Source organism: Flavobacterium sp. UBA4197, assembly GCF_002379575.1.
GTDB classification, from domain to species: domain Bacteria; phylum Bacteroidota; class Bacteroidia; order Flavobacteriales; family Flavobacteriaceae; genus Flavobacterium; species Flavobacterium inviolabile.
In genome coordinates, this window is the sequence record NZ_DFUB01000015.1 from 1 (window position 1) to 57,671 (window position 57,671).

Below are 57,671 nucleotides of genomic sequence, written 5' to 3' on the forward strand. Positions count from 1 at the left end.
ACTTATTTCAGGACGGGACAGAAATAATAAAAAAGCCCGGTTATTTAACCGGGCTTTTTATTTTTTAAGAATCATAAGTCGTCTTCCTGCGTTTTTTGAAAACCAGGTAATAATAGCCTATTCCTATCGCGGCAAGGAGCAATAGTAATGCAAAATTATCTATTGGAACAGGCGGATCACTATCACCGGGTGGGTCATTTGGACCTTCTTCTTCACTCGCTGTTATAAAAGAAGCAAAAGAATTTACATGAGAAAATAGTAAAATGACAACAAACCATTTTTTTTGATGTAATAAACGCATAAATTTTAGTTAATAGATGGTAAAAATAAACAAATTAATGTTAATGTATTGCGATTTTACATCAATTTAATGATTGTAAAATGTAAAATTTTACGTGCGTATTGTTCAAAAAATAAAAAAGCGTAAACTTTTTTAGGGTTTACGCTTTTTTTATTGGTTTATCGGTAAGGTGTTAATCCATTTCCGAGGTGAAATGCAATTTAACCGTTGGGAACTTGCTTTGTGTCATCTGTATCGAGAAATCAGAATCGGCAAGGAATACCAACTGACCGTATTTGTCTTTTGCCAGGAACTTTTGCTTGATACGTTTAAATTCGGCGAACTCTTCGTTTTTAGTATCATCCGGTCTTACCCAGCAGGCTTTGAATGCCGGGAAATTTTCATAGGAACATTTAGCGCCATATTCGTGCTCCAGACGGTATTGGATAACTTCATACTGTAAGGCACCAACCGTTCCGATTACTTTACGGTTGTTCATCTCCAGAGTAAATAACTGGGCTACCCCTTCGTCCATAAGCTGGTCGATTCCTTTGTCAAGCTGTTTGGCCTTCATCGGATCGGCGTTGTTGATATAACGGAAATGCTCCGGAGAGAAACTCGGGATACCTTTAAAGCTCATCAATTCTCCTTCTGTTAAAGTATCTCCGATCTTAAAGTTTCCGGTGTCGTGCAAGCCTACAATGTCACCCGGATAGGAAATATCAACGATCTCTTTCTTCTCGGCAAAGAAAGCATTCGGACTTGAGAATTTCAGGTTTTTACCCAGACGAACGTGTAAATATGGTTTGTTTCTTTCGAATACGCCCGATACAATTTTAATAAAAGCCAGACGGTCACGGTGTTTCGGATCCATATTGGCGTGAATTTTAAAGACAAAACCGGAGAATTTATTCTCATCGGGTTTTACCTCCCGGGTATCGGAATCTTTTGGTCGCGGTGACGGTGCTATTTCAATAAAACAGTCCAGTAGCTCCCGAACCCCGAAATTATTTAAGGCCGAACCGAAAAATACAGGTTGTAGTTTTCCTTCCAGGTATTCGTTTCTGTCGAACGGCGGATAAACTTCATCAATTAATTCTAATTCTTCCCGTAATTTATTAGCCGGTTTTTCACCAATGATCTTTTCAAGTTCCGGATTGGCGATGTCCGAAAAAGCAATGGTCTCTTCAATATTTTTACGGCTGTCTCCTTCAAAAAGATTGATGTTCTTTTCCCAGATATTATAGATACCTTTAAAATCATATCCCATACCGATAGGGAAACTCAAAGGAGTAACTTTTAAGCCTAATTTTTTCTCCACTTCATCCATTAAGTCAAAAGCGTCTTTACCTTCTCGATCCAGTTTGTTGATAAAAACAATCATCGGGATGTTACGCATACGGCACACTTCTACCAGTTTTTCCGTTTGCTCTTCCACACCTTTTGCCACGTCAATAACAACAATTACACTGTCAACAGCTGTTAGCGTACGGAAAGTGTCTTCTGCGAAATCCTTGTGACCCGGAGTATCGAGAATGTTGATCTTTTTGTCCTTATAATTAAAAGCAAGTACAGAAGTGGCAACCGAAATCCCTCTCTGGCGTTCAATCTCCATAAAATCCGAAGTTGCTCCTTTCTTGATCTTGTTGCTTTTTACAGCCCCTGCTTCCTGAATAGCCCCTCCGAATAATAATAGTTTTTCCGTTAAGGTGGTTTTACCCGCATCGGGGTGGGAAATAATACCAAAGGTTCTTCTGCGTTGAATTTCTTTCTGAAAGCTCATTTTTAACAAAAATTAATGGCTGCAAAAGTAGCTATAATTTGTGAAAACTTCTTTTATAGCCAAAAAAATAAGAAGTTTAATATTACTTTATGCGACGATAATTTTTTGTTAATAGTAAAAAGCATAGTTGCATAATGTAATTGAATTGTTATTTTTGTTGATTGCTAATCAACTATTACCCCAGATCCTTGTTAAAGGACTGCCCGAAAAACAATAATTTTAAAGAAAATAAATATTTCAAAAGAATGAAATTAAAACATGTTCTGTTAGGTCTTTTTGTTGCTGCGAATACGTTCTCTTATGCGCAGGATAAAACAAAGAAAGTGCTTTTCAATATTGATAATCATCCTTTTTATACTGATGAATTTAGCAGAGTCTATAAAAAGAACCTTGATTTGGTAAAAGACGAATCACAAAAAGATTTGGATCAGTATCTGGATCTTTTTTTAGGTTACAAACTCAAAATTCAGAAAGCAAATAAATTAGGCCTGCAGAATGAAGCCAATTATATTGCAGAACTAAAATCGTATCGTACGCAATTGTCAAGAAACTATATGACAGATACGAAAGTTACCAAAGAACTGGTAGACGAAGCCTACAAGCGCTCGCTTAAAGAAATAAAAGCTTCCCATATCCTTATTAATGTTGACGAAAATGCGTCGCCTGCCGATACGCTAAAAGCCTACAACCAGGCTTTGGATATCCGTAAAAAAGCAATTGCCGGAGAAGACTTCGGAGATTTGGCAGCCCGTTTTTCACAGGATCCGTCTGCAAAAGACAACAAAGGAGATTTAGGTTATTTCTCTGTATTCAGAATGGTTTACCCTTTTGAAACTGCTGCTTACAAAACCAAAAAAGGAGAAATTTCGATGCCGGTTCGCACCCGTTTCGGATACCACCTGGTAAAAGTAAACGATATTCGGGACAACCGCGGTCAGGTAACGGTAGCCCACATCATGCTGATGAAAGCTGAAAACCCGATTGAAGGAGAAGCGGTTAAAAACACAATTGAAGATATCTACAAAAAAATAAAACAGGGTGAAAGCTTTGAAACCCTGGCGCAGCAATTCTCACAGGATCGCTCTTCTGCCGGTAAAGGCGGACTTTTACAGCGTTTCGGTTCGGGAGAACTAAGCTCGGAAGCCTTCGAAAATGTGGCCTTCTCATTAAAAAACTCAGGCGATGTGTCCGAACCGTTCCAAAGTCAGTTCGGATGGCATATCGTAAAACTGATCGAAAAATTCCCGGTTCGTGACTTTGCAGACACGCAAACGGAATTTGAATCCAGAGTTCGTAAAGACGACCGATCCAAATTGATCGATGCTTCCCTGAATGATAAGCTGACCAAAAAATATGCTGTAGAGAAAAACGCAAAACTATATGCCAAAGCGGCAAAACTGGTTACCGATAAATTCTATACTCAGGAATGGGAAGTGCCGGCAGCTACAAAAGAACTGGAAGGAAACCTTTTGGTGATCAACAAAGAAAAAGGCATTACCGCGATGAACTTCCTGGAATTTGTCAATACACAACAAAAAAACAAATGGGGTCTGAAACCAATTGGTAAAGTTGTAGACCAGTTATACGGTAAATTCATTCAGAACCAGTTGGTAGCGTATTATAACGACAACCTGGAAAAAGAAAATCCGGAGTTTGCCAATGTAATGGATGAGTACAGAGACGGATTGCTGTTATTTGATTTAATGGAAAAAGAAATCTGGAACAAGGCAAAAACCGATACCCTTGGCTTAAAAGCATTCTACGAAAAGCATGTGGCTGATTACCAGTGGAACCCAAGAGTGGAAGCAAATGTATTCTCTTCAACAAAAGAAGAAGCCATTCAGCAGACTTTGAAATTCTTAAAAAAGAAAAAATCAATTGACTTCATCAAAGAACAATTGAATAAAGACAATAAAGTTTCCATCATGGTAAAATCGGGTGTGTTCGAAGAAGGAAGTGATGCCTTGCCGAAACACCAGAAACTGGAATTGGGACTTTCGGATGTTTTTAAAGACGGGAACTATTATTTTATCACCCAGGTGACGAAAAAACTGCCTAAAGGAGCAAAAACATTTGAAGAAACCAAAGGGAAAGTAATCAATGACTATCAGCAATATCTGGAAAGCAAATGGGTTGATGACCTGAAAAAAGAATTTACGATAAAAGTAAATAAAGATGTTTTCACGCAGGTGAAACAGGAGTTGCAGCAATAAAGCATGAAAAAAGTAGCCGTAATAATTTTAGGAGCCCTTACGGTTTTGTCTTGTGATTATTTTAAAGCAAAGCACAAACCGGAAGCAATCGCCAGAGTGAATGATTCCTATCTTTATTCTGACGAGATAAAAGGTCTGGTGCCTGCCGGTACCTCGAAAGAGGACAGCCTGACCATCGTGAAAGGCTATATCGACAGATGGGCGACCAAAACATTGCTGATGGATGCGGCTGAGGTAAATTTGAGCGACAAGCAAAAAGCAACTTTTGATGAACTGATAAAACAATACACAACCGATCTGTACACCGGTGCCTATATTGAGCAAATCGTAAAACAGGCGATTGATACGGTCATAACAAATGACGAATTGTTGCGTTATTATCAGGCGAATAAAGAGAACTTTAAAACAACAGGAAACCTGGTGCGGTTAAAATATATTAATCTGACAAAAGATAATCCTAAATTTGCCCTCATCAGAAGCCGTTTTAACTCGGCAAAAAAAGAAGATAAAAAGGCATTGGAGACGATGACCATACAGTTTAAAAGCTATGCTTTTAACGATACGGTCTGGGTAGACATGAACCAGGTATATAAAGCCCTGCCGTTCGTTACTCCTGATAATCGTGATCGATATATTACAGATGGTATTTCCTATGAATATAAAGACAGTTTATCGGCTTATCTGGTCAAAGTAAATAAGGTTCTGGAACGCAATCAGGTAGCGCCTTTCGACTATATAAGCCCTACAATAAAACAAATAATACTAAACAACAGGAAATTAGAATACATTAAGAAATTTGAAAAAGAGATCACTAATGATGCCATTAAAAATAAGAAATATGAAGTTTATAAATAAAAAAGCGGCTTTTATTTTTGGATTGACGGTTGCCATCTTCGGAACGGCACAGGCGCAGAAAAGTCCAAAAAAGAAGATTGATGGAGTAGTAGCCGTTGTTGGGGAATATGTTGTTTTGGATTCAGATATCGACAAAACATTTGTCGAATTACAGGCACAGGGGATCGACATTAAGAATATTACCAGATGTGAAATGTTTGGTAAACTATTGGAAGATAAATTATATGCACACCAGGCAATACAGGACAGTATTGTTGTAACCGATCAGGAAGTACACGATTTTATGAATTCACAGCTGGACCAGATGGTAGAGCAGGTGGGGTCTATTGATAAAGTAGTTAAATTTTACAACAAGAAAAATCTGGAAGAATTTAAAACCTACTTTTTCGACATTGTAAAAATGAACAAGCTGACTTCGCAGATGCAGCGTAAAGTTGTTGATGCTGTCGAAATCACTCCGGAAGAAGTGCGTACCTTCTTTAAAGGAATTCCAAAAGAAGATTTACCGGTTTTCGGAGCAGAAATGGAAGTAGCCCAGATTGTGGTAAAACCTAAAATCTCGGATGCCGAAAAACAAAGGGTGATCAACCAGCTGAAAGACATCAAAAAAGACGTTATGGAAAACGGAGCCAGTTTCTACAGCAAGGCCGTTTTGTTTTCAGATGATAAAGCTTCCGTTCCAACCGGAGGATTCTACAAAATGACCCGTAAAACAGCTTTCGTAAAAGAATTTAAAGATGTGGCATTCAGTCTGGCCGAAGGTGAAATTTCGGAACCGTTTGAAACCATGTACGGCTACCATATTATTTACCTTGAAAAAATCAGAGGACAGGAACTGGATTTAAGACACATCCTGATTATTCCTAAAGTATCGGACGATGCGATGAAAGAAGCAAAAGAAAAAATCGAGAAAATCCGTCAGCGAATCGTAAACGGGGAGATCTCTTTTGCCGATGCAGCCCGTTCTTCTTCAGATGAAAAAGAAACCCGTAACAGTGGTGGTATCCTGGTTAACCCAAGAACATTGGAAACCCGTTTCGAATTAACAAAAATGGATCCGACGTTATACAGCCAGGTTTCCGATTTAAAAGACGGAAAAGTTTCCTTGCCGTTAGTGGATAATGACGATAAAGGAACAAAGTGTTACAAATTAATGACGGTTACCAATCGTTATGACGAGCACACGGCCGACTATGCTAAAGACTATATCAAGATTAAAGAATTAGCCTTAAAAGAAAAACAAATCAAAGCCATTGCAAAATGGACTGATGAGAAAATTAAAGAAACCTATATCAAAATTAACGGAGAATACAGAGATTGTAAATTCACGAATAATTGGTTGAAAAAATAATTTTTAAAAAATAATTAAAAGAGTTAGTTTTATGAATTTAAAGCTAACTCTTTTTTAATTTAATATATACCTGAAAATAACATGTCAGACGTTGCAGCAATTCAGAACTTGGTTCAAAAGCAAAAAGCACTTAAGCAGGAAATCGCTAAAATTATTGTAGGCCAGGATGAAGTAGTTAATCAAATTGTACTAAGCATCTTTGCTGGTGGTCATGCCTTGTTGGTAGGAGTTCCCGGATTAGCCAAAACCTTAATGGTCAATACGATTTCACAGGCTTTGGGACTTGAATTTAAACGGATTCAGTTTACGCCCGATTTGATGCCGTCCGATATTTTGGGAAGTGAGATCTTAGATGAAAGCAGAACCTTTAAATTTATCAAAGGCCCTATTTTTTCGAATATAATTTTAGCCGATGAGATTAACCGTACACCGCCAAAAACACAGGCAGCCTTATTGGAAGCCATGCAGGAAAAATCGGTTACGATAGCCGGGCATCATTACAAACTGGACCTGCCGTTCTTTGTACTGGCAACACAAAACCCGATTGAGCAGGAAGGAACCTATCCGTTACCGGAAGCGCAGTTGGACCGTTTTATGTTTGCGGTAAAATTGAATTATCCCACTTTTGAAGAAGAAGTACAGGTAGTGAAAAGCACAACAACGGATGTAAAAGTACAGGTAAACCCATTATTTACAGCGCAGGAAATAATCGATTTCCAGCACCTGATCAGACGTATTCCGGTAGCGGATAACGTGATTGAATATGCTGTGTCTTTAGTGAGCAAAACACGTCCTGACAACGCATTGGCAACAGACTTCGTGAAAAACTATCTGGATTGGGGAGCCGGACCGCGTGCTTCGCAAAACCTGATCCTGGCTGCTAAAACAAATGCCGCATTAAACGGTAAGTTTTCACCGGATATTGAAGATGTAAAAGCTGTTGCAACCGGAATTCTGCGCCACCGTATTATTAAGAATTACAAAGCTGATGCAGAAGGAATTACGGAAGAAATGATTATTGATAAATTGATATAATTTTTTTACTTTTATTACGTTTTTGATATACTAACCAAAAAACGTTGTCAAATGAGAAATATTTTAAAAAATTTACCAGAATTTTTACTGATCGGACTGGCTGTTTTCTTTTTTTTCGAAACCCTGATTGTAAGGAGCGAAATTAATTATGTAATGCTGATCGTGACCGCAATAATGGTTGCTCAGGTAATTTTTAAAAATAAATATTTTGGCGTCTTTTTGGGAATAGCCGTTGGCCTGATCTCCTTCGGACTTTTTTTAGCGGTCTTGTCTGATTATCGGAAATTCCCGGAAGTTACGGCTAAAGCGATCGAATTGATAACCGTGGGTGGTTTGATGGCGTTGGCCGGAGCAGTATTATCGGCAGTCATGATTTTTAAATACTTTAGTCAGGACGATAACGCAGCAGTAAAACTATAAACAGCATAGCAATAAATAAAAGAGCCTTTTCAATACTTTTTGAAAAGGCTCTTCTGTTTTCAGGTATAACCGTTCTGTTGCTTATTGTTGCTGTATTTTCTCTTCCAGTTCCCGGTCGTGAAAAAACAAAAACATACTGCCCATCATATCCTGTTCGGTAGCAGTGGTATTGTTCACGTTTAAAACTAATTCATAATCGTGATTGCCGTAAAGCCAGACACCGGTTTCGGAACGGAATGGCTGTATTGCTTTTAACCCGATCTTATCTTTATAATTGGTCACCTTACAGGTAAAAACGGTCTTGTTTGCAGTCTTGTCATAAATGCTGATTGCGGTGGCAAACGGGTGTACGTGCGGAGCAGAAAAATGCAGGCGGGCACTATCCTGAATTTGCAGCTGTTCCTTAATAGAACTGCGGTAAGTGGCAGCACCGGTGGGAATCACCCAATGCCCGGACAATTTGTTTCCGTTCTTGTCTTCATAAGTATGATTTTTGGTCTCTACGGGAATGCACTGATTGCTTCCCGGATCCAAAGGGTCTTTAAAAGGATCATGCTTGTCAAAAGGCAATTGTATAAAAACGGTTTTGCTCATCAAAGGCTTTATAGGGCTTTTGGAAGCATCATATTTAACCGTGATTTTGTGCTTTACCTTTTTAAAAATATCCGGAATATTCTGGTTTAAGGTCTGCGATGTCACAAAAAGAAAATCGTTGCCTATAACAGGAACCCCGTAGCCTTCCGGGAAATCAAAACGTTCCAGTCCTTGCGATAACGACGTGAGCCGCGGGTATTGTTTGCCAATGCGGTCGTTTAGCTGCCAGTGATGGTAATACTTTACATCATTGATGTCAACATTCATGTGGCAGATATAATCATTGGATAGTACGGCATTGGTATTGGCATCAAGTGCCTGTACTTCGAAACCTTTAATCCACAACAGCTTTTCGGTCTGATTCAGCTGGATATAGCGGGAGGCTTTCGGGCCTTCCATGGATTTGTAAATACCGTCAATAAGAAAAGCAGGCGATACCATGTTGTATTCCTGTGTGCCGCTGGCAACGGTCCAGTTGCTGTCTAATAATCCGGTGAGATACAAAGCCTTTGTTTTTACGATTGCTTTATGCCGGTTGGACAACTGGGAATATACAATTCCGGTCACCACTATAGCGGAGAATACCAGGATTGCTGTATATTTATATATCTTTGATTTTGTCATAATTACATTCGGTAGAAAACAAAAATACATAATAAAATGAATGGTACTAAAATAACCGGAACGGAACGTGTTTTCGGATTAGATGTTATGCGTGCTGCGGCAATCCTGATGGTTTTAGGCGGCCATTTATTGTGGATTTACCCGGATTGCCCGAAAATATTATCCCAGCTCTTTACGTTGTTCGGATTTTGGGGTGTGGAACTGTTTTTTGTGTTAAGCGGCTTCCTGATTGGCGGCATTCTATACCGTTTGTTTTTAAAAACGGACTTTACCGGGGCAACTGTTTTTTACTTTCTGCAAAGAAGATGGTTCCGGACACTGCCCAATTACTTCCTGGTATTGCTGCTCAATTGCGGTATCGGGATGTTGTTTGGTTTTCAAATGACGCATGCCGGTTACTACTTCCTTTTTCTGCAAAACTTTGCTACAACCATGCCGGCCTTTTTTCCGGAATCCTGGAGCCTGTCGGTAGAAGAATTTGCCTATCTGATTAGTGTGCTGGCGCTTTTTGCTGCGGCTATACTGATTCCGGGAAAAAACAGATCCCGTCTTTTTATAACAGTGGTTTTAGGGTTGATAGCTGTATTTATAGGAGCCAAGATCGGATATTACTGCTGGACGTCCAATACAACCCTGATCCAGTGGAATGTGTCGTTAAAAGCCGTAGTGATCTATAGGATAGACTCCATTTTAATCGGAGCCGTCTTTAGCTGGCTGTCTCTTAATTATCCGGAATTCTGGGCAAAGCAAAAGATAAAAATGGCTGCTTCAGGTTGTGTGCTGATAGTGCTGATGTATGTGGGAGTAGGTTTTTTCCGGATTCTGATTGCAGACTATCCGTTCTTTTGGAATGTACTCTATTTGCCGGTTACCTCGCTCACGTTTGCGCTGTTTCTGCCTGTTTTGTCCGGATGGAAAACGGCACCGGCCTGGCTGCTTAAACCGGTTACTTTGGTGAGCCTGATCTCATATTCCGTTTACCTGCTTCATTACAGCCTTATCCTGCAATTACTCAAATACTGGATCGATACCACGGCTCTGGTGGGCTGGCAGCTGCATCTTTTTACAATAATGTATCTCGGCATTACTTTTTTACTGAGTTATCTGCTGTATCGTTATTATGAAAAACCGTTAATGGCACTCCGGAAATAAATTATTGGTTGCGAAAAACATTTTTCTGCGTTTATTTTAAGCGATAAAAACACTCATTTTAGCCTGTTTACAGGCTTTTATGGCCGTGCGGATTTTGGGTTTTATTAGTAAATGAGTTGTTTTTTTTAGGAATTGACAATATAAAATTAAAAAAATATGAATTTCTTGCTTTTTGGTGTTATTTCTTGAATTCGTTGAAAAATATTCATTAAAATAGAATGTTTATAAATAATAATTCTTTGAAATCAATGAAATGCTAAAAATTTTCAATTCTCATTAAGATTGCTTAAATTTGTGCCACTTTTAAAAAACAAACATAATAATAACATAACTTATTCATAGTATGGCTTTTGATATTGAAATGATTAAAAAAGTGTATGATAACATGGCTGAGCGTGTTGATAAAGCACGTGAACTTGTTGGTCGTCCATTAACATTATCGGAAAAGATTTTATATTCTCACTTGTGGGAGGGGACTCCAACACAAGCTTTTACAAGAGGTAAGGATTATGTTGATTTCGCTCCGGATAGAGTAGCGTGTCAAGATGCGACTGCGCAGATGGCATTATTGCAGTTCATGCACGCAGGAAAAAATAAAGTTGCCGTTCCAACAACGGTTCACTGTGATCACTTGATCCAGGCTAAAGTTGATGCAAAAACGGATTTAGCGAGAGCAAAATCACAAAGTAGTGAAGTATTCGATTTCCTTTCTTCTGTTTCCAATAAATACGGAATCGGATTCTGGAAACCGGGAGCAGGTATTATTCACCAGGTAGTTTTAGAAAACTATGCTTTCCCGGGCGGTATGATGATCGGTACGGATTCACACACTGTAAATGCAGGTGGATTAGGAATGTTAGCTATTGGAGTTGGTGGAGCAGATGCTGTTGATGTAATGTCGGGTATGGCTTGGGAATTAAAATTTCCAAAACTTATCGGGGTTAAATTAACAGGTAAATTATCAGGATGGACGGCTCCAAAAGACGTTATCTTAAAAGTAGCCGGAATTCTTACGGTAAAAGGAGGAACAGGAGCTGTTGTGGAATACTTCGGAGAAGGAGCTACGGCAATGTCTTGTACCGGTAAAGGAACAATCTGTAATATGGGTGCTGAGATTGGTGCAACAACATCAACTTTCGGATATGATGATTCAATGGATCGTTACCTGCGTTCAACAGGACGTGCAGATGTTGCAGATGCAGCAAACAAAGTAGCACAATATTTAACAGCAGATGCGGAAGTATATGCTAATCCGGAACAATATTTCGATCAGGTAATCGAAATCAACCTTTCAGAATTAGAGCCGCACTTAAACGGACCTTTCACTCCGGATTTGGCAACGCCAATCTCAAAAATGAGAGAAGAGGCAGAGAAAAACAACTGGCCTTTAAAAGTTGAAATCGGATTAATCGGTTCTTGTACAAACTCTTCTTATGAAGATATTGCCCGCGCTGCGTCATTGGCAAAACAGGTTGCGGATAAAAAATTAAAAACAAAAGCACAATTCACAATCACACCGGGATCAGAGCAGGTTCGTTATACTATCGAGCGTGACGGATTCATCGATACTTTCGATAAAATCGGGGCAACAGTATTTGCAAATGCCTGCGGACCATGTATCGGAATGTGGGATAGAGAAGGTGCTGAAAAAGAAGAAAGAAATACAATCGTTCACTCTTTCAACCGTAACTTCTCTAAACGTGCCGATGGTAACCCGAATACATTAGCATTCGTTGGTTCTCCGGAATTGGTAACCGCTTTAGCGATTGCAGGTGATTTAGGATTTAACCCGCTTACGGATAAATTAATCAACGAAGACGGTGAAGAAGTAATGTTAGACGAGCCTACAGGAGATGAATTACCTAAAAAAGGATTCGCTGTAGAAGATGCAGGATACCAGGCACCGGCAGAAGACGGTTCAGGTGTTCAGGTAGCAGTTTCGCCAACATCGGAGCGTTTACAATTATTGGATCCGTTCCAGCCTTGGAATGGTGAAAACATTACCGGAGCAAAATTATTGATCAAAGCTTTCGGAAAATGTACAACCGACCACATTTCAATGGCAGGTCCTTGGTTGCGTTTCCGTGGTCACCTGGATAATATTTCTAACAATATGTTGATTGGAGCCGTAAATGCGTTTAACCAAAAAACAAATAACGTTAAGAACCAGTTAACAGGAGAATATGCAGAAGTACCGGCGGTACAACGTGCTTATAAAGCGGCAGGTGTTCCCTCTATCGTTGTGGGTGACCATAACTACGGAGAAGGATCTTCCCGTGAGCATGCTGCAATGGAACCACGTCATTTAGGTGTGAAAGCGGTATTGGTAAAATCATTTGCCCGTATCCACGAAACAAACCTTAAAAAACAAGGTATGTTAGCGTTAACGTTTGCAAACGAGGCAGATTACGATAAAATCCAGGAAAACGATACAATCAACTTCTTGGACTTAAAAGAATTTGCACCAGGTAAACAATTAACATTAGAATTTGTTCACGCTGACGGTACAAAAGATATCATCATGGTAAATCATACCTACAACCAGGGTCAGATTGGCTGGTTTGTGGCTGGTTCTGCCTTAAACTTAATTGCTGCCGGAAAAGCATAATTAAGGAATATAGTATAAAGCAAAAGCGCTCCGAATTTCGGAGCGCTTTTTTTATATAAAATTTGGTAAAACTCACACCTCGTATTTCACACCTCACACTTCGTACTTCTTATATCGTACCTCATATATCATACTTCGCCTCCTTCCTCATAAAACCTCCGGATTCACAATATTCGCAGGTTTCCCATTGGCATAATGAATAACATTTTCAAAAGCCTTTTCAAAGTAAAGTTCATAACTGTTCTGTTCAACATAACCCAGATGCGGCGTACAGATAACATTAGGCATTTGCAGCAGCTCATAATCCGGATCATAAACCGGTTCCCGTTCGTAAACATCTACAGCGGCAAAGCCCGGATGTCCTTTTTTAAGAGCGCTTGCTAAAGCACCTGTTGCGATTAGCTCTGCCCGGCTTGTGTTGACAATAATAGCCTCCTTTTTCATGTCCAGTAAATCACTTTCTGTTACAATTCCGGTTGTTTCGCCGTTCAGGCGCAGGTGTAAAGTGATGATATCGGCATTCCGGAAAAAATCGGACTTGCCGGAAGCGACCTGGAAACCGTCTTTTACAGCCTCATTCCGGGAATTTTCGCTGCCCCATACCAATACGGTAGCACCAAATGCCCGGGCATATTGCGCTACTTTTTTACCGATCTTGCCATAACCCCAAATCCCGATAGTCTTACCGTGAACGGTACGGCCGATGTTGACCTGCCATTTTCCATCTTTCATTGCCTGGATGGCCTGCGGCAACTGGCGCATGGCATTCATGATCAAAGCCCATGTTAACTCTGAAGGTGCAACGGGCGAACCGATACCTTCCGCAACGGCAACCTTATGGCGGGTGCAGGCATTCAGGTCTAAATGATGCGATATTTTTCCCGTTTGACTGATGAGCTTTAAATTGGGCAGACGGGAAAGCAGGGCTTCCGAAATTTCCGTTCGTTCCCGTATCAGTACCAAAACATCGGCATCCGAAAATTTTGCCGCCAGTTTATCAATATCTTGTTCGGTTTCATTGTAAATAACAACCTGGTGGTCTTTAAGAAGTTTAAAGCAATCCAAATGCATTACGGCATTTTGATAATCGTCCGGAATTATGATTTTCATAATATGATTTTTAGGGAATAAGGAAACTTAAAGGTAAAAAAAAACCGCCTCAGGATCCTGAGGCGGTTTGATAAAATTTCGTTAATAACGACTATTAATAGTACATGTAACGTCTTACTTTAGCAATGTATTTAGCCAAACGAATTACCTGGTGGCTATAGCCGTATTCGTTATCATACCAAACATACATAACCACATTTTTCCCGTCAGCAGAAACAATTGTTGCATTGCTGTCGAAAATTGAAGGAGCAGAAGTTCCAACGATATCAGACGATACCAGTTCGTTATTTAAAGAATATTTGATTTGCTCTACAAGTTCCCCTTCTAAAGCATATTGTTTCATAATGTCGTTTACACCATCTTTAGAAGTTGCTTTTTCAACCTCTAAATTCAATACTACTAACGAACCGTTTGGAACCGGTACACGGATAGCATTGGATGTTAATTTTCCGGCTAAAGAAGGCAAAGCTTTTGCAACAGCGCTTCCGGCACCAGTTTCGGTAATAACCATGTTTAAAGCTGCAGCTCTTCCACGACGGTATTTTTTGTGCATGTTGTCAACCAGATTCTGGTCGTTTGTATAAGCGTGGATCGTTTCCAAATGCCCTTTTACAACACCTAACGTATCTTCTACTGCTTTTAAAATAGGAGTGATTGCGTTTGTTGTACAGGAAGCGGCAGAGTAAATTTTTACTTCATCCGGATTGTAATCATTGTGGTTAACACCATAAACGATATTCGGTACGCCTTTTCCTGGAGCAGTTAACAATACTTTGTCGGCACCTTTTGAAGTTAAGTGACGGCTTAGGGCTTCTTCTGTTGTAAAAGCACCGGTATTGTCAATTACCAAAGCATCGTTAATACCATATTTTGTATAATCGATATCTTCCGGAGCATTGGCAGTAATGATGTGTACTGTTGTTCCGTTAATAATCAAAGCATTGTTTTCCGGATCAGCAATTACAGAACCTTCGAAATCACCGTGAACAGAATCATAACGCAATAAAGAAGCTCTTTTTTCAAGAAGTACAGCGTCATTTTTATCACGGGTAACAATAGCTCTTAAACGCAATTGTTGTCCTTTACCGATTTTCGACATTAATTCACGTGCCAGTAAACGTCCGATACGGCCAAAACCGTATAAAACAACGTCTTTCGGCTGGATGTCCTGCGTGTCTTTTGCGTTTTTCAGTTTGTCTAAAACAAAAGCGGTTGCATCGTTATATTTATCATCTTCCAGATGATATTCATAAGTAAGTTTTCCAATATCAATACGGGAAGGTGGTAAATCCAAAGACTCGATAGCTCTTGCGATCTCTACTGAATCGAAAATATTGATTGGTTTTTGAACAAATTCTCCTGCATATTCGTGTAAGTTGATAATATCACTTACATTTCTGTCGATCAATTGGTTTCTGAAAAGAACTAATTCAATTGATTTGTCATACCATAAGTCGCTAATAATTTTGATAAATTCAACGCCAGCTCTTCTTCTGTCTGCCTGAAAAGCCAACTCTTTTTCGTATACAGCACTATTGTTGTTCATGAAGTAAATAAGTTAGATTGTGTTGTTAGTAAAATTGGTGCAAAAGTATTGATTTTTACTGAATTTATTTTAGAAAAAACAAGTTTTTTAAAATTAAAAACCCGACTAAAAAGCCGGGTTTGTTTTTGTGGTTCCGTTTTATTGGGTGATGACTTGTACAAGCACTCCTTTTTTGGTAATTATTTCTAAGCGAACCGATTGATCTTCTCCTTTTCGGGCTAAAGCGCGGGACACTGTTTCGATGTCGGTGGCTTTTGCACCGTCAACATTTAAGATAATGCTGCCTTTTAAATCGTTTGCATATTTCAGAAGATTGCCGCTGGTCACATCTTTTATTTTTACTCCGTAATTAATGTTGAACATTTTCTTTTCGGCAGCGCCAATGTCTTCAAGCTCCAGTCCGTTAAACTCATAATTCAGCAGCTCTCTTTTGGTAAGCTCGATTTTTACATCCTTGCGGTCGCCATCGCGGATAATGCCGGCAATCACCACATCATTCGGACGTTTGGTGTTGATATATGAGGATACATCTGCATACGAATTGATATTCTGATTGTCCAGTTTAACGATAATATCGCCTTTGCGTAATCCGGATTTTTCCGCACCGGATTTTTTAGAAACATTGGTGATGTAAAAGCCCTGTGTCAGTTTCACGCCGAATTCTTTTGAAGCGGCACTGTTCAAATCGGTTCCTTCAACACCCAGTACACCGCGTTGTACATTTCCGTATTCCATTAGATCTTCAATAATTTTACGGGTAATGTTAGACGGCACAGCAAAAGAATACCCCACATACGAACCGGTTACCGAAGAGATCATCGTGTTGATCCCGATCAGCTCACCACGGGTATTCACTAACGCACCGCCACTGTTTCCGGGATTAACGGCAGCATCGGTTTGTATAAACGACTGAATGCCGTTGTTGGAAAGATTTCTGGCTTTGGCCGAAACAATTCCGGCTGTTACTGTTGAAGTAAGGTTATACGGATTACCAACAGCCAGAACCCATTCGCCTACCTTAAGATTGTCGGAATTTCCAAATGTGGCATACGGCAGCTTTTCATCGGCATCCACTTTCAGTAAAGCGATATCCATTTTACTGTCGGTACCGATTAATCTGGCTTTATACGTCTTATTATTATTTAAGGTAACTTCCAGTTCGGTGGCATTCTGGATCACGTGATTGTTTGTTACGATATAACCGTCTTCCGTAATAATAACACCGGAACCGGTACCGATTTGCGTTTGCTGCTGGTCACCTCTGTAACCGTAAAAGAACTCCATTAACGGGCTCGACGGTATTTTGGAAACCGAAACGTTTTTAACGTGAACAACAGTGTGTACCGCATTCTCGGCAGCAGCTGTAAAATCCATGTTCTCAGCTCCTAAACTTACATTTCTGGTGTAATTGTCTGATGCGATAGAAAGTCTGGAATCATTGGGAGAATTGCGGTCAAATAAAACTTTGTAAGCTCCCAGAGTAATAGCTCCGCTTAACAGTGAAACTAATAATAAGCTTGATAATCTTTTCATATTCGCTGGTATATTTAATTATTTAACAGTAAAATTATAAACTTCAGGAATTCAAAAAAAGGGTTTAACGCCCGTTTAACAATCTTTAACGTGTCATTAATATTTGTACTTTTGTGAATCACTACCTTAGTGGTAATAAAAGCAAAAAAGCAACGTTGTAGCAACTACACAAAAGCCTTATTTAATATTCGAATACTAAATGAAAGTAACTTTTTATAAATATCAGGGAACGGGTAATGACTTCGTTATGATCGATAACCGTCAGTTGACATTTCCCAAAAATGATACCAAACTGGTAGCATATCTGTGCGACAGAAGATTTGGCATAGGTGCCGACGGATTGATACTGCTGGAAAATGACGAATCGACAGATTTTCGTATGGTGTATTATAACTCAGACGGAAACGAAAGTTCCATGTGTGGAAACGGAGGCCGCTGTATCGTGGCTTTTGCAAAAGAACTGAACCTTATTAACGATCAGACCACTTTTATAGCGACAGACGGTTTGCATCATGCAACTATCGCGGCTAATGGTATCGTGTCGCTGCAAATGAAAGATGTGGATACGGTGGAACAGCATGAAAACCATGTATTCTTAAATACCGGTTCGCCGCATCACGTGGAATTGGTGGACGATTTGAAGATTTTTGATGTTAGAAACGAAGGTGCCCGGATCCGTTACAGCGATTTGTACGGAAAAACGGGGAGTAATGTGAACTTTGTAGCCCAAACGGGAACGGACAAATTTTCAGTGCGCACCTACGAAAGAGGGGTGGAAGATGAAACGCTTTCCTGCGGAACCGGAGTAACGGCTGTGGCAATCGCCATGAAAGCAACCGGAAAAACAACCGGTTCTGTGATTGAACTGGAAGTAGAAGGCGGAAAACTGGAAGTGAGCTTTCAGGAAAAAAACGGCTTTTTTACCCAGGTTTTTCTAAAAGGTCCGGCTACCCGGGTTTTTAAAGGAGAAATCGATTTTTCATAAGACTTTAAGGTAATAACAGTTGGTAACACTAAAAGGAGATAAAATTTATCTGAGAGCTTTGGAACCCGAAGATCTTGAATTTGTGTATGCTGTCGAAAATGACGAAGCGATTTGGGAAGTAAGCAATACGCAAACCCCTTATAGCCGCTTTTTAATACGGCAGTATCTTGAAAATGCACAGCAGGATATCTATGAAGCCAAACAATTGCGGCTGGCGATTTGTAAAAACGATGATTTTAAAGCAATAGGCCTGATCGATTTGTTTGATTTTGATCCGAAAAATCAGAGAGCCGGAATCGGGATCGTTATAAAAAACACGGAAGACCGGAGTAAAGGTGTTGGAAAAGAGGCGTTACGCTTACTGATTGCGTTTGCATTTGAGCAATTGCAATTACATCAATTGTATGCAAATATTAGTCAGGAAAATGTAGCGAGTATTCAGCTTTTTACTACTTTTGGCTTCCAATGCATCGGGGTGAAAAAGGATTGGGTTCGCACCCAAAACCGGTTTACCGATGAAGGAGTTTATCAATTAATTCATCAATCTTAATCGTATTTTTATTTTGAAAGTAAAGAAAATTATCAGCATCTTTTCGGTGGTATTGCTATTTATCGCTTTGATTTATGGTTATATACTGTATAATAAAGTGTTTTCTGCCAATACTAAATTTTCGGAAAATGAAACCTTTGTATATGTACCCACCGATGCGACCTATCCGCAAGTGCAGAAAATATTGGAGCCTTACGTAAACAATATGGAATATTTTGATTTTGTCGCTTCCAAAAGAGGCTATAATCAGAATGTGGTATCCGGAAAATTCCTTTTAACAAACGGAATGAGCAGCTTTGATATCGTAAGAGCTTTACGCAAAAACGTACCGGTGAAAATGGCTTTTAACAATCAGGAATCCCTGGGGAAATTAGTGCAGCGATTATCGTCTCAGATTGAACCGGACAGTATTACTTTGATGAAAACCTTTACCGATTCTACGTTTATGGCAGAAAACGGTTTTACAGAAGATAATGTTTTGAGTATGTTTATCCCGAATACCTATGAATTTTACTGGAATACCACAGGAATCAAGGTGCGCGATAAAATGATCAAGGAATACCGTAAATTCTGGAATGAAGACCGCCTGGCAAAAGCAAAAGCATTGGGCTTAACGCCATTGGAAGTGTCTGCATTAGCTGCTATTGTACATAAAGAAACAGCAAAAGTGGACGAAAGACCACGGGTTGCCGGTGTTTACCTGAACCGTTTAAAAGTAGACATGCCGCTTCAGGCAGATCCAACGGTTATCTATGCGGTAAAAAGAGAAAGCGGTGATTTCGACAGAGTGATCAAACGCGTACTGTATGAAGACCTGAAAATTAACTCTCCTTATAATACCTATATTCATACAGGATTGCCGCCGGGACCAATCGCGATGCCGGATATTAACGCAATCGATGCGGTTTTAAATGCCGAAAAACACGATTATATCTATTTCTGTGCAAGTGTTGAAAAATTCGGATACCATGAATTTGCGGCAACTTTGGCACAGCATGGTGTAAACAAAAAGAAATATGTGGAATGGCTTGCCAAACAGGGCATTAATCGTTAATTTTTGAAAAGCAACCTGCAAAATAGTACAACATACAAATCAAAAGAAATTTTGACGGCTTCCCGATATTTATCGGGAAGTTTTGTTTTAGGCAAAATGATGTCCGGATGGAATGTAACGGTTTGTTTTTTACTGCTGCTGTTTTTCGGTTCTGTACAGGCGCAGTCCTTTTTGATTCCTTCCGATACGCTCAATAAACAAAGAAGAACGCTGGTGTATGCCTCCGAAGGAGTTGTTTTGGGTGGTGCTTTGATTGGTTTGAACCAATTGTGGTATAAAGATTACCCGCGCAGTGGTTTTCACTTTAAAAACGACAACAGCGACTGGATGCAGATGGATAAGGCGGGACATGTTTATACGGCTTACCACATGGGACGAATGGGAGCGGAGTTGCTGGAATGGAGTGGTGCCGACAAAAAAGAACAGTTAGTATATGGTTCCACGTTGGGTTTTGCCTTTTTAACGGCTGTGGAAACCTTCGACGGATTTTCTCAGGAATGGGGAGCCTCCTGGGGCGATGTGGTGGCTAATGCTTCCGGAACCCTGTTGTATGTGTCGCAGGAACTGCTGTGGAAAGAACAGCGCATCACGCCGAAATTTTCATTTCATACCACCCGTTATGCCGCGATGCGACCGGATGTTTTGGGGAAAGATTTAAAAGAACAGCTGCTAAAGGATTATAACGGGCAGACGTACTGGCTTTCGGCAAATATACAGGCCTTTACCAAAACGGAAATGCTGCCGGAATGGCTCAGCTTTGCAGTGGGCTATAGTGCCGAAGGAATGCTGTCCGGAAGAGCGGAAACCTTACCGCCCGAATTTGCTTCAGAAAGTGGGCGGTATCGTCAAATCTTATTTAGTCTGGATATAGATTTCAAAAAAATTAAAACAAAATCTCCGGTTTTGAAAACAGTTTTCTCGATTTTAAACACCGTAAAAATTCCGGCTCCCGCTTTGGAACTCAGCGACTTCAGTAGGCTCCGCGGGCATTGGCTCTATTTTTAGAAAAGTTTAACATGCTGATTTTCAGGTTTATAATTTTTGTCTTATATTTGCAAACGGAAATTTCATGTCGGTGACAGCGCTTGAGAAATCAAAATGTATGATAAAAAGATGGACTTACTTTTTAGGATTGATACTCCTAATCACCTTAATCAGTTCTGGTTTTAAAGCTTTCGAGGTAGAAAAATTAGAAGGATTTCATGTAGAGGATGATGAAGTGATCACGTATTTAGTTCCCACAGAGGAAGAAACAAGCAAAGTATTTTTCAATTTCCCTTTTACCGGTAAATCTTATGTAGGCTTCAAGCAGGCAATTGCTGTGAAAGAGTCATTAGGACTGTATGACCTGGTTAACCCTTTTGGTTATATGGGGAAATACCAGTTCGGGAAAAGCACCCTGAGAACGGTTGGAATTTATAATGCAGCTGAGTTTCTGAAAAACCCTAAAATGCAGGAGAAAGCTTTTAAAGCGCTTCTGGCCCGTAATAAATGGGAGTTACGAAAAGAGATTGACCGTTACGAAGGTAAAGTGATCAAAGGCGTGAAAATTACAGAATCAGGAATTCTGGCTGCAGCACACTTGGGTGGTGCAGGATCTGTAAAAAGCTTTTTGAGAAGTAATGGTGCAAACGGATTTACAGACGGTTTCGGAACTTCACTGCGAAGTTATATGAAACGATTTGGAGGATACGATACATCTAATATTGTAGCCAATCCGGATGCAAAAGTAAAGATGAATTAATTCATTTTATGAATAATAAAAATACAAGGTCGGTTATGTAAATCGACCTTATTTTTTTTCCACTCGTTCACCGTTCTGGTTTTGATAAACTCTGTTGGCAGGGTAATATCGCAGGCAATGCAAAGATGTGTGCTGGGCTGTAGAATCTGTAACAAATCTTCCATCAGCTTGTTGTTGCGATAAGGTGTTTCAATAAATAATTGCGACTGGTTCTTATCGTGTGATAGCTTTTCAAAATTTTTCAGGGCTTGTTTTTTCTCCGATTTGTCAATCGGAAGGTAACCGTTAAAGGCAAAACTCTGCCCGTTCATTCCGGAAGCCATGATTGCTAAAAGAATGGACGATGGACCTACTAAAGGAACAACCTGAATGCCTTTTTCATGAGCGATTTTTACAATGGCCGCACCGGGATCGGCTACACCGGGACAACCGGCTTCACTCATTAAACCAATGTTCTGACCTTCTAAAAGCGGCTGTATAAAGGCATTGTGCTCGGAAGCTTCGGTGTGTTTGTTCAGTACGGAAATTTTTAAATCCGGCTGTTTTTTTTCGGCATGTACGCTCTTGATAAACCGGCGGGCGGTTTTTTCATTTTCAACGATATAGTAATCAATGAAATCAATGCTTCTTTTTATGGTTTGCGGTAACACATCTTCGGGATTCATTTCTCCTAAAGTTGTTGGTATCAGGTATAACTTGCCATAAAGAGCGGTTGGTTTCATAAGTGCTGGTTTTTTAATTTGTCGGCAATAATATCGCAGGCATCGTTCAGTAAATTGTAAACTTGTTCGAAACCGTTTTGTTCGCCATAATAAGGATCGGGAACGGCGATGTTTTCACCGGGATAAAGCTCATTTAAAATGAGTTTGACTTTTAATTTTGCAGTGTCGTCAGGAGCCAGGCGGATAATGTCTTTAAAGTTGGAATTGTCCATGGCGAAGATATAATCAAAGTTCTGGAAATCGGATAACTTAAATTGACGGGCCCGCTGGTCGGTAATATCAATACCTTTGTTTTTTGCGGTCAGTATAGAACGATTGTCGGGAAGCTCTCCGGCATGCCATCCTCCGGTTCCGGCAGAATCTACAAAAAAAGATTCCCGGGGAAGTTTACTTTTTAAAATTCCCTCAGCCAGCGGGGAGCGGCAGATGTTCCCCAGACAAACCATTAAAATCTTTATAGGCATGCTGTTATAAGGATAACTTCTTGTGGATATCGTCTACGTATTTTTTGAATTGCTTATCGGTAGAAACAAGATTGTCAACAGTCTTACAGGCATGTAAAACGGTTGCGTGATCCCTGTCGCCAATTTGTGATCCGATATTGGCTAAAGAAGCTTTTGTGAATTTTTTAGCGAAAAACATTGCCAGCTGTCTTGCCTGAACCACGTCACGCTTTCTGGTTTTGGATTGCAAAGTTTCGATGTCCAACTGGAAATAATCGGAAACCACTTTTTGAATATAATCAATAGAAACTTCGCGTTTTACATTCTTAACAAATTTCTCAACGACTTGTTTGGCTAATTCGGTAGTTACTTCCCGTTTGTTGAAAGAAGATTGTGCGATCAATGAAATGATGGCACCTTCCAGTTCACGGACATTGGTTTTGATGTTCTTGGCTACATATTCTACAATCTCGTCCGGCATTTCCACACCGTCGCGGTATAAAATATTTTTTAAGATAGCGGTTCTGGTTTCATAATCCGGCTGTTGAATTTCGGCAGACAATCCCCATTTAAAACGGGAAAGTAAGCGTTGTTCAATATCCTGCATGTCCACAGGTGCTTTGTCGGAAGTAAGGATAACCTGTTTTCCGTTTTGGTGTAAATAATTAAAGATATGGAAGAATACATCCTGTGTTCCTGCTTTTCCGGAAAGGAACTGCACGTCATCAATGATCAGTACATCAATTAACTGATAGAAGTGAATGAAGTCGTTACGGGTATTCTTTTTAACCGAATCGATATATTGTTGTGTGAAAACCTCTGCCGAAATATACAGTACGGTTTTCTCCGGATGCTTTTCTTTGATCTCCACACCAATAGCATGTGCCAGGTGGGTTTTTCCCAATCCGACACCGCCAAAAAGCAATAACGGATTAAAAGAAGTTCCGCCCGGTTTGTTGGCAACAGCCATACCGGCAGAACGGGCCAGACGGTTGGATTCCCCTTCCAGGAAATTGTCGAAACTGTAATTGGCATTTAACTGGGATTCGATTTTTACATTGCGGATTCCCGGTATGATAAACGGATTTTTTAACTCCGGATTTTTATTCTGAATCGGTACGTCAACTTCCTGTGGTTTTACCGGCGGACGACTAACACTTGGCAGCTGCTCCGTGAACGGTAGTTTATTGCCATAAGTGTTTTCCATTTTAATTTTATAAAGTAACTTTGCGCTCGCTCCAAGTTCTTTTGTTAAGGCAACTTTGAGCAATTTTACATAATGTTCTTCCAGCCATTCGTAAAAAAACTTACTAGGTACCTGAATATATAATGCGTTATCAGTAAGCTCAACAGCTTTGATAGGTTCAAACCAAGTTTTATATGCTTGATCCTGAATATTGTCTTTTATGAATGACAGACAGTTTTCCCATACCGATTGCGCAGTTTTATTCATATATTCGGGCATAATTAATGTTTTTTTAAAAAGTTGAATTCAAAAAGTAAGTCAGATACTTTCATTGAAATTGGGAAGACAAATATGTGGACAATTTTTTTCAAAAAAAAATATAACGTGTATTGATTTTATGAAAAAAATATTGTAAGTACATTTAAAAATGTTTTTAAAATAAATTAACAAAAAATTAATATGAGAGATTATCAATTTCAGGTTCGTGTCCGATACGCCGAAACAGACCAGATGGGAGTGGTTTATCACGGAAATTATGCGCAGTATTTTGAGATGGGACGTGTGGAATGGCTTAGAAACCTTGGGCTTTCTTATAAATGGATGGAAGAAAACGGAATTATGCTTCCGGTGGTTTCTTTGAGCATGAGTTACAAAAAACCGGCACTTTATGACGACCTGCTAACGGTGAAAACAATATTCAAAAGTCAGACCTCTGTTAAGATAGAATTTGACTACGAAATCTACAATGAAGCAGGTGAGTTATTAACAACGGGGAACTCCATTCTGGTGTTTGTAGACATGAAAACCGGAAAGCCGACTTTGCCTCCGGCGTATGTTACCGAAAAGTTAACGGCGTTTGTTGAAAGCTAAAAAAGCAACATTGAAAATTACTCTTTTTCAAGAATAGTTACTTCATAAAGATTGGAAAAAATGTCGAAAATCATTTCGGCATTTTTTTTGCGCGTAGCGATTTCAATCTCGCAACTCATTTCCATTTTCTGGGCGATAATATCCAGATTTTTTTCTTTGATAACCCGCATCACTTTGTTCATGTTTTTATAATCAAAACGAATGAGGTAATGAATGTCGATTGTCTTTTCGATTATTTCGGAAACTTCCAGCGCCATCTGGGCAGCTGTTTTGTAAGCGGATATTAAACCGCCTACGCCGAGTTTTACGCCACCGAAATACCGTACGACTACTATGAGTACGTTTGTTACGTCAAACGACTGTATCTGACCGTAAATGGGCATTCCTGCCGAGTTATTGGGTTCGCCGTCGTCGTTGGCACGGAAGTATATTTTTTCGGTTCCGGTCTGGAAGGCATAACACCAGTGTCGCGCGGCATGATGCTGCTTCCGGAGATCTTCCAGAATCGGTTTGACATCCTCTTCTGTTGCTATAGGAAAGGCATAGCCGAAAAATTTACTGTTTTTTTCTTTGTAGAGAACTTCTTCGGACGGTATGGCTAAGGTTTTGTATGTGTCTTTTTCCAATGCTGTTAATTACCATTTTTTATCCAGCAAATCTACAACATCTTCTTTACCCACCTGCAGGTTCCAGATATTTAATCCCAGGTTGGCAGCCACTTCGGTATTGTGCTTGTTGTCGTCCACAAAAAGGGTTCTTTTAGGCGATAACTCGTGTTTCTTGATGATGTAGTTGAAGATTTCCGGATCGGGTTTTCTAAGGCCTATTTCGAACGAAAAATACACCTTTTCAAAGCATTGGTAAAATTCGCGGCTGAATGTTTCGCCCACTTTGCTTTCAAATTTTTCAATATGGGTTGCATCGGTATTGCTCAACAGGAATAAACGGTACTGCGACGATAAACGCTGTAAAAACTCAAGACGGTAAAGCGGGAAATCCAGCAGTATGGCATTCCAGGCATCGCGGATCTCTTTTAAATCTTTGTTCGGGATGTATTTATGAAGACCGTTGAAAAAATCAGCTTCTTTGATTTTTCCCTTTTCATATCTTTTGTTCAGATTGTCTAAATCCTCGTTCCAGCAAACCAGTCCTAATTTTCGCATGTGTTCAAATGGGGCTTCTTCTGCCAGATTAATAAAAACATTGCCAAAATCGAATATGATAGTATCAATCATTGTGTGTGAAAATTAGAAGTTCGTCGTTTAGTATCGTCTGTTTCTCTTGTAATGTACCGGTTATAAACGGTGCTGCTGTACCGCTTTGCAGTGTTACAGCGCCTTTAAAAACCCGTGCTTCATCCCATAATCCTGCGTCGATAAAGGTTTGCAGCGTCTGCTTTCCTCCTTCAATAAGTAAGGATTGAATATCGTATTGCTGTAAAATCGATACAATTGAAAAAGGGAGCGTATTATCAAAGATACAATTTTCGAAAAAAACTGATGTAGAATTTTTTAAATTTTGATTTTCCGTGATGATTATGGTTTTTACACTGCCGTCCTTTACAAAATAATCTTCCGGAATCCTTCCGGATTTATCCAGCACGATGCGCACAGGATTTGTACCGGTCCAGTCCCTTACATCCAGTTTGGGATTGTCGTCAATAACGGTTTGGGTTCCCACTAAAATAGCCTGTTCCTCACTGCGCCATTTGTGAACCAGCTGGCGGGAATATACATTGGAGATCCATACCGGTTTTTGCTCCGCTCTGGTTTCCGGCGCAATAAAACCGTCACTGCTTTCTGCCCATTTCAGGATGATATACGGGCGCTTTTTCTGGTGGAATGTAAAAAAACGTTTGTTGAGCTCGTTACAGGCGTCCTCCAGTATACCAACGGTAACATTTTTACCGGCTTCGATCAGTTTTTTGATGCCGTTTCCGGCAACTTTGGCAAACGGATCAATGGTGCCGATGACAACGTTGGGGATTTTATGCTGAATGATCAGATCACAGCAGGGAGGTGTTTTGCCAAAATGACTACAGGGTTCCAGACTCACATAAATAGTAGCTTTGGATAGAAGGGATTTGTCCTTAACGGAGTTTACCGCATTCACTTCGGCATGCGGTTCGCCGGCTTTCCGGTGCCACCCTTCTCCGATAATTTCATTATTGTATACGATAACACTGCCCACCAAAGGGTTGGTGTATGTTGTGCCCAAACCGTTTTTAGCCAATTCAACACAGCGGTTCATGTAAAATTCATGGGTGTTCAAAAGCGTATCGTATTAAATTTGTAAAATTATTCTAAATGTTTATGAACTGTCAGGGAAGCTGCTTACATTCGTCCTGATTTTGAACAAATCGAACAGTATTCCTGTTGTCCGGAAGCTGCAAAAATAAACTATTCCTTAAAAATGGATACAATCGAGATACGGGAAATTCAAAAAAATGACAATGAGGCTGTCGCAGCCTTAATACGAACAGTATTGGTGGAGCATGAAGTGCCTAAAGTAGGCACGGCTTATGCCGACGCTTCGCTGGACAGGATGTTTGAAACGTATGCGACTCCGCAGTCGGCTTATTTCCTGGTTGTCAAAGACGGGGAGATTATTGGCGGTGCCGGAATTGCACCATTGGAAAATGGAGCGGCCACGATTTGTGAGCTGCAAAAAATGTACTTTTTACCCGTGTCCAGAGGTTTGGGGCTGGGAGCAAAAATGATCGGGAAGTGCCTGGAGCAGGCAAAAGCTTTCGGCTTTAAACAATGTTATCTGGAAACACTTCCAAACATGACGGCTGCCCGGAAATTATATGTAAAATCCGGATTCCGGTATCTGGAGGCTCCGTTGGGAGATACCGGTCATAACTCCTGTCCGGTATGGATGCTTAAAGATTTATAAGATGCTAATCAAAGACTATCGCAATTATTTTAAAGAAGAACTATCGGCTCTTTATGATGAAAAAGAGATCGAAAGCTTTTTCTATATCATTTTAGACGCTTTTCACCAGATGAAACGGGTAGATATGGTGCTGAAAGCCGATTTTGAACTGGATGCCATGCAGCTGCTGCAATGGGAAACAGTGCTGCATCAGCTGAAAGCGGAAAAACCGATTCAGTATATTTTTGAGGAAACCGAATTTTTCGGACTGCCTTTTTATGTGAATGAAAACGTTTTAATCCCGCGTCCGGAAACGGAAGAACTGGTGGAGTGGATCCTGCAGTCCGTTTCGGAACTGCCCAAAGAACAGCCGCTTAAAATATTGGATATCGGAACAGGCAGTGGTTGTATTGCCGTTTCGCTGGCTAAAAAGCTGCCGCAGGCCCGGGTATTTGCAATCGATGTTTCCGAAAAAGCACTGGAAGTAGCCAGACGGAATGCAAGGCAAAACCAGGCAAACGTGGTGTTTTTGCACAAAAACATTCTTGAAACCAGTGTGTTGCCGGAACAGTTTGATATTATCGTGTCCAATCCGCCCTATGTGAGAAACCTGGAAAAAGAGGAAATAAACAAAAACGTATTGGAATTTGAACCGCATTTAGCCTTGTTTGTCGAAGACCATGACCCATTGCTTTTTTACCGCAAAATCACGGAATTAGCCGCGCAGCATTTGGTAAAAAGCGGGCAGCTGTACTTCGAGATCAATCAGTATCTCGGGCCGGAAATGCTGGCATTGCTAAAGGAATACCATTTTAAAAACGGAGAACTGCGTAAGGATATTTACGGCAATGACCGCATGACAAAAGCAATACTGTAAACGGATTATTCGTACCGTAAAGCTTCTACCGGATCCAGTTTGGATGCTTTAATGGCCGGGTACAATCCGGAAACAATAGCTACAAGGAAAGTCGTGGCAAAGGCGGCAAAAATAGCCTGCCACGGAATCACAAAGCTGAATTTAATCGCAGCGGATATTCCGAAACCAACCAAAATTCCGAGGATGATACCGACTAATCCGCCCAACTGACCGATTACCAGGGTTTCGGTAAAAAATTGCCAGGCAATGGTACTTCTTTTGGCTCCTAATGATTTTCGCACGCCGATTTCACGGGTTCTTTCGGTAACGGAAACCAGCATAATATTCATCAGGGCGATAGAGGAACCAAAAATGGTAATTACCCCGACAGCCCAGGCGATATAACCTAAAAACTGGGTGTTGGAAAGTAAGGTGTTTATCAGGTCGTCACTGCGCTCAATCCCGAAGTTATTCTTTTCTACCGGATTGAGTTTTTTAATTTTTCGCATGGTAATAATGGCATCATCAACCGCCTGGTTGATCATTTCTTTCTGCCCGATCATCACACTTAAATCGTAGTTGATGTTGGGAGCCGAAAAGATGGAACGGGCAATCTGATTCGGAATCAATACCCGTAAATCCTGGCTGTTGCCAAAAGTGGATCCCTTTTCTTTCAGGATCCCGATTACTTTAAATTTGGCCCCGCGAATCGATATGGTTTTGTCTATGGCATTGATATCTTTAAAAAGTCCTTTTTCGAAATCGGATCCTAAAATGCAGACATAATTATTGTTTTTAATATCAAATCCGGTAAAGTTACGTCCTCTTGTGGTTTCCAGTCCTTTGTTAGGCAGGAAGTTTTCATCAACACCTACGATGCTTATTTCCGGGTCGGTTTTTTGCGCTTCATATTTTACTTCGGCCTTGGTGGTGGCGGTAAACGAAAGGGAAGAAGTCGATAAAGGATATTTGTATTTTTCCTGAAAAGCACGGGCTTCCGGATAGCTGATAATCGGATTGATTTTCTGGTTGGAATTTTGGTTGTTGATCTGTGAGGATAAATCATACTGACTGATGGAAAAGGTATTGGCACCCATGGATGCGAAATCTTTCGCAATGGTGTTTTCCAATGCAGAAACCACGGTAAGTATTCCAACAAGTGCGGTGATCCCGATGGCAATGATCATTACGGTTAATATCGTACGAAGTAACTGACTTTTAATTGCGTCTAAAGCAATTTTAGTATTTTCTCTGAATAGTCCAAGCATAATGCTAATTTGTCACTAAAGTACAGCTTTTGTTACATATTTTTTTGGAAAAGTAGGAAGAATATTAAAAGCGGGAAAGGGAGTTGTAAAACAGGGAGCAGCTTCCGGAATAAATTATCACAGTATTTTATTGAAAATGGATGAAGATAATTTTAAAAAGTAAGATATTTGCAGTGTAGTGAAAAAGAACGACGCTTTTTCAGATGTAGCTGGACAGTTTAAATTAAATTTTCAATTCTAAAAATGGCACAAAAACCAAGTATACCGAAAGGGACCCGTGATTTTTCACCAATTGAGGTGGCAAAGCGTAATTATATTTTTTCGATCATCAAATCGAATTTCGAAAAATTCGGCTTTCAGCCTATTGAAACACCGTCTTTTGAGAATTCCGAAACCTTAATGGGAAAATATGGCGAAGAAGGGGACCGGTTGATTTTTAAAATTTTGAATTCGGGCGATTTTTTAGCCAAAGCAAATGAGGCTTTTTTAGAGGCGAAAGACAGTTTGAAACTTACCGCACAAATCTCGGAAAAAGCCCTGCGTTATGATTTGACGGTTCCTTTTGCCCGTTATGTGGTGCAACACCAGAATGAGATAGAATTCCCGTTTAAACGCTACCAGATCCAGCCGGTATGGAGAGCAGACAAGCCGCAGAAAGGCCGTTTCAGAGAGTTTTATCAGTGTGATGCCGATGTGGTTGGTTCTACCTCATTATGGCAGGAAGTGGAGCTGGTACAGTTGTATGACAGTGTGTTTTCGGCTTTGGGACTGGAAGGAGTGACAATAAAAATCAACAACCGGAAAATCCTGTCCGGTATTGCTGAGGTGATCGGTGCCAAAGACAAGCTTATTGATTTTACGGTGGCTTTGGATAAACTGGACAAAATTGGAGAAGACGGAGTAAAGAAAGAAATGTCCGGTAAAGGCATTTCGGAGGAAGCGATTGCAAAAGTACAGCCGTTATTTAATTTCACCGGTTCGATTTCGGAGAAAATAACCAAACTGGCAGCTTTATTGGCTTCTTCGGAAGAAGGTATGAAAGGAGTGGAAGAGCTGACGTTTATTTGTGATAACGTAGCGGCATTAGGTCTGGATAAAGCAATCCTGGACCTGGATGTAACACTGGCAAGAGGACTAAACTATTATACGGGAGCTATTTTTGAAGTGGCTGCCCCGAAAACCGTTGCGATGGGTTCCATTGGCGGGGGCGGTCGTTATGATGACCTGACCGGAATTTTCGGATTGAAAAATATGAGTGGCGTGGGAATCTCTTTCGGACTGGATCGTATTTACCTGGTACTGGAAGAATTGAACCTGTTCCCGGAAACGGTTACCGCTACTTCTAAAGCCTTATTCCTGAACTTTGGCGATGCAGAAGCGTTATATTCGATGAAAGCGATTATGCAATTGCGCAAAGCCGGTATAAAAGTGGAATTGTACCCTAGTAATGCAAAAATCGGAAAGCAGTTTCAACATGCCGATAAAAGAGGTATTCCGTATGCTGTGATTGTAGGTGCCGAGGAAATTGAAAGCAACCAGTTTGCTTTGAAAAACCTGGGTTCAGGCGAACAGCAAAAAGTAAGTCTGGAAGAACTGAAAACAATATTACAATACTAAAAAAAGGCTATCGTGAGATAGCCTTTTTTGTTTGATATTATTTTTTGACCTGTTTCAGCATCCAGTCGTAGACTTCGTCTTTTCGGAAGATGTTCTCCACATTGCTGTGATTGCCTCCGGGGATAACGGTAAAGGTTACATCGGCATCCGGTTTGCAGGCTTTGATTGCTTTTACAATTTTTTTCGACTCCGAAATCGGTACGATAAAATCCCTGTTGCCATGCTGGATCCAAAGCGGGATCGTTGCCAGTTTGCAGGCATCATTTACATTTCCGCCGCCGCATATCGCTACAGCTGCCGTGATTTTATCGGCATATTTTCCGGCAAAATGCATGGTTCCGTAACCGCCCAGACTCATACCGCATACATAAACGCGGGACAAATCAGTATTGTAATGCTGCTGTACATATTCGAGTACGTTCAATACTTTATCCGGATTCCAGGGACCGGAAGGCAGCTGCGGGGCAACAACGATGGCCGGAATCTTTTTCCCGTTTTCTATTGCTTTCAGTACGCCGTATCGTTTCACTCTTTCCAGATTGGTACCGGATAAACTTCTGCCATGCAAAAAGAGAATAACCGGGGCTTTATTGTCCAGTACTTCCTGTTCCGGAAGGTGAATATAGAACGGATAATCGGCTTGATCGGTAATGGCTTGAAGTTGTGCGTGTGAAAGGGATATACAGCAAAAACAAAGAAGGAATAAAAAACAGGCTTTCATGCGGATAAAAATATATAGAAAGACAAAGTTACTTTTTTTAAAGCAGAATTAAAATCTAAAAATGACAACAGCCCCAAAACGGGGCTGCTGTTCTTTTTATCTGATGATTGTTTTCTGGCTGAGCGAACCTTTGTTTGTGTCGGCTTTTATAATATAGGTACCGGCGCTTACATTGCGAACCGGCAGCAGGATTTCCTGCTGGTCCATGTTGTCTGTTTTCCACGTGCCAAGCAGCTGTCCTGTTATATTGTAAAGCATTACTTTTTCGATACGGGTGCCATCTGTAAGCCCGTTATTGATCTTAATCTGGTTGTTCCCCTGAAGGTAAGTCATCTTAACCGCGCTCCAGTCAAATTCTGTAACGGCAAGTTTTTGTTTTTCAAAACGTAATGAAAAACGGCTTGTGTTTTCTCCTGCCGGAATTTCAAGAGCAAAAGGAGCATTTCGGATATCATGGTATCCATTTGTAACGTTGTCATAAATATAGATAGGCTGATTCGGGTTAAAGTTTTCCAGTTCATCGATCATGAATTTTACTTCACCGGCAACATCGGTTCTGACCAATAACGGGTAAATAGCGCTCGTATTGAAGTAACCGACACCCTGGATAACTAATTTTTTATCGTCCAGAAGGAATAACATATCCTGTACTAAATCGTCGTCAAGAACAATGCCGTCGTAACCGTAATCCCATCCGTCTGTTGCATGTTCTTCCATAAAAGCAAGCAATAACTGTCTGTGATTACCATTGTGGGAAGTGAAGCCCAGGCGTATTCTGGCAAATGTGTCTTCGGCGGTAGTACTGTCATTCGTATTGTCGTTAAAATGATCTGAAGCCGACATCTGGGTATTGGCGCCGGAAGCGTTTTTAAACATGATGTTCGATGTTGGGGCATCTTCTTTAACAAAGGTTCTTTGGTTGTTGTCGAACACAATAGTTCCTCCGGTAGCATTTGCCTGTATAAAGAAGCCCTGCCCAACCGGGATATAACGGTTCGGAACCCTTGCGCTGGATCCTAATCCGCTGATGCCAAACGGCGCTACCGGCGGTGTTCCGCCAGAAAAGTTCCGGGTGGCATAACCGCCCTGATACTGAAGCAATACATGGGTGTTGTTCGTAGGATAGTGTTCCCAGAAGTAAATCGATCCGTTAATAACAGCAGCATTATCGGTAATAAACTGTTGGGCATCTAAAGCTGAGGCATAGGGGTTTCCGCTTAAATTAATATTGTTGGGCGAAACGGTGCCGTTTATTCTGCCGTTGTATGGTTTTCCGACAAACACATAGTTTTGCGTTGCAGTAGCCGTTCCGCTGCCTTTCATGGTAAATCCGTTTGAAGGCGCCAATATTCCGGTTTCGAATATTTGTGTCCAGTTTGCGTAAAGGTCAGACAGGTTCTGGAATTTATAAATCCAGCGTCTTGCCAGGTTAATTGGTGTTCCTGTGGAACCGTCCATACCGTTTACCCAGTTTATGGCAACTGGTGTTGCGGTGTTTGTTCCGTCTCTTAAAACACCATTTACCGTATAGTTATTGTTGTTGGTCGTGCTGTTGATCGCGCCAACGGGTGACGACCAGTAGTTGTAGTTGTAAATACTTTTCTGTCCTTGCTGATCGCGTTCAATAGAACCGGAACTGGTAGGGTCAAGATCGGAATTAAAGGTTTGCACCAATTGGGATTTGCCCTGTAAGTCAATTTTTCCGTTTAGCCTTAAAAAGTGGCTGACCTCTATTTTGGAATCGTTGGCAGCATTAACGGTATTGGCGTTTACAAAGAACCCTAACAGCGTTTTGTTACCATTGGAAGTAATGGTGTGTGAGGTTCTCACAATGTTCCAGTCAATGGTCGTGCTGTTGTCTATTATCGACAATGCCGACGGTAAGGCAAAGGTGGTTCCGTTAGTCCATGTTGCGGTATCCGACCAAAGACCATTGACAGCACTGTCATAAGGCATTGGTGCTGTCTGGGTATTGACACCGGTTTTATCCGGAGTAACCAGGCTTCCTCTGTTGTTGTTTACAGAATCGTCATTAATATGGGTACCAATGTAGGTATTCATCGAATAATAAGCGGTCAGGCTCGCCCATGTTAGTGCACTGATGTCGTTTTTGGTAACCGTTGAAGGCATGATTTTACCAATCGTATTGGCTCCGGAATTATTGATCTCCTGATTCATGATAAAGCGCAGCTCGGCTAAAGTGATGGCTCTGTTCCAGAAACGCAGCTCGTCTATGTCTCCTTTAAACACATTTACGGTGCTGCTTTTACTTCTGTATTCGGCACCAATGGTAAAGATGCTTGTTGTAGCCGTTGGTGCCGTTATGCTTCCGGATTTGTCTAAAACACCGTCAATGTATAAGGACAGCGTCCCGGAATTGTAAATTGCGGCAATATTGTGCCATTCGTTATTCGGTAAAGTGGTGTTGGAAACCAAAGAAGTTCCGTTCCACTCCATTCTGATTTTATTATCGTTTTGTATTACCAGACGATATCCGGTTGTTCCGTTGTGTTTGGAAACAATTGTTTTGTCGGAAAGCGCAGTGTTCGCTCCTGTAGGTCTTGCCCATACCATGATACTGAAAGCTCCGGTAAGGTCGTTTGCGTTGCTTACTTTTACGGCATCATCAACGCCGTCAATAGTAATGTGTCTGGACGCAATTACTTCGTGGGCTACACCAAACGCAATATATTTTGTACCGTCAAAATCGTAAAAACATTCCTGATTGGATCCGTTTGTGTTCAGGAAAACGGTTTCTACGCCGGTTGTAAATGCCGCATCGCTGGCAACGATCATTACATAGGCATCGTTTCCGGATAGAGCCGGTAAACTGGCCAGATCTGTTGTAGCCAGCGAAACCTTAACGGTAGCAACATCACCGCCGGTTTCCACAACCTTCCATTTTTTATTGGTAACATCCGTTGAGGTGGTAACGGTTGAAGGACCGAAGCTTACGGTTACCGGAGAACCGCTGTTGGTCATCGCAAGTCCGTTACTGCCCCATACAAGGCATCTTCTGTCGGCGCCAAAAGTATTGGTGTTTGCAGCGTTGGTCGTAAAGATATCTCCGAGTCCCATTGTGATGACCGCTCCGGAGTTTATACTTTTGGATTGTTTCTGATTTAATTGGGCGGTATCGTCTCTTCCGATTCCGGCAATGTCATAATTGAATCCTGTTGGTGCGATGTTCCATATTGTAGTACCGGCAGAGTTCACATAGTTTTGACTGGTACCGTTAGTGCCTAAAGTGATACCGTATTTAATGGCTAAATAGGATTCAATTCGGTTGCGTTCTGTAGCGTCATTTTTTCGGGCAGAATAGGAGATTACTTCTGCAATCCTGCCGCCGAAACTACCGTCAAAAAGCTGGCTTCTGCCCAGCCAGAATCTTTTGTTTTGTACTGCAACCCAGGCAGGCGTACCTACTTCTGTATTGGATATGCTCAGGGCATTGCTGTATAATTCCTGTTTGGTATTGGTGCTGTTGTGCCGGCTGTTGATGATGTTAACGCCGGAAAAGGTTCCGTTTACCTGGGCCAGACCATATCCTCTTGTGTTAACATCGGGATCTACCGGATCCGGCGTGGTACCAATACAGTAGCTTACTACTTCATTGTCAAGACGGATAGAATACTGTCCGAAACCAATTCCGGTACCATCTTTGGCATAAGTGGTTGAAGCCGGGGACTGGGAACAGAATAAATCGACACTGGATGAAGTGGATACAAGGGAAGCCGGGTTGTCGTTAATGACTACGATAAAGAGATCGTTGCTGTAAAAGCCGGATGTTCCCTGTAATTCGGCTTTGTTCGATAAATAGGTATAATTGGATGCCGATGCGGAAGGCGTGTTGCCAAACTCAACCACCGGATTGAAGTTGATATTTTTGGAGGCGTTATTTCGGTAAACAGGTTTTACGGTCAGGGCAGCGTTAGTGGCGTCAATAACTTTGGCATCGTGACCTTTTCCTTTGTCGGTCCAGATGTTCACGTTTGCACCGTCGGTACCGATAGTGACCCCGTCTACCAGGTCGGCTCTCAGCCACATTTCCAGATTACTGGTAATGCCGCCGGGCCCGGTAGCAATGGTATTGTCTTTTGTACCGCTAACCGTGATGTAGTCAATGTAAAACTGTCGGGAAGAAGATCCTGATGTGGTTACAAAACGGAATTGCGAGGTGGCGGCAAATGTGGAGCTGGTTGAAAAAATAGTTCCGACAAGCGCATGGTAATTGGTGTTGTCATTGATATCTCTATAGGAGATTCCGCTTGGGGTTCCTTTTTCGACAACTCTGACGTCCGACCATGAGGCAAGGGAATTATCCCTGTATTGCAGCGTTATTTTGTCACCGGCGTTTGCATTGTTGCTTTTCACAAAGAAGCGAACATCGATTTTGTTGTAGCCTGTCGTGTTAATAACAGGCGAGGTAATGGAACTTCCATTAACCGGGATGACAGCCTTGTAAGTGCCGTTGTAGGCATTGGTTGTGGTAAAGGTAGCGCCAGAAGCTGTCCAGGTACTTGCTGATTCAAAGTTTTCCTGCTGTAATTGAGTGGTCTGTCCCGATAAAAAATTGGGAAGAAAACTAAGTCCTACAATCAGTAAGTGTTTTACTAATGTGGTCATTGTTGCTTTCATAGTTGTAAGTAGTTTTTTTCATTTTGTAGAGGATGGATTGTTAATAATTTTATTTGGCTCCTAGTGGAAAGAGCCAAATAATCTAGATTACTTTTTTAAAAATGGGTTGATTGGTCTGGGTAATTACTTTCACTAATAAAACGGCTTTGCTTGTCATTAAATGGGCCGTAAATAGCGGTGTGTCAATATTGTCAGCCTGGTAAATGACTCTTCCTAATAAGTCATAAACCGCAACTGATTTTAAATTTTCTTTAGACGATTTTACCGTAAGAACACCGTCGGTTTTGCTGATGCTGATTGTTCCGTTATCGGCAGCAGGATCGATAGTCCCTAAGATGCTGTTTTTAAAGATTAATTCAAACCGGTTGTTGAATGTCCCTTCGTTTGCAGCGAAAGTATAATTACCGGTTTTAAGATTGTGTACAGTATTTAAAACGTTGTCTTTAATAAAAATGACCTGATTGTCTGTGAAGATACCGTCAAAGTGATCAAGGGAAAGCGTGTAATTTCCGGCAGCCGGAACGTTAATTCCTAAAGGAACGATATCGTTCTCGGTAAAAGGAACGGCACGACCCTGAATGGCATAGGCTTCATCGTTAATAACATTGTATAAGGAAGCGCCGGCAGTTCCGAAATCTTTGGCGTCTATTCCATAGTCGATATTGTTGGTTGCTCCGGTCATGTACCCGATCAGGATTTGACTGAAAGCGTCGTTATCGCCGCTTAAATTCAGCCAGATACGGTGTTTTTCAATGGTTTCATCTGCAGTAAAGGCAGGCAGGTTGTTTACTTTAAAGAACTGATTGGCATTGTTAATGAGTCTCATGCTGTTTCTGAAAGAAACCGTTCCGTTGGTTACCGCATTCACAATAAAGCCCTGTCCGACCTGTATGATTCCGTTTGGTGTGGCTCCGCCGGCTTGGGCAGCGGTACCGCCTAATTTTGTGAATTTAGCATAGTTGTTTAAAGGGTATAAACCGGTTGTCGGACTGGACGGCGTAGCATGTGTCCAGAAATACAGACTGCCGTCAATAGTCGTGTTGATTGTTCCGGTGCCGCTGATGTTGGCATTGATAAAGTCTACAGCATTAATAGTGGACGGATAAGGGTTACCAATTAAATTGTAGCCGGTAGTGGTTCCTTTAACGGCGTTGATATTGATCGCACCATTATTCAGCACTCCGGTGAAATGTCCCGGGAAAACCGCAGGAGTTGTACTCCAGTTGTTTGGTGTGCGTATCAGGTAGCCTTTGGCTGCCGTAAACTGGTTTGTAGCCGGATTAAAGGTTTCGTAAGCGCCGATAGAACCGTTTAAAGGATTGTAAACATAAAAACGGTTGGTCAGCGTTTGTGGTGAAAACGCCAACAGGTTTTGTGCCGCTACCGGTGAGGACCAGTTGGTATAGTCTAAACGGATGGCCGGAGCACTATTCCGGTAAACATTACTATTTCCGGTATTGGTGCTGTTTTCAAGCTGTACCAGATTGGCATTATTCTGAATAACAAGATTGGCACCCGAAGCAATCGTAACGGCTCTGGTGATTATAAAGTTATGCCCGGACTGAACGGTAACCGTTGCGGTTCCGTTGATGGTTAAAGAACAGGCTTCCAGATTGGCCGATGAGGTATAGTTTCCGTTGATAACGGCATGAACATCGTTATTCGGAGCGCCGTTATTCCAGCTGCTGCCACTCCATGTTGTGGTGGTTGCACACGGTACTCCCTGAATCGTGAAATTGGTTACCGGTGACACATAATTGTTGCAGTTGTTCAAAACAGTTACCGGAACCGTTCCGTCGTTTGCAATATCTGCCGCCAGGATTGTAGCCGATAATTGGGTATTGCTGATAAAAGTCGTTGTTTTGTTCACACCGTTCCATTGGATGATCGATTCGCCGTTTACAAAATTTGTTCCGTTTACGGTCAGGGTGAAATTTGCACTTCCTTCAAGAGCGGTGTCAGGAGTAAGAGCGGTGATGGCCGGATCGGGTTTTACGATAACCTGTACTTCTTTCCGGGCACTTTTTGCCGGAGCAAATTTCCAGTTAAAGAACTGAAAAAAGGTACCGGTTCCGCTGTTGCTTTTTATCGAAACGGTTCCGTTAGACATCGGGTAGGTAATTCCGCTGGTGGCAACAGTAAGATTGTAACCGTTAATTTCTCTTGAAATCAAGCGAAGGTTGTTTTGTGCCGGAAGGAAAAAATCCAGGTCTATGTCCTGTTCTCCGGTTGCCGTTATACGGATCATTTTGGATTCCAGCATTGCTCCGGAACTATCCTGTAATTCTACCATGATTTCTCCGGTAGCACTGGTTTTAATCGCAACCGATTTTAGTTTTGTAGGTTTGGTACAGTCAAAAGTCAGGTATTTGTTTGCAACGGTAGCTTTTGCGGTAGCGGTTCCGGTGGCACTGGCAGGGCCGATGTTTGCCAAAGGGATTTCTCTTTCTGCAAAGTAGGATCTTGAAGCGTTTAATACAGGTGTGGTATAAGAACTTCCGGTTGCTAAAGCGGTAGTGCTGTTTGCGGTGTCATACCATCTGATGGTTCCGCTGTCGGCAGTGGTAAGACTGGCAGTTTTTCCTTTACAGATCGTTGCATTGTTTACGGCGGGTTCTGCCGTTACAGCCACCATCTGCACATTTAAAACCGTGGTGTTGTTATTGGTTACGGTTACCGCAATTGTCTGCGACGTATAGCCCGGCGCTTCAAAAATAACATTGTAGCTTCCGGCGATCAATAGTTTGTAGTAATCGCCATGTAAGGTGCCGGTTTTTACCCAGGCGCCTTTTAAATCGTAGTTGCTGATGTATACTTTTGCGCTTATCGGGTTTCCGGAAGCATCGGTAACTTTTCCCTGCAAACCGTAATTGGCCTGTTTGATATAGTCTAAAAAGGCTTGCTTATTGTAATTCCAGTAATTCGGAAGTTCGGAAGAAGCCGGGAATTTTGTTGTCGAAATTTCAATGGTCACTTCTTTATTGTGCATAAAGTAGTTGTTATAATCCTGTCTTCCGCCACTAACGGTGTACCAGAGTGAACCGTTTGTGGTTCCCGGAAACTGACTGGCAAATACATCGTCCATATAGCCGTTGTTGTTGCTTGCCGTCTGGCAGGACTGTGCATAGTTTTTGGCAATAAACTTAAAGTGATTGTCATGCGGATGCAGGTGATTGGGCGAAGAATAAGCATCCCACGGATAGTTAACGACTTCTACACCACCGTGAAAGTTGGCGGCCAATACAAAATTTCTCGTTTTTTCAAAAGCTAAAAAAGCCAATGTTTCCGGCTGGTAGGCAAAGGTGTCCGAATGCAGTCCGTTTACCGGATCGGGGTAATTACGATTTAAATCCCTGCCGTTTGCATTGGCACGGGTTGCAGCATTACCGGCAGAGTTCATTACGTCATTACCGGCAGTTTTAAAGGAGCCGTCAGGATTGGACAGCGGACTGATATAGATCTCTGTTGTGTTGACAAGATTCGTTACTTCGGTATCGGTTCCGTAACGGGTAACCAGGTAATCAATAAGCCGCATCATTAAAGGGAAGCCGGTTATTTCATCCCCGTGCATAGAAGAAGAATAGAAAAATTCCGGTTCTGCTTCATCGCTCTGGCAATTGTCGGATATTTTTAAGATATATAGATTTCGTCCATTTGGAGTACTGCCTATGTTTTCCAGTTTACAAAGGTTTGGATAGGTGGTGGCATAATATTGCATTTTAGCGACATACTGGGAGTAAGTAGGATAGGCATCCCAACTGGTGTCCCACTGTGCATTTGGAGCCAGGGCGCTTTTGTTTTCTTCTGAAGGAATCTCGTTATCAGTCGTACTAACTTCAAAAGGGATGTTGTATTTCAGGAATTTTTGAAAAGCTTCTTTGTCGGCATAAGCCTCGACTTTTAAGTCCTGCGGGTCTACTCGTTTGTGGCTGATAGATAAAAAGCCGGCTAATTTTTTAAATTGCTGCTGATTGGCAGCTTTAAAAGTGAAGATTACTTCTCCTTTAGTGTTTAAATAATTCTGTGCTTTTTTAAGATTAGGTTCGGTTTGGGCAAATACAGTAGTTAATACTAATAATAATAAAATTATTAATGTAGTTTTTTTCATATAATTGGGCTTTTGGGTCTTCAAAATTAATGAAAAAAAATTAACATAACTTTATTAATTAATATTGTTTATTAAATAAAATGATATTAAATCTTTTTGTTTTTATCTTAAATAGTGACTAATCGTTATTTTAAGGTTAATTTATGATTAAACAAATGATAAAAATCATTATTTATTTATAACATTTTGTTATTACAAATTGTAGGTAATTAGCATGTTGTGTTGGATTTTTAAAAGAATTTTAAGGTTCAGTGAAAATTAACAAAGTGAAAAATTAAAAGGCAGCTAAAATTTTTCCTGAAAAAAGAAACTGATTGTTTTGTAAACGTATATCGGCGGATTAGCAGCGGTTTGCTTTTTACATACAACTATTTTGCTGAATTAATTTTATATTGTATTTTCAGCAGGAAATTTCTGAATTCTTTAGATGTAGAAATAAAAAAATAAAGAGAAGAAAAAAGAGACCTTACATTTTATTAATAATAATGAATGCGATGATAAATTTTCGGATTTGTCATATTCAGCTTATTGCTGTTAAGGATTAAATAAATATTTCACATTTTCATTACATTTTGTTATAGGGGTTTTCCTATTTTTGTTAAGGGTAATTTTTAACGCCCGATAGATTTTTATTCAATTAACAATAGCTGCTATTGTTCAGGCACGATTCGCATAAAGATTCCCGCATTCATTTTAAAAAAGCTTACCCGAAACCAATAAAACTATAATAATAAACATGAAGAACAAAAAAATCCTTCTTTTGGCAGCCATCGCGACGCTTGCCATCACGACTTACAGCTGCAACGGTAGCAAATCTGAAGGCGCAGCAGCTGCAACAGAAGAAACCGCTGCCCCTGAAAAACCGCTGGTATTCGCTGAATTCGTCGATCTTGATTTGAGCAGCTACGGAATTCCTGTTGTGACAAAAGCTCCGAAAGATGCAAAAGTTATTAAAAGCACTACAGAAGGTGAAATCTTCGTGTACGGCGGAAAATTGTTCAAGCTGACTTTTTCGATCCGCGAAGGAAATGCTGAAGAATCGGTAGGACTAATCAAGGAAATGACTGGTGATAAGGAAATGAATCCTGGCTTTGACAAATTCGTGACCGAAGACCCGACCGGTTTTGTGAAACAGAACAATGAAGGTAAACTGGCTTTCACTTATGGTGTAACCACCGGCCAGTCTTCTGTTGTTATACAGGAAGGAATGAGCCACGACCAATCTCCTGACCAATTCACGGATTACAGTGCTGATGATGTTAAGTTAATGTACGAAGCAGCAAAAGCTACTGTGGCAAAATAATTTCAAATACATCTTACTTTTTCAGACCTCGGATAAAAATGCTGTCCGGGGCTTCCATTTGAACAACCAAACCAATCAAAAAACAAATATGGATATGAACAAAGAACTCGTAATCGCCTCTGAAGCAGGTGATCTGGAAACTGTAAAGCAAATGCTCGCCAAAGGGGCAGATGCAAGTGCCATGGGACCAAATTCAGGCGCTTTGCATTGCGCGGCGGCAAACGGCCATCGCGAAATCGTACAGCTTTTGCTCAAACACGGTGCTAATCCGAACGTGGCCGACAACCAATCGTTTTATCCGATCCACTTAGCGGCAGCTTACAAACATCTAAATGTCGTGCGGGATCTAATTGACAACGGCGCTAAACTCGACGTGGTGACTTCCAGCCTCGGAACGGTACTACACGTCGCTGCGGCAAACAACTTTTTCGAAATACTCGACCTGCCTGAAATCAAAAAAGCCCCGATCGAAGCCAGAGATCAGGAACAGAAAACAGCCTTGAACGTAGCTGCTTCTTTTGGCAGTTATGCGATAGGATGGCGACTTGTCGACGCCGGTGCAGACGTAAATTCTCTGGATGATTTCGGATTTTCACCTTTACTCAACGTTTTGCTGCGTATGGGACAAGCCAAAGTGGAACATTGGGAATCTGAAGGAACAAATTCCGGTATACACGTGAAATACCAGATAGACAATGGCTGTTTCCGCTATATAAAACCGTTCAATGGCGGGGCAAACGAAAAGGGACGTGTGCTTTCGCTTATGGATCAATACGACATCTCCGGATATTCCTGGGGACCAACCCAGCATCGCAACTATGTGGAATGCATCTATCTTGCCCAATATTTGATCAAAAAAGGTGCAGACGTAAACGCCCGTGGTAACAACGGCAATACGCCAATGATCATGGCGTGTTCTGTAGGAGAGCCTGAAGTGATGACGGCATTGGCCAAAAAAGGCGCGTCTTTTGAGATTAAGAACAATGAAGGAATCGCGTCCTTGCATTACATCGCACGCAGCAAACGCCTCGACGGGTTGAAAGCCTTTTTCAAACTCCACCCGGAACAGGACATAAATGCAGTCGACGAAAACGGATGGACAGCCGGGCATTACCTGGGCGATATTGGCGGACCTGCCGAAATGGCTAAAATCCTGGTCAAAGCCGGTCTCGACACTTCTGTCGGAAGTACCAAAGGTCTGGGACCGCTTTCTCCCGGAATCACCGCAAAAGAGGTAGCCGAGCATTGGAACGATGCTGAAATTGCGAAACTGCTAACTCCGAAAAAAATAAAACCGAAAGCATAAATAAGCCCCTGAAAACATGGAAAATATTACTTATAAAATAGATCCCAACGCAAACACAAACACAGCGTTGAAGCAAGCAGCAAATGACATAACATCAATACTTCAATCTAAATTCGGTTCGTCCTACGCCATTTCTGCCGATGATTTCACGGATGCGGACAAAAATTGGTCACACGAAATAAAAGTGCGCCAAGGCAACAAAATCGGAGCCGCCGTCGGTTTGAAATGGGAAAAATCAACTCGGGATGTCTTGAAACTCGATGTGAGCGAATCATCCAAAATGGGCAACATGATCACGTATTCGGTGCTGCTTTTGTTTTTGGCGATCGGTGCGTATATGGGTTACAACAATATCGAACCGCTTGCGTTTTTGCCGGGACATAAAATCGCCGCCGGTTTGGGTGGTCTGATTGCTCTTATTCCGGGGATTATCCTGGTTGCCATTTTGAAATCGATATTACTCAAAGGCGAAAAAGAGCAGAATGCAAAACTCGTGCACGAAGTCAGACAAGCGCTTCAAAGCATATCCGGTAACAATTTACAATCAAAGTAATGGCGAGATCAAAACCCATCGGACTTAGGCAGGTTGCCCAACCGGAAGACCTGAGTAAAATAATCGTCTCTTTTCCGAAACCCGCAGACGTCCTTGCCGAGCCTGAACATTTCGAACAGCGAATCCTGTTGCCGCAATACAGTATTCCGGGGCATTTTATAAAACCGGAATTCACCAATCTTGTGTTCCATTTTATCGTGACGCCGGTTTTTCTGGATTATGCCGATTTCAGGCTTACCGCTGACAACAAATACGAAATTGTATCGTACAGCGAAACCCCGATCTCGGATTTCGATGAGAAGTTTCTCAAATGGTGTGCCGATGAAATGGAGGACAATTTTTACGGATACAAAGAGGAACCGATCTATTTCGAAGTCGACAAATCGGTAAAAAGCGAAAGTATTTACATGGGAGGGGAACCTATTTGGGATCAAACCACCTACGAAAAGGATAATGTGCGCAAAACCGATTATTCGCTCGACATCTTTAAAGATGAAAACGGCGAGGTGATGGAATACATCGCTACACTTTACGACGATGAAGTCTATGGTTCGTACAACCTGTACTATTCGCCAAAGACGCGTTTACTGCGTCAATTCCACCAATCGACCTAAAAATGATACAGTTAAATAGCTTACAAGCCGAGCTAAGTCGCCTGTATGAAGGACAGGAAACCCGGGAAGCATTAAAAATCGAATTCAACAGGAAGGGAAGTCTGCTCAAACAGATGCGCATGTTTGAAAACGGATTCTGGTTTCTGGCTCCTTTTGCGTTCGAACCGGCATCCGGCAGCACCTTAGCGGTATCGCTTTCGCCTCGTATGACGTCTTTGAAAGACGAACCCGTGGTAAAGGTTTATACCGGGTTTTACAGTGATGTAGCTGCCATCACCCAGGCACCCAACCTGAAAGCGATGATTCCAATGGCATACCTAAAACTGATGGAAACCGCTACCGCAATCAAAGCTTTAAAATCCAACATGGATGCCGCGATCAGCCAGTCGAAACCGCTTTTTGATTATCTGGGAGAAGGGGATCTCGATTTTCTCAAGTCCTATCTGTTGGATGAGGAAAATCAGGAGCGTTTTAAAAAAGCAAAGAAAAACCGTGACGTTTTTTTCTGTGATTTCTGGAACCATTATTACGACACGCCCGAACACAAAAAAGCGTTCGATCTTTTCGCTCAGTTAATCGCCGACAAGAAATTCCTACCCGAATTCCAGGAGGAAGACTACGGTATCTGGAATGCATACGTGCGTAGTGCGCTCACGGAACGGGCTTACGATCTGGAGCCTAAGAATAAAACTCAAATGGAAAAGCAGTATTGGCATCTTTGGAAGTATGCGCGCATGCCGCTTGGATTGGACTGCGATGAGATGGGCTTCAAAAAATATGAATACCACTATGGTGAATCTAAAAGCATGATGTGGGGCGTGAGCCTCTCGATCAATTCAGCTCGTGATCATGAAGGTTTTTTGCCAGAAGAAGTAGCCAGCCATCCGCTGTATGAAGCTACAACCCTGATCGAAGGCAAACAATACGCAGGAGAGCATCACTGGATGGCTGCAAAGCGTTTTGATGAAGAATACAACGATGCCGAATCCTGCTGGAACGCCTTGATAGCTGCGGCCTATTGGGCGGGTCTTGCAAAACGTTTGGACCTTGTGGAAGCCTCGTGGCAATATGCGATCGACTTGTCGCAAAGACAAGGCTGGAACGTGTTGAACGAAGTACTTAAAGACCAATGGGCTTTTTATGAGTATCACAAAAACGACAGGCGCACCAAAATGGATAGCGCCAGTAATTTTTTAGAAGATTTCATCAAAATCGAAGCCAAAGCCTTGCGCTCTAACGACACTTCCATGAAGGACCAATTACACGCGATGACGGATTTAACAAGGGGTTATTATAGCGAAATCGATTTCGGGTGGGAAAAAGTCCGGACATCTGAAAACGAACAACCAAAACCGCGTTACCTGTATGAAATCGTACAGTATGACCATCGTCATTACAAAGAAATATGGGTATGCTACCTGTCGGCCGCCAATCCGAAAGACATGACGTTGGACGATTGTTTTATACTGGCACAAATTAACGGCGAACCAAAACTAATCGCACGTTATATCCCAACGGAAATCGATTACGACAGATGGAAACTCGTTTCAGGCGACTCAGACGTCTCAGGTTACACAAGAAACACTTATATTACACAAAAACATTTTAATACGCCCATTGATGCAGAATGGGAACGTGACTTACTTCGAAAATTATGAAAAAATTTTTTAAAATCGGCTGCCTGGCGTTTATCGCTTTAATAGCCATCGCCTATGTAATTTATTATATTCAAAACGGAAGCACCGGGCCAACTCAGGCTATTAAATTCATGAATACGGGAACAGAATTGCGATCCGTGACTTTTGAACAAATAATGGCCGACGGGAAACTGGAGAAAATATACACCATCGACAGTAAAATCAAACCGGACGAATCGCTTATTCAGCAAGTTCCGACAGGTAATTATAAAATTTCGGTTTGGGATTCGAACGACAGTTTGGTTAAATCTTCGGAGTACCAGCTCAAGCTTCCAAAACCGGATGAATCGAATTACGAACTGATGCGTTTCGATCTGGCTGTAGACAAAAATTTCGTACTCGTTAACATGAACAGTATGTATGGAGGCAATGCAATCGCCGAACACATGTCGAAAGCGATGGGTACGAAAAGCGATGGGATCAGGATTGCAAAGATCTATGACGGACAGTTGCCGTTTCTACTCGATGAAAATTATACAATACGTACAATAATCGACCTCGAAGAGGATTTTCCGGACAGAATAAAGTACGGTAATGTTGTCTACGGATTGTTTGCGATTCCAAAAGAACTACCGAAAGAGCAATTTCAACAAGCTTTAATGGAACAGATTGTCAAAAAAACAAAAAATTAAGGGTATCAAAATACAACGCGTCTGAAGTTCAGGGTAAACAAACCGATCCAGACGCGTTGTACTTCGATTACAACATAAGTGAAAACTATCCTAAGAATATATGAAAGAACAAATACTTGAATTACTCAAAAGTGATTCGCTCCAGGGTTATTTCAGCGGAATCGATCTTTTCCTCGACAGCTACCGCAACAATTCACTCACCAGTGCCGACCTGGACCACGAGATGATCGAACGCACCTGTGCTGTTTTCCTGATCGAGCGATGGGCGGAACATGAAGATTGGAACGCCGCTCTCGATAAATTTATGGAAGTATTGCCAGGGTATAACGAATATCTGTCCCATAAGGACGTCGGACATCACTTGCGGGGACTTGCAATATTTATTGACGGGATTTACGGAGGCGAAATCGACCTTTCTGGGTTTATTTATCCGTCCGGAAATGTTTATATCAATGCGCAGACCGCGGCGCAATCGCTCAAAGAATTTTTCAAGGAACAAAATGACAAAGCATCGGCCGGATTGTTCGAAGAAATCGAGACGTTTTTTGACAGTATCGCTTCCGGTCAATTTGGCGCAGCGCGAATTCTGACTGAATTGCGCGATTGGTCAGTAGAAATGGCACAAGGTTTTTATGTCGTGATGTCGCGTACGGAATACAACCGTGTCTGGATGTTACGCAGTCTGTACAAAGTAGTCGATTCACCGATCATCCAGGAACATGTTTTCGAAAAGTTCCTGAATGTCCTGCGTTCGATGCGCGTCCAATACGAAGAAAATGGTGAAAACGAAAAACTCGAACAGATGGACGAATTTATCGAAACGGTCGTTGCAGCAAGCAAAGGCGACTAAATTTCTCTTCTCAGGTGCTTCGCTTTATTCCTGTAAAGGGGAGCACCTTTCTCTTTACCCGGATATAGCAATAGTAATTTTCCTGCTATTTTTTTATTTTTTTTATTGTACGAAAAGAATTAAAAAGAACACCAATGTCTTATGTTTTAACCGATTAGTTAAAATGTTTTTTTATAGATCTGACTCGTTATACAAAATGCAAAAGGGCTGATAGAATTTTCTATCAGCCCTTTATTTTCCTTGTAGCGAGGACGGGAGTTGAACCCGTGACCTCAGGGTTATGAATTCACAAATGCTATTTTTTAAATGTGTACATAGTTGAATATCATATATTTAATTTTTTAAAATAATCAGAAAAAAAGCTAAAACGTATGCGGTTTTGTATTATTTTTTGTCAATGTAAATACGTTTGATTTCAGAGAGTTGCTTGTCATTTAGGAAGAAATGCGTTGCTTTATTTCTGTATATCTTTTTGTATTCGGCCAACTTATCTGAAGATAATAGCGCTCTAAACTTCATTTCAGAATCATAAACCACTGGGGCTATCTCTTCATTCTTTTCTGTGTCAACTCTTGTTAACTTGTCTTTCTCTTCTTTCCAGATTTCCAGGCAACTGCTTTTTGTTCCTTGTGACAGGTTTAAATACATTATTTCATTGTTTTTTCCCAATAAAAATTGTTCTTCACTTAGTTTAGAATTTGATTTTGCATTTAACATGGTTATGGTTTTCGAAATTCTACAACTACTCAGCGATAAAATTAATGAGAGAACAATTGTTGATGTAATTTTTTTCATTTTCTACTTTTTAAAATTTTTGGAAATATAAACAATTTTTAATTTAGGCAGTTTTTGATTCTTCTGCTGAATGCCCCTTAAGTTGGTTTATTTCAACAGTCATCCTCTTTACATCATTTTCAAGTAACTCAATAATTTTATCTTTTGCATTTATTAGCGCCATTAAATCTTTATTTGGCGTTTCAATATCCATCTCATTGCTACTTTCAAAATATTTTTCATATAAAGTGTTTTTAATAAAAAAATAAGGACTTTTATTTACTGCTTCGGCCAATTCTATTAAAAAACTAATAGTGACATCTTTTGTTTTTAGTCTACTTTGCAAGCTTTGAGGAGAAATATTTAATTTTCTTGCAATCTCAGACAGCTGAATATCAAGCAGTTGTAGTTTTTCTTTTAAAATATTTCCGGTCATTGTAAATAAATTTCTTTATAGTAAATAAATTTCTTTATATTTGAAGCGTTGAAAAACAACTAAAAACCGTTTTCAACACAACATTAAAGCAACTCGAAAAATAGTAAAAAAAAAGCTAAATAGGTCGAATTGTAAATAATATTTACAGCATACATGAATTATGAGTAATAATTATTGTAAGCTGTTGGCAATCACTATGCCAAAAAAGTAAGAAAAGTTCATTTGATAATTTAAAACAAGGGACGAATGATAACAAGCGAAGAAAAGAAAGCAATCAGGAGAGAACTGGGGGCGCAATATTCACCGGCGATTTTGGCGCATTTAAACAGTAAGAAAATTTTAAACACTAAAGGGCAACCGCTTTCTCCGCAGGTGGTTCAGAACATTGTAAACGGTCGGTATGAAAATTTAATTGTTGAAGAAGAAATCGTTACCCTGATTGAAGAAAAAAAGGCATTACGTGAAAATGCCCAAATGAAAAAAAGTAAAGTTTTAAAGTAAAAGTATAATGCAAGCAGAAACGGCATACAACGTAATCCAGGCACTTCCACAAGAGGAGTTGCAACGGTTGTTTGCAATGTTGCATGTTACTCCGGAGAAGAAACCGGAAAAGAAAAGAAAAAAGAAATTAAGTGCTGTTCAAGAGGCCGGTTGGACGTTTGAAAATGTTACCGAGCGTTTGTTAGTGCATTTTAAAGTAAAATAACAAGTTAATTGAAATTTTGAACCGCTATAAATGAAAAATAGCGGGTTTTATCCCGCTATTTAGTAAATCTTTGTCGCATCTTTTTTGAGTTGAACCTATTTTTTTAAAACAAGTACAAAGGCAGTTACAATAAGAACTAAGGCCGCTTGTTCACTTGTTAAATTCAGTTCAACACTTTTTTCGCCTTGAGCGAATTTAAGTGCAGTCATGATTTAATTGATCGGAAAGTTCTGATTTCCATTCCGACAATCAAATATAGCGGTTTTATTAAATAGAGAAAAAGTTTTTGAGAATACAACATATAGGGTTGTAAGTAGAACAGGTTCGATTCCTGGTATTCTCACACAGAGCGCAAGCTTATTTATTCCCTAAGGTTGGGAGCCTGTGAAAGTTTGACCGCCTACACCGCTCCCTCTCTAAGGGTTAACCACTAATAGGAATTAATGGAAAATAATATCAATTTGATAGTTGCAGACATTTTGCAACTAAGCTTTGTTGTGGGGTGTGTTATCTCGCAGCATGAAGCTAACCATCAGCTGCAGATTTCGTTTACAAATATAGACGATTTCAACTTTAAAGAAACAATCGGCTTTGTGCCGGTTGAACTCCTATACTCCATCACAACAATTCCGGAAAAAGCACTCACAATTATAACCTTTAAAAACACGTGATTATGATTTTTACAAACAACAACAATTGTTATTTAATGACATGGCCTACCACGAGAAAAGAATGTGAAAAAGAACCTTTCATTTCATTTCTTGTTCCAGAAGGAAACATCGTAAAAGAAGGCGATTCAGTATTTGGAAATGAGCATAAATACCAAATAGATGAAGTACTGTCGATTAATAAAAGCCACCGAACGGGTTATAATTCGGTAAAAATTAAAGTAACAAGAACCAATTAACAGCTATGGCAAGAAAAGAGCAAGTCAATCCTGCCGTAGCTGGGCATGTGTATTCTTTATTTTCGAAATTCAAAGATACAACAAGTCAACCAATCCAGAAAGAAAAAACAGTAAATTCAGAGAACTGGATAACTGCTATTTATCCGGCCATTACAACAGAAGCAATGGCCGCGACAATGAATGCTTATCGATTTTACGTCCAGGAATATAATCTTCGGGTTTTCGATGAGAATATTGCGATAGTCAATCACAATTCAGAGGTATATAAAAATATAAAAGAACTGGACCAGGTACAGACCGAGTTCCGCCGTGCCTTTATGCTCCGGCACGGGGCATATAAAAAATACCTGTGCAAATCTTCCGGAGAAATCAGGGAAAGATATGAGTTGAAAGATGCAACGGCACGAGATTACAACGCCGTTGCAACGGAGTTTTGCAATAACTACGGCAACATTGTTGAAATGATGCCTATTCCTACGATAAAATATACTACAGAAATCGTGTTCCAGCAAATTTTGCACGCATACCATGTGCAAATGAGCATAAAAAACACGATCCACATTAAAATGCAAATCGCTTACAAAAAGCCGCTGCCCCCTATCGAGGTCAATAGCTTACAAATAACGAATTTTTGCAGAAACGGGGTAAAAAGCATCAATACATGCAAAAGAACGATTCTGAACCACCGCAAACGGCTACAGGAAGCCGGTATATTGGTCGACTACCAATATCAAGGTTTCCACCGCGGTGTATTACTACAGATCAACCCGGAAATATTAACAATCGTTGACCTTCAAACCGGAAAATTTGCCACTGCTGAAAATCAGCCTATTAGCCACCCGAAAGGGAAAAACTTAGCAGAGTTCAAGGATACTACTGGAACATTAAAAGATAAGTGTGAAAAAACAGAGAATGCAAGCAATTCTCTTGGGAAAAGGAGTTCGGTCGCAAGCTCCCTCACGCCTCTTTATTCATCTTTCTACGGGAACACAGGGTGCAAGGTCGAAAAGGTTTCACCAGAGGGGGCGCGGCAAAATGTTAAAGTTTCGGATGTTCCGGAAAAAACTCTCAGCGATAATTTGCAACGCTTGATTGTTCACCCGCAACAGTTGGCTGATGAACTTGCAAGCGGCGAACACTGGGATTATTCGCCGCTTGATCTGCGAATTTTAACAAAAGAAGCCTACAACGGGACAATGACCCGGGATGAGTTCAAAGAACTGATAATTCAGGACTTTTTGAAAATGTCTTCAAAAATTTGGCGTGGCAAACGCGTTTACGTAGGCGCCTGGAAAAATACAATTACAGCCATGCAAGAACATTGGTTCTTAGCCCTTGGTAAAAACACATTCAATAAAAACATAGCCGTTGAAATGCTGCAGGAATACCGCTGGCGAATCAACCATGCGCGCCAATGGTTCCTTTCAAAAGATTTCACACCGCTTTTCCCATCGGATTATTTTGATTTGTCCAGGACAGATAAAAAAGAGGTCGGTTTCGCTTATACCGCCAAAGCCTGGAAACGCCGTTTGAAATATGAAGAGCAAAAAGCTGTAAAAAGAAGAATTCAGGAAAAAAAGACAGCAACCCGAAAAGAAAATGTTGCGGCGGCAAAAGCAGTCGAAACGAAAATAAACAGCTACTTAAACGGAAAAATTGGAGTTGAAGCATTGTTCAATTATGTTTTAAACAAATATCCAACTTTCACGGATAAACTAACCTCAATGGTACAGAAAATAAGAGAAAACAAACTAAACAAATCTAATTATGGCATTTGCGAGCAAAGAAAAAAGCAGGATTAAGATGGTAGCGCTTACCGTAAATGGTAGCAAAAACGTAACCTGGTATTCCCCGGAGCGTGAGAACCACCGGGACGATGAGTATATTTTTAAAAACATGCTCCGGAGATTTTCTACAAAGCCAGCTTTTATATTAACAAACAAAGTGAGGTTCTATGATGCCAAAAGTGATACCATCATTCGGGAATATTCTGTTAAACCAAAGTAGAAGATCATGAAAAATGTAACGGTAAAAGATTTAGAAATACATGATTTATTGATTCTAAACACATGTGTTGATAGTTATATCGGTCGGTATAGAAAAGTTAAAGATTTTGAAGAATTATTGAAGTTAGATATTGCTTCTCAAATTTTTTTTAAGATAAGAAGAAAGCTTGAAAATTCATCAAAGAATAGGAATACAATTGTTTTCTCGATTTCAGAAGCAGTAATAATGACGGATGTATTAGCGAAACATGCTACCGCAATTATGACAGAAGTTTATTTAAAGAACTTGATTTTGAAAGTAAGCGCAGAATTACATAAAAAGCTAACTGATATTATGTAGATTTTTTCATGTTCCCGGAGAGATCTGCAGCCAGGAAAAGACAGTAAAAAAATCTACAAAAGAAATTCCGGAAAAAAATAATGTAGATTTTTTTTCATTCCTGGCACAGCTGCAGCTGGAGATCCTGAGCGTAAAAAATCTACAATTCAACAACAAAAATTAAAATTATGGCAAAATCAACTTGTTATATAAGAGAATTTACAGCGCAGCAAGACAAGCAAATGGAAATCATTTCCCGTGCAACTGGTTACAACACCAACACAAAAATACTTTTCCATGCGTTGGAAAAATACGATGAACACGAAAAGGATATTAAACGATTAAAGCGAATCATTGATATGAAAGAAACAAAAATACACGAACTCAAATCCCAATTGCAATGGTTTGAGAGCCATGCTAAGACTATAAAAACTTTAAGTGACAAACTTAACAAAACCAATAAATAGTATCGAAAAATAGTAACCAACCAACCACCTAACTTTTATGCTAACACTCCAAAAAATTGCAGACAAAAAAACACTTTTCAAGCTTTATGGCGACCAGATGCAGGACAGGGAAATCCGATCTGAAATTAATGAAATATTAACGTCATGCAGGCCAAATGTCCCGCCTGGGGCAGTTCTTTTTGTGAGGAAATTGCGATTAAAGGAGGTGGTTATTTTTTTGTATAAAAATGATGTGCCGAATGGTTATGTATTGAGCGAACCATTACAGCTTAAAGTTTCGGAATACAAGGAACAGATAGAAAAAGAAAAAGCATTGCAACATCAAATTAAAAAATTAAAACTATGAAAACAACAGATTTTTTAACACTATTGAATGACGGGGGGTATGACTTTTTTATTGAAAATTCAAAAATAACCGTTAGGGATTCCCTTTACTTTAGGGGAAGTAAAATTACCTCCTTACCGGAAGGTTTGACTGTTTTGGGTTCCCTTGACCTTTCAGGAACTCAAATTACCTCCTTACCGGAAGGTTTGACCGTTGGGGATTCCCTTGACCTTAGAGAAACTCAAATTACCTCCTTACCGGAAGGTTTGACCGCTGGTTCCCTTGACCTTTCAGGAACTCAAATTACCTCCTTACCGGAAGGGGTTAAATCTCTTTACTTTTCAGAACTATGTAGGTGGTGTGTTATCGTTTTTCGCGACCAGATTAAAATAGGTTGTGAAAGAAAAAATAATTACCAATGGGATGATTTTTTCTTTCAAAAAAATTTTATAGATACAAATCCAAGTATTAATCCGGAGGAATATAAAAAAATAGTTTCAGCGTACAATTATGCGAAAACTATGCAGAAGCTTTTTCTAAAATAATTCAATATGAAAACTAAAAATCATCCAAAATGGCAGCACTTAAAAGCGATAATCCGACCCGCGCAGACATCAACAAACATTTTGTGATTAGGTATCAAAATGTAGGCGAAAAAGGCACAAAACTGATCGGAGCGGGAAAATATTCTGCCCTTGTCGGTGAAGAAATTAAAATAAAGCATTTTAAGACAGTTTTAGGAGGTGGTTTGGATAAATACACCTTTAAAATAAGAAACCGTCTTAAAATTGAATTTCACTCAAAATAACATTATGGACACAACAATTGAATACTTAAAAAAAGGAAACTTTGTATATAAAGTCACTCCTACTTATGTTCACGAAATAGACCTGGAATTAATCGATTTTGGTATTGTTAAAATAGTAATTAAACACAAACATCATGTTAGGATAGCCTATTATACAGGCGCAAAAAAAATAAGCGAGAAATGCTACAAAAAATACGAAAAAATAGCACTTAAAATAACTCAATCATGATGAAAACAGCTAATAATCTTTTTTGGTATAAAATTATTGTCAAGGACGAAAAGCATCAATGGTGTTCAAACCTCTGTTTATCCTGGAATAATTTACCGTGGGCGATCAGACAAAAATATGATTGGTATTTTAAATACCGTGCTGCTCTTTTGCAGGTGCAATACCCAAAATTTAAAATAGAACAATCCTGGGGAAGCAAAGCTCCAGATACAAAAACAGCTATGGCTTTTTTAAAGGATAAAATAGCTGGTAAAAAAAGAATGGTTACTAAATTAAATAATGCTATTGAGGACTATGTTAATAGTTTAGAACAAACAGAATTGTTTGGTGTTAATGGTGCGGACAAAAGGCTCGAAAATACCAGAGATAAATTAAAAAAATATGAATTTGAATTGATACAGGCCGAGGCTGAGTATAATGAGTTATCGAGTAAAAACAAACTATAATATGAGAACGTTTAAACCTAAATACTACATCGTTTTTCCGAGAAAAATGGTTAACGAAATGACCTGGCCTACTGACTGGGGACATAAATGTGCAGGCAATCTATCTGAAATGCTCCAAGATGTTTTAAAAGTTAAAACCATTGGAAGTGAATTAAAGTTAATTTGGAATAGCCATCACCGGTACCAGGTTATTAAAGACAACAATATTACAGATGCAGAACTGGACGATTACGTAAAATCGGATTGTTCAATGATTTCTTTTCAGTCAGCAGGAACGATGAAACGTGCTGTAAAATCATTAGAAAAGATGGGCGGAAAAAATTTTGTTTGTTTAGATAGTTACAGAGAGGTAATTCTACAGCAGGCCCATTATAAAAATAATTGTGAGTTCTTTCTAAAAAAATAACATTGAAATTATGATATTAAATTACCTGGTTGATATAGCCACAGCAAAAATGAATAGCATCTATAAAGCTATAAAAATGGGTCTGTTTAAAAGGAAAAAATTAACGGATTCTAATTTGAAAAATTTGATAGTTAAGTGCATTGAACTACAAAAAGCAATGAACGAATTTGAAGAAAACCATAAGCCTGAACAGCTGTTTTTAAAAACTTCAATAGATGATTATGTAAGCTATAAAAAGGACAGAAAAGCGTATGATAAAAAATATAACGCTTTATTAAAGGCAGTTACAAAAAAAGAAAACTTGCTAAAATCTAGCCTGCCTGTAACCAATATATGGTTTATAACTAAAGACGGTAAGTATGCGGCTGGTGTTGAAAAAAATAGCACTCATCTATATTCTTTAAAACAAGTATATTACACGGATCAACCAGAATTAACGTCGCGCATAGCGCTTGGAACGTATTTAAGAGATCGAATGCCAAGAGCAATATACCCTAATGACTACTAAATATGCTTGAAAAAATAACAAACAACGTTTATCTGAGAATTATCTATTTTATCGCAGTAGCTTACTCTTTTGGGTACCTAACGATTCTTTGCAACGATTTAAAAGATGCATTCTTCGAAAGCCTATCCATAATAGTAACCGGAATAACGTTTATAACGTCTGTGCTGCTTTTTCTCGCAGCATTAATAAAACTCACAATCAAATCAAAAACCGCTTAAAAGAGCGGTTTTTTTGTTTTTATGCAACAAAACGTTGCAACGTAACCTTGCATAGCGTAGCATAACGTTGCATAACCTAACATGGCTTTGCGTAACGTTGCATAACTTAACAAGTCACTTTTTTATCACCACATCTTTGTCCTGTAATCATCAAAGATAAAAAAATTGAGCGATAGTAGTTTAATTAAACCATTGCGTACAGGTCAACAATACGACAAATTAATTCCATTACGGTTCTGCGAATCAGTAAAATTGGGCAAAGGAGATACACGATTCTCAGTCGATAAAATGGCGCAATGGGTAGGGCTCCACCATGCACAAATGGTGAACGTCGCTCAATTATTGAAAAAAGAAACGTTGCAACCAACCGTTGCAACCGTGCATGATTTTGCTTACTGGCATTTTCAGTATAAAAAAGATGACGAAAATCAACTCGTAAAATCACCATCCTGCGCTTGGTATTCACGTGCAGAAGGAATGGATTGTAAATCGTTTACTGTCGTTTGCTCAAGTTTATTAGTCTGTATGGGTATTAATCATTATATCCGCCGGGTAAAGCAACCTTTTCATAAATATCCTGATGCTTACACACATGTTTATGTAATTGTACCTATTAATCAGAATACCAATGATTTAAATAGCGGTTATTTAACATTGGATGCGACAATATTAGAAAATCAAGAAACAATTTTCACAGAACCAAAAGACTTATTAATAATGAGTAATCAATTACAACATTATGGGTTAAACGGTGTCGCAGCACGTTCACCCTCTAACAATCACGGATTAGGATTTTCGCTTGGAAGCACACTTGGCAGTATTAAAAATTTAAATTTTTCTTCCATTTTCGGCAGTTTAAGTTGTTTGGGAGGGTCTGCCTACGAAAAGGGTGATTTAGAGCGCCTGCTACCAGCCATCACTGCGAAGTACGATTTCATTTATAATGATCTAAACGTTGCAATTGCAACCAATGATATGGAAAAACTAAGCGTTTGCCAGTCATTGTGCGTATGCTGGCCGATCATCAGTGTCGAAAAAATGGATGCTATTTTTTATTCCAATAAGTGGAACAAGTGTACAGACGCAACAATTCACACAACCAAGGCTATCCACCAGTCTTTTACAGACATCGTGACACCATTAATGGAAGCTTACCTGAACCAGTATTTTATCAGAACAAAATCCGGCCTAATTAGTCATAGAGTGATGGATTATCAGCCCGGAGCGCCAAGCTTCGCAGAAATGTTTTTTAGCGACCTCGGAAGAAATGCGGTTCACCAGGTGGATAAGTTCACCTTCATGCGTAAGCCAGGTGTAACGTCTATTCCAAAATTCGAGTTTACGAATGATGTAAAAAATGCATTAAACAATGGGACACCCGCGCCAACGCCTGCGCAATATCTTGCCAGTATCGCCAA

General features: G+C 40.3%; 57 protein-coding genes (1 of these 57 running past the window's edge). 39 read left to right on the forward strand and 18 right to left on the reverse strand.

The genetic code is table 11. The annotated features are described in order from the left end of the window. Window positions 1–64 precede the first annotated feature (64 nt). Entirely contained in the window at window positions 65–301 is a 237-nt protein-coding gene (locus B3394_RS07405) for a hypothetical protein (RefSeq protein ID WP_286914707.1), read from the reverse strand. Window positions 302–473: 172 nt separating this feature from the next. Further along, window positions 474–2,063: a peptide chain release factor 3 gene (locus B3394_RS07410; RefSeq protein WP_286914709.1), complete on the reverse strand. Its 1,590-nt coding sequence runs from the start codon at window positions 2,061–2,063 to the stop codon at window positions 474–476. A 245-nt stretch (window positions 2,064–2,308) separates the two neighbouring features. On the opposite strand from B3394_RS07410, the gene B3394_RS07415 reads away from it, so the two are divergent. The 5 genes from B3394_RS07415 to B3394_RS07435 all read left to right on the forward strand — a co-directional run bounded on the left by B3394_RS07415 (window position 2,309) and on the right by B3394_RS07435 (window position 7,937). Next, window positions 2,309–4,276 (forward strand): peptidylprolyl isomerase, encoded by a 1,968-nt coding sequence (locus B3394_RS07415; protein ID WP_286914711.1) that lies wholly within the window; start codon window positions 2,309–2,311, stop codon window positions 4,274–4,276. 3 nt (window positions 4,277–4,279) lie between these two features. Continuing rightward, window positions 4,280–5,131 (forward strand): hypothetical protein, encoded by an 852-nt coding sequence (locus B3394_RS07420; RefSeq protein ID WP_177729824.1) that lies wholly within the window; start codon window positions 4,280–4,282, stop codon window positions 5,129–5,131. Beyond that, entirely contained in the window at window positions 5,115–6,482 is a 1,368-nt protein-coding gene (locus tag B3394_RS07425) for a peptidylprolyl isomerase (protein WP_177729822.1), read from the forward strand. The genes B3394_RS07420 and B3394_RS07425 overlap by 17 nt, the downstream gene beginning before the upstream one ends. 81 nt (window positions 6,483–6,563) lie before the next feature. After that, the gene (locus B3394_RS07430) at window positions 6,564–7,517 is read left to right on the forward strand and encodes an AAA family ATPase (RefSeq protein WP_177729820.1); all 954 of its coding nucleotides are present in this window, start codon (window positions 6,564–6,566) and stop codon (window positions 7,515–7,517) included. Window positions 7,518–7,568: 51 nt separating this feature from the next. Continuing rightward, complete coding sequence (locus B3394_RS07435; protein WP_286914720.1) at window positions 7,569–7,937, forward strand: hypothetical protein; 369 nt, start codon at window positions 7,569–7,571, stop codon at window positions 7,935–7,937. Between the two features lie 81 nt (window positions 7,938–8,018). Here B3394_RS07435 and B3394_RS07440 read toward each other — a convergent pair whose 3' ends face one another. Then, window positions 8,019–9,155, reverse strand: a complete 1,137-nt coding sequence (locus B3394_RS07440) for a hypothetical protein (protein ID WP_286914723.1) — start codon at window positions 9,153–9,155, stop codon at window positions 8,019–8,021. Window positions 9,156–9,191: 36 nt separating this feature from the next. Here B3394_RS07440 and B3394_RS07445 point away from each other — a divergent pair, with 36 nt between their 5' ends. Together B3394_RS07445 and B3394_RS07450 are read left to right on the forward strand one after the other, a co-directional pair. Beyond that, on the forward strand, window positions 9,192–10,307 hold the full coding sequence (locus tag B3394_RS07445; protein ID WP_286914731.1) for an acyltransferase family protein: 1,116 nt from the start codon (window positions 9,192–9,194) through the stop codon (window positions 10,305–10,307). Between the two features lie 343 nt (window positions 10,308–10,650). Continuing rightward, window positions 10,651–12,915, forward strand: a complete 2,265-nt coding sequence (locus B3394_RS07450; RefSeq protein WP_177729811.1) for an aconitate hydratase — start codon at window positions 10,651–10,653, stop codon at window positions 12,913–12,915. A 147-nt stretch (window positions 12,916–13,062) separates the two neighbouring features. On the opposite strand, the gene B3394_RS07455 is transcribed toward B3394_RS07450, so the two are convergent. From B3394_RS07455 to B3394_RS07465, 3 genes are all read right to left on the reverse strand, one after another. Continuing rightward, window positions 13,063–14,025 (reverse strand): D-2-hydroxyacid dehydrogenase family protein, encoded by a 963-nt coding sequence (locus B3394_RS07455; protein ID WP_286914734.1) that lies wholly within the window; start codon window positions 14,023–14,025, stop codon window positions 13,063–13,065. Between the two features lie 94 nt (window positions 14,026–14,119). Then, window positions 14,120–15,571 (reverse strand): glyceraldehyde-3-phosphate dehydrogenase, encoded by a 1,452-nt coding sequence (locus B3394_RS07460; protein WP_177729807.1) that lies wholly within the window; start codon window positions 15,569–15,571, stop codon window positions 14,120–14,122. A 138-nt stretch (window positions 15,572–15,709) separates the two neighbouring features. Continuing rightward, window positions 15,710–17,104 carry a trypsin-like peptidase domain-containing protein gene (locus B3394_RS07465; protein WP_286914737.1) on the reverse strand — a complete coding sequence of 465 codons (1,395 nt, stop codon included), beginning with the start codon at window positions 17,102–17,104 and terminating at the stop codon, window positions 15,710–15,712. A gap of 199 nt (window positions 17,105–17,303) precedes the next feature. Between B3394_RS07465 and dapF the strand changes: the two genes are divergently transcribed. From dapF to B3394_RS07490, 5 genes are all read left to right on the forward strand, one after another. Further along, complete coding sequence (gene dapF, locus B3394_RS07470; protein ID WP_177729803.1) at window positions 17,304–18,089, forward strand: diaminopimelate epimerase; 786 nt, start codon at window positions 17,304–17,306, stop codon at window positions 18,087–18,089. 19 nt (window positions 18,090–18,108) lie between these two features. Beyond that, the gene (locus B3394_RS07475) at window positions 18,109–18,639 is read left to right on the forward strand and encodes a GNAT family N-acetyltransferase (RefSeq protein WP_273244003.1); all 531 of its coding nucleotides are present in this window, start codon (window positions 18,109–18,111) and stop codon (window positions 18,637–18,639) included. Window positions 18,640–18,652: 13 nt separating this feature from the next. Continuing rightward, entirely contained in the window at window positions 18,653–19,693 is a 1,041-nt protein-coding gene (mltG, locus tag B3394_RS07480; protein WP_286914745.1) for an endolytic transglycosylase MltG, read from the forward strand. A 3-nt stretch (window positions 19,694–19,696) separates the two neighbouring features. Further along, on the forward strand, window positions 19,697–20,698 hold the full coding sequence (locus B3394_RS07485; protein ID WP_286914748.1) for a DUF2279 domain-containing protein: 1,002 nt from the start codon (window positions 19,697–19,699) through the stop codon (window positions 20,696–20,698). 97 nt (window positions 20,699–20,795) lie between these two features. Further along, window positions 20,796–21,437, forward strand: a complete 642-nt coding sequence (locus B3394_RS07490) for a peptidoglycan-binding protein LysM (protein ID WP_273243998.1) — start codon at window positions 20,796–20,798, stop codon at window positions 21,435–21,437. On the opposite strand, the gene B3394_RS07495 is transcribed toward B3394_RS07490, so the two are convergent. Genes B3394_RS07495 through dnaA form a run of 3 tightly spaced genes read right to left on the reverse strand, consistent with a single transcriptional unit; the run spans window position 21,434 to window position 24,055 of the window. Beyond that, window positions 21,434–22,159 carry an SAM-dependent methyltransferase gene (locus B3394_RS07495; RefSeq protein ID WP_177729795.1) on the reverse strand — a complete coding sequence of 242 codons (726 nt, stop codon included), beginning with the start codon at window positions 22,157–22,159 and terminating at the stop codon, window positions 21,434–21,436. The two genes, B3394_RS07490 and B3394_RS07495, sit on opposite strands and share 4 nt — an antisense overlap. Beyond that, complete coding sequence (locus B3394_RS07500) at window positions 22,156–22,623, reverse strand: low molecular weight protein-tyrosine-phosphatase (protein ID WP_177729793.1); 468 nt, start codon at window positions 22,621–22,623, stop codon at window positions 22,156–22,158. Before B3394_RS07500 ends, B3394_RS07495 begins: the two co-directional genes overlap by 4 nt. A gap of 4 nt (window positions 22,624–22,627) precedes the next feature. After that, complete coding sequence (dnaA, locus tag B3394_RS07505) at window positions 22,628–24,055, reverse strand: chromosomal replication initiator protein DnaA (protein WP_177729791.1); 1,428 nt, start codon at window positions 24,053–24,055, stop codon at window positions 22,628–22,630. Window positions 24,056–24,247: 192 nt separating this feature from the next. Between dnaA and B3394_RS07510 the strand changes: the two genes are divergently transcribed. Further along, window positions 24,248–24,658: an acyl-CoA thioesterase gene (locus tag B3394_RS07510; RefSeq protein WP_177736084.1), complete on the forward strand. Its 411-nt coding sequence runs from the start codon at window positions 24,248–24,250 to the stop codon at window positions 24,656–24,658. Between the two features lie 17 nt (window positions 24,659–24,675). Here the strand turns inward: B3394_RS07510 and B3394_RS07515 are convergent, their stop codons facing one another. From B3394_RS07515 to ribD, 3 genes are read right to left on the reverse strand one after another with little or no spacing between them, the layout of a single operon-like run. Then, the gene (locus B3394_RS07515; protein WP_286914753.1) at window positions 24,676–25,284 is read right to left on the reverse strand and encodes an IMPACT family protein; all 609 of its coding nucleotides are present in this window, start codon (window positions 25,282–25,284) and stop codon (window positions 24,676–24,678) included. A gap of 9 nt (window positions 25,285–25,293) precedes the next feature. Further along, entirely contained in the window at window positions 25,294–25,893 is a 600-nt protein-coding gene (locus B3394_RS07520; protein WP_177736078.1) for an HAD family hydrolase, read from the reverse strand. Then, window positions 25,886–26,929 (reverse strand): bifunctional diaminohydroxyphosphoribosylaminopyrimidine deaminase/5-amino-6-(5-phosphoribosylamino)uracil reductase RibD, encoded by a 1,044-nt coding sequence (gene ribD, locus B3394_RS07525; RefSeq protein ID WP_286914758.1) that lies wholly within the window; start codon window positions 26,927–26,929, stop codon window positions 25,886–25,888. The genes B3394_RS07520 and ribD overlap by 8 nt, the downstream gene beginning before the upstream one ends. Window positions 26,930–27,070: 141 nt before the next feature. Between ribD and B3394_RS07530 the strand changes: the two genes are divergently transcribed. Beyond that, complete coding sequence (locus B3394_RS07530) at window positions 27,071–27,556, forward strand: GNAT family N-acetyltransferase (RefSeq protein ID WP_177736072.1); 486 nt, start codon at window positions 27,071–27,073, stop codon at window positions 27,554–27,556. A 1-nt stretch (window position 27,557) separates the two neighbouring features. After that, window positions 27,558–28,412: a peptide chain release factor N(5)-glutamine methyltransferase gene (gene prmC / locus B3394_RS07535; RefSeq protein WP_286914762.1), complete on the forward strand. Its 855-nt coding sequence runs from the start codon at window positions 27,558–27,560 to the stop codon at window positions 28,410–28,412. A 5-nt stretch (window positions 28,413–28,417) separates the two neighbouring features. Here the strand turns inward: prmC and B3394_RS07540 are convergent, their stop codons facing one another. Next, window positions 28,418–29,659, reverse strand: coding sequence for an ABC transporter permease (locus B3394_RS07540; RefSeq protein ID WP_177736065.1), 1,242 nt, complete (start codon window positions 29,657–29,659; stop codon window positions 28,418–28,420). A gap of 243 nt (window positions 29,660–29,902) precedes the next feature. Between B3394_RS07540 and hisS the strand changes: the two genes are divergently transcribed. Then, window positions 29,903–31,276 (forward strand): histidine--tRNA ligase, encoded by a 1,374-nt coding sequence (hisS, locus tag B3394_RS07545; RefSeq protein ID WP_273243987.1) that lies wholly within the window; start codon window positions 29,903–29,905, stop codon window positions 31,274–31,276. A gap of 37 nt (window positions 31,277–31,313) precedes the next feature. On the opposite strand, the gene B3394_RS07550 is transcribed toward hisS, so the two are convergent. The 3 genes from B3394_RS07550 to B3394_RS07560 all read right to left on the reverse strand — a co-directional run bounded on the left by B3394_RS07550 (window position 31,314) and on the right by B3394_RS07560 (window position 40,743). Further along, window positions 31,314–31,997, reverse strand: a complete 684-nt coding sequence (locus B3394_RS07550) for a dienelactone hydrolase family protein (RefSeq protein WP_177736059.1) — start codon at window positions 31,995–31,997, stop codon at window positions 31,314–31,316. A gap of 96 nt (window positions 31,998–32,093) precedes the next feature. Beyond that, the gene (locus B3394_RS07555) at window positions 32,094–36,635 is read right to left on the reverse strand and encodes a LamG-like jellyroll fold domain-containing protein (RefSeq protein WP_286914768.1); all 4,542 of its coding nucleotides are present in this window, start codon (window positions 36,633–36,635) and stop codon (window positions 32,094–32,096) included. Between the two features lie 82 nt (window positions 36,636–36,717). Then, complete coding sequence (locus B3394_RS07560; RefSeq protein WP_286914769.1) at window positions 36,718–40,743, reverse strand: M14 family zinc carboxypeptidase; 4,026 nt, start codon at window positions 40,741–40,743, stop codon at window positions 36,718–36,720. Between the two features lie 736 nt (window positions 40,744–41,479). On the opposite strand from B3394_RS07560, the gene B3394_RS07565 reads away from it, so the two are divergent. From B3394_RS07565 to B3394_RS07595, 7 genes are all read left to right on the forward strand, one after another. Beyond that, window positions 41,480–42,046, forward strand: coding sequence for a hypothetical protein (locus tag B3394_RS07565; RefSeq protein ID WP_286914770.1), 567 nt, complete (start codon window positions 41,480–41,482; stop codon window positions 42,044–42,046). A gap of 94 nt (window positions 42,047–42,140) precedes the next feature. Then, the gene (locus B3394_RS07570; protein ID WP_177736047.1) at window positions 42,141–43,352 is read left to right on the forward strand and encodes an ankyrin repeat domain-containing protein; all 1,212 of its coding nucleotides are present in this window, start codon (window positions 42,141–42,143) and stop codon (window positions 43,350–43,352) included. A gap of 16 nt (window positions 43,353–43,368) precedes the next feature. Continuing rightward, window positions 43,369–43,905 carry a hypothetical protein gene (locus B3394_RS07575; RefSeq protein ID WP_286914771.1) on the forward strand — a complete coding sequence of 179 codons (537 nt, stop codon included), beginning with the start codon at window positions 43,369–43,371 and terminating at the stop codon, window positions 43,903–43,905. Continuing rightward, window positions 43,905–44,519, forward strand: a complete 615-nt coding sequence (locus tag B3394_RS07580) for a hypothetical protein (protein WP_286914772.1) — start codon at window positions 43,905–43,907, stop codon at window positions 44,517–44,519. Before B3394_RS07575 ends, B3394_RS07580 begins: the two co-directional genes overlap by 1 nt. Window positions 44,520–44,521: 2 nt before the next feature. Beyond that, on the forward strand, window positions 44,522–46,177 hold the full coding sequence (locus B3394_RS07585; protein WP_286914773.1) for a hypothetical protein: 1,656 nt from the start codon (window positions 44,522–44,524) through the stop codon (window positions 46,175–46,177). Further along, a complete protein-coding gene (locus tag B3394_RS07590; protein ID WP_177736036.1) occupies window positions 46,174–46,848 on the forward strand; it encodes a hypothetical protein in 675 nt (224 codons plus the stop codon). The genes B3394_RS07585 and B3394_RS07590 overlap by 4 nt, the downstream gene beginning before the upstream one ends. Before the next feature lie 100 nt (window positions 46,849–46,948). Beyond that, on the forward strand, window positions 46,949–47,698 hold the full coding sequence (locus B3394_RS07595; RefSeq protein ID WP_286914778.1) for a hypothetical protein: 750 nt from the start codon (window positions 46,949–46,951) through the stop codon (window positions 47,696–47,698). A gap of 384 nt (window positions 47,699–48,082) precedes the next feature. Here the strand turns inward: B3394_RS07595 and B3394_RS07600 are convergent, their stop codons facing one another. Together B3394_RS07600 and B3394_RS07605 are read right to left on the reverse strand one after the other, a co-directional pair. After that, entirely contained in the window at window positions 48,083–48,493 is a 411-nt protein-coding gene (locus B3394_RS07600) for a hypothetical protein (RefSeq protein WP_286914780.1), read from the reverse strand. A 43-nt stretch (window positions 48,494–48,536) separates the two neighbouring features. Beyond that, window positions 48,537–48,908, reverse strand: coding sequence for a helix-turn-helix domain-containing protein (locus B3394_RS07605; RefSeq protein ID WP_286914782.1), 372 nt, complete (start codon window positions 48,906–48,908; stop codon window positions 48,537–48,539). Between the two features lie 246 nt (window positions 48,909–49,154). Here B3394_RS07605 and B3394_RS07610 point away from each other — a divergent pair, with 246 nt between their 5' ends. From B3394_RS07610 to B3394_RS07685, 16 genes are all read left to right on the forward strand, one after another. After that, the gene (locus tag B3394_RS07610; RefSeq protein ID WP_286914787.1) at window positions 49,155–49,409 is read left to right on the forward strand and encodes a hypothetical protein; all 255 of its coding nucleotides are present in this window, start codon (window positions 49,155–49,157) and stop codon (window positions 49,407–49,409) included. Window positions 49,410–49,416: 7 nt separating this feature from the next. Then, window positions 49,417–49,614, forward strand: a complete 198-nt coding sequence (locus B3394_RS07615; RefSeq protein ID WP_286914792.1) for a hypothetical protein — start codon at window positions 49,417–49,419, stop codon at window positions 49,612–49,614. 443 nt (window positions 49,615–50,057) lie between these two features. Then, entirely contained in the window at window positions 50,058–50,285 is a 228-nt protein-coding gene (locus B3394_RS07620) for a hypothetical protein (protein WP_286914794.1), read from the forward strand. Between the two features lie 35 nt (window positions 50,286–50,320). After that, complete coding sequence (locus B3394_RS07625; RefSeq protein ID WP_286914800.1) at window positions 50,321–50,521, forward strand: hypothetical protein; 201 nt, start codon at window positions 50,321–50,323, stop codon at window positions 50,519–50,521. A 5-nt stretch (window positions 50,522–50,526) separates the two neighbouring features. Then, complete coding sequence (locus B3394_RS07630; RefSeq protein WP_286914802.1) at window positions 50,527–52,323, forward strand: hypothetical protein; 1,797 nt, start codon at window positions 50,527–50,529, stop codon at window positions 52,321–52,323. Next, on the forward strand, window positions 52,289–52,528 hold the full coding sequence (locus B3394_RS07635; protein ID WP_286914807.1) for a hypothetical protein: 240 nt from the start codon (window positions 52,289–52,291) through the stop codon (window positions 52,526–52,528). The genes B3394_RS07630 and B3394_RS07635 overlap by 35 nt, the downstream gene beginning before the upstream one ends. A gap of 6 nt (window positions 52,529–52,534) precedes the next feature. Beyond that, entirely contained in the window at window positions 52,535–52,867 is a 333-nt protein-coding gene (locus tag B3394_RS07640) for a hypothetical protein (protein WP_286914811.1), read from the forward strand. Between the two features lie 167 nt (window positions 52,868–53,034). Then, window positions 53,035–53,313 (forward strand): hypothetical protein, encoded by a 279-nt coding sequence (locus tag B3394_RS07645; protein ID WP_286914813.1) that lies wholly within the window; start codon window positions 53,035–53,037, stop codon window positions 53,311–53,313. Window positions 53,314–53,350: 37 nt separating this feature from the next. Then, the gene (locus B3394_RS07650) at window positions 53,351–53,659 is read left to right on the forward strand and encodes a hypothetical protein (protein ID WP_286914817.1); all 309 of its coding nucleotides are present in this window, start codon (window positions 53,351–53,353) and stop codon (window positions 53,657–53,659) included. Continuing rightward, complete coding sequence (locus B3394_RS07655) at window positions 53,656–54,183, forward strand: hypothetical protein (RefSeq protein ID WP_286914822.1); 528 nt, start codon at window positions 53,656–53,658, stop codon at window positions 54,181–54,183. The genes B3394_RS07650 and B3394_RS07655 overlap by 4 nt, the downstream gene beginning before the upstream one ends. Window positions 54,184–54,212: 29 nt before the next feature. Beyond that, window positions 54,213–54,446 (forward strand): hypothetical protein, encoded by a 234-nt coding sequence (locus tag B3394_RS07660; RefSeq protein ID WP_286914823.1) that lies wholly within the window; start codon window positions 54,213–54,215, stop codon window positions 54,444–54,446. Window positions 54,447–54,450: 4 nt separating this feature from the next. Then, complete coding sequence (locus tag B3394_RS07665) at window positions 54,451–54,675, forward strand: hypothetical protein (protein ID WP_286914830.1); 225 nt, start codon at window positions 54,451–54,453, stop codon at window positions 54,673–54,675. After that, entirely contained in the window at window positions 54,672–55,121 is a 450-nt protein-coding gene (locus tag B3394_RS07670; protein WP_286914833.1) for a hypothetical protein, read from the forward strand. The genes B3394_RS07665 and B3394_RS07670 overlap by 4 nt, the downstream gene beginning before the upstream one ends. Window position 55,122: 1 nt before the next feature. Beyond that, the gene (locus tag B3394_RS07675) at window positions 55,123–55,527 is read left to right on the forward strand and encodes a hypothetical protein (RefSeq protein ID WP_286914837.1); all 405 of its coding nucleotides are present in this window, start codon (window positions 55,123–55,125) and stop codon (window positions 55,525–55,527) included. Window positions 55,528–55,537: 10 nt separating this feature from the next. Beyond that, window positions 55,538–56,035 (forward strand): hypothetical protein, encoded by a 498-nt coding sequence (locus B3394_RS07680; RefSeq protein ID WP_286914839.1) that lies wholly within the window; start codon window positions 55,538–55,540, stop codon window positions 56,033–56,035. Between the two features lie 383 nt (window positions 56,036–56,418). Next, window positions 56,419–57,671: the 5' portion of a hypothetical protein gene (locus B3394_RS07685; RefSeq protein WP_286914841.1), read on the forward strand. Its footprint extends 229 nt past the window's final position; 1,253 of the gene's 1,482 nt are visible here — the first part of the coding sequence; it begins with the start codon at window positions 56,419–56,421; its stop codon lies off the right edge, out of view.

What these genes read in the sequence shown, in the direction of transcription:
- B3394_RS07405 (WP_286914707.1), bottom strand. Translation starts at nt 301, where the DNA reads ATGCGTTTATTACATCAAAAAAAATGGTTTGTTGTCATTTTACTATTT.
- B3394_RS07410 (WP_286914709.1), bottom strand. Translation starts at nt 2,063, where the DNA reads ATGAGCTTTCAGAAAGAAATTCAACGCAGAAGAACCTTTGGTATTATT.
- B3394_RS07415 (WP_286914711.1), top strand. Translation starts at nt 2,309, where the DNA reads ATGAAATTAAAACATGTTCTGTTAGGTCTTTTTGTTGCTGCGAATACG.
- B3394_RS07420 (WP_177729824.1), top strand. Translation starts at nt 4,280, where the DNA reads ATGAAAAAAGTAGCCGTAATAATTTTAGGAGCCCTTACGGTTTTGTCT.
- B3394_RS07425 (WP_177729822.1), top strand. Translation starts at nt 5,115, where the DNA reads ATGAAGTTTATAAATAAAAAAGCGGCTTTTATTTTTGGATTGACGGTT.
- B3394_RS07430 (WP_177729820.1), top strand. Translation starts at nt 6,564, where the DNA reads ATGTCAGACGTTGCAGCAATTCAGAACTTGGTTCAAAAGCAAAAAGCA.
- B3394_RS07435 (WP_286914720.1), top strand. Translation starts at nt 7,569, where the DNA reads ATGAGAAATATTTTAAAAAATTTACCAGAATTTTTACTGATCGGACTG.
- B3394_RS07440 (WP_286914723.1), bottom strand. Translation starts at nt 9,155, where the DNA reads ATGACAAAATCAAAGATATATAAATATACAGCAATCCTGGTATTCTCC.
- B3394_RS07445 (WP_286914731.1), top strand. Translation starts at nt 9,192, where the DNA reads ATGAATGGTACTAAAATAACCGGAACGGAACGTGTTTTCGGATTAGAT.
- B3394_RS07450 (WP_177729811.1), top strand. Translation starts at nt 10,651, where the DNA reads ATGGCTTTTGATATTGAAATGATTAAAAAAGTGTATGATAACATGGCT.
- B3394_RS07455 (WP_286914734.1), bottom strand. Translation starts at nt 14,025, where the DNA reads ATGAAAATCATAATTCCGGACGATTATCAAAATGCCGTAATGCATTTG.
- B3394_RS07460 (WP_177729807.1), bottom strand. Translation starts at nt 15,571, where the DNA reads ATGAACAACAATAGTGCTGTATACGAAAAAGAGTTGGCTTTTCAGGCA.
- B3394_RS07465 (WP_286914737.1), bottom strand. Translation starts at nt 17,104, where the DNA reads ATGAAAAGATTATCAAGCTTATTATTAGTTTCACTGTTAAGCGGAGCT.
- dapF (WP_177729803.1), top strand. Translation starts at nt 17,304, where the DNA reads ATGAAAGTAACTTTTTATAAATATCAGGGAACGGGTAATGACTTCGTT.
- B3394_RS07490 (WP_273243998.1), top strand. Translation starts at nt 20,796, where the DNA reads ATGATAAAAAGATGGACTTACTTTTTAGGATTGATACTCCTAATCACC.
- B3394_RS07495 (WP_177729795.1), bottom strand. Translation starts at nt 22,159, where the DNA reads ATGAAACCAACCGCTCTTTATGGCAAGTTATACCTGATACCAACAACT.
- B3394_RS07500 (WP_177729793.1), bottom strand. Translation starts at nt 22,623, where the DNA reads ATGCCTATAAAGATTTTAATGGTTTGTCTGGGGAACATCTGCCGCTCC.
- dnaA (WP_177729791.1), bottom strand. Translation starts at nt 24,055, where the DNA reads ATGAATAAAACTGCGCAATCGGTATGGGAAAACTGTCTGTCATTCATA.
- B3394_RS07510 (WP_177736084.1), top strand. Translation starts at nt 24,248, where the DNA reads ATGAGAGATTATCAATTTCAGGTTCGTGTCCGATACGCCGAAACAGAC.
- B3394_RS07520 (WP_177736078.1), bottom strand. Translation starts at nt 25,893, where the DNA reads ATGATTGATACTATCATATTCGATTTTGGCAATGTTTTTATTAATCTG.
- B3394_RS07530 (WP_177736072.1), top strand. Translation starts at nt 27,071, where the DNA reads ATGGATACAATCGAGATACGGGAAATTCAAAAAAATGACAATGAGGCT.
- prmC (WP_286914762.1), top strand. Translation starts at nt 27,558, where the DNA reads ATGCTAATCAAAGACTATCGCAATTATTTTAAAGAAGAACTATCGGCT.
- B3394_RS07540 (WP_177736065.1), bottom strand. Translation starts at nt 29,659, where the DNA reads ATGCTTGGACTATTCAGAGAAAATACTAAAATTGCTTTAGACGCAATT.
- hisS (WP_273243987.1), top strand. Translation starts at nt 29,903, where the DNA reads ATGGCACAAAAACCAAGTATACCGAAAGGGACCCGTGATTTTTCACCA.
- B3394_RS07550 (WP_177736059.1), bottom strand. Translation starts at nt 31,997, where the DNA reads ATGAAAGCCTGTTTTTTATTCCTTCTTTGTTTTTGCTGTATATCCCTT.
- B3394_RS07555 (WP_286914768.1), bottom strand. Translation starts at nt 36,635, where the DNA reads ATGAAAGCAACAATGACCACATTAGTAAAACACTTACTGATTGTAGGA.
- B3394_RS07560 (WP_286914769.1), bottom strand. Translation starts at nt 40,743, where the DNA reads ATGAAAAAAACTACATTAATAATTTTATTATTATTAGTATTAACTACT.
- B3394_RS07565 (WP_286914770.1), top strand. Translation starts at nt 41,480, where the DNA reads ATGAAGAACAAAAAAATCCTTCTTTTGGCAGCCATCGCGACGCTTGCC.
- B3394_RS07570 (WP_177736047.1), top strand. Translation starts at nt 42,141, where the DNA reads ATGAACAAAGAACTCGTAATCGCCTCTGAAGCAGGTGATCTGGAAACT.
- B3394_RS07575 (WP_286914771.1), top strand. Translation starts at nt 43,369, where the DNA reads ATGGAAAATATTACTTATAAAATAGATCCCAACGCAAACACAAACACA.
- B3394_RS07580 (WP_286914772.1), top strand. Translation starts at nt 43,905, where the DNA reads ATGGCGAGATCAAAACCCATCGGACTTAGGCAGGTTGCCCAACCGGAA.
- B3394_RS07585 (WP_286914773.1), top strand. Translation starts at nt 44,522, where the DNA reads ATGATACAGTTAAATAGCTTACAAGCCGAGCTAAGTCGCCTGTATGAA.
- B3394_RS07590 (WP_177736036.1), top strand. Translation starts at nt 46,174, where the DNA reads ATGAAAAAATTTTTTAAAATCGGCTGCCTGGCGTTTATCGCTTTAATA.
- B3394_RS07595 (WP_286914778.1), top strand. Translation starts at nt 46,949, where the DNA reads ATGAAAGAACAAATACTTGAATTACTCAAAAGTGATTCGCTCCAGGGT.
- B3394_RS07600 (WP_286914780.1), bottom strand. Translation starts at nt 48,493, where the DNA reads ATGAAAAAAATTACATCAACAATTGTTCTCTCATTAATTTTATCGCTG.
- B3394_RS07605 (WP_286914782.1), bottom strand. Translation starts at nt 48,908, where the DNA reads ATGACCGGAAATATTTTAAAAGAAAAACTACAACTGCTTGATATTCAG.
- B3394_RS07610 (WP_286914787.1), top strand. Translation starts at nt 49,155, where the DNA reads ATGATAACAAGCGAAGAAAAGAAAGCAATCAGGAGAGAACTGGGGGCG.
- B3394_RS07615 (WP_286914792.1), top strand. Translation starts at nt 49,417, where the DNA reads ATGCAAGCAGAAACGGCATACAACGTAATCCAGGCACTTCCACAAGAG.
- B3394_RS07620 (WP_286914794.1), top strand. Translation starts at nt 50,058, where the DNA reads ATGGAAAATAATATCAATTTGATAGTTGCAGACATTTTGCAACTAAGC.
- B3394_RS07625 (WP_286914800.1), top strand. Translation starts at nt 50,321, where the DNA reads ATGACATGGCCTACCACGAGAAAAGAATGTGAAAAAGAACCTTTCATT.
- B3394_RS07630 (WP_286914802.1), top strand. Translation starts at nt 50,527, where the DNA reads ATGGCAAGAAAAGAGCAAGTCAATCCTGCCGTAGCTGGGCATGTGTAT.
- B3394_RS07635 (WP_286914807.1), top strand. Translation starts at nt 52,289, where the DNA reads ATGGCATTTGCGAGCAAAGAAAAAAGCAGGATTAAGATGGTAGCGCTT.
- B3394_RS07640 (WP_286914811.1), top strand. Translation starts at nt 52,535, where the DNA reads ATGAAAAATGTAACGGTAAAAGATTTAGAAATACATGATTTATTGATT.
- B3394_RS07645 (WP_286914813.1), top strand. Translation starts at nt 53,035, where the DNA reads ATGGCAAAATCAACTTGTTATATAAGAGAATTTACAGCGCAGCAAGAC.
- B3394_RS07650 (WP_286914817.1), top strand. Translation starts at nt 53,351, where the DNA reads ATGCTAACACTCCAAAAAATTGCAGACAAAAAAACACTTTTCAAGCTT.
- B3394_RS07655 (WP_286914822.1), top strand. Translation starts at nt 53,656, where the DNA reads ATGAAAACAACAGATTTTTTAACACTATTGAATGACGGGGGGTATGAC.
- B3394_RS07660 (WP_286914823.1), top strand. Translation starts at nt 54,213, where the DNA reads ATGGCAGCACTTAAAAGCGATAATCCGACCCGCGCAGACATCAACAAA.
- B3394_RS07665 (WP_286914830.1), top strand. Translation starts at nt 54,451, where the DNA reads ATGGACACAACAATTGAATACTTAAAAAAAGGAAACTTTGTATATAAA.
- B3394_RS07670 (WP_286914833.1), top strand. Translation starts at nt 54,672, where the DNA reads ATGATGAAAACAGCTAATAATCTTTTTTGGTATAAAATTATTGTCAAG.
- B3394_RS07675 (WP_286914837.1), top strand. Translation starts at nt 55,123, where the DNA reads ATGAGAACGTTTAAACCTAAATACTACATCGTTTTTCCGAGAAAAATG.
- B3394_RS07680 (WP_286914839.1), top strand. Translation starts at nt 55,538, where the DNA reads ATGATATTAAATTACCTGGTTGATATAGCCACAGCAAAAATGAATAGC.